This is a genomic window from Streptomyces zaehneri, from assembly GCF_032248645.1.
GTDB classification, from domain to species: Bacteria; Actinomycetota; Actinomycetes; order Streptomycetales; family Streptomycetaceae; genus Streptomyces; species Streptomyces coriariae.
In genome coordinates, this window is the sequence record NZ_JASTTJ010000021.1 from 57,672 (window position 1) to 114,478 (window position 56,807).

The following is a 56,807-nucleotide window of genomic DNA, read 5'->3' on the forward strand; positions in this document are numbered from 1 at the left end:
ACGACGTCCACATCGGATCCGGCGAGCGCGCAGCCCATGCGCCGCGACCCCGCGAGACGGACGGCGCCCTCGCCGAGCGCGTCCGTCAGGCGCCCCACGACCTGCTCGGCCGCCGTGTCGTCCGTGGCGGGCAGGACGGCCACGTCGGCGGCGGGCTCGGCCCAGTCCTCCCACCCGCGGTCGGGCCTGCCGAGGGCGGGCTCGGGAAGCCACCGCACCTCGCCGGTGCCGAGGACGACCGTGGCCCGCGGCCGCATCGGTTCCTCGCCCCGCCGGGACAGCAGGACCAGTTCGCCGATTCGCGCGGTCATCGGGGAGAGCCGGGCCGCGCAGTCGACGGCGACGGCCCGCGGGTCGGCGGTCCGGCCGAGGCTCAGGTGCGGGGTGAAGCCGTCGTGGCGTCCACGGCAGCGCGGGAAGCGCCGCACGAGTGCCTGCCACAGCTCCGCCCACGGCGTGTCGTCCTCGGCCGCGGGGTCCAGCCACACCGTGGCGCCGTCCCGGTGACCGAAGGTGTGCAGTCCCTCCAGCCGCGCCGTGAACGGCGCGACCTGCGCGGCCGCCGTGGCCAGCAGCGGGGCCGCCCGCTCGAAGTCCGACTCGGGGACGAACCCGAACAGCACGTTGACATGCGGCGGCCAGCGCCGGATCTGCACGTCGTGGTCGCGGCGCACGTCCTGGAGCGCCGGCCACAGTTCACGCGGAGGGACCCACGCCAGTGCCGTACGAGGCGTCGGCGCGACGTCGAGCACGTCGACGGGCGCGGCGGCACCGCGGTGCAGGTCGGCGGCGACCCCGTAGTGGTCGGAGACGAACAGCCCCGCCGAGTCGGGCGTGTCGCCCAGCAGCGCCGCCCCGGTGACGCGCGGACCATCGCCGGGGCGGACGAAGACGCGGTCGAGACGGGAGGCCCGGCCCGACAGCGACGAGACCGCGGCCAGCGGATTGACACCGGGATCGAAGGTCGGCGTGTGATCGTGCGGCCCGTGCGCCTCGGTCCAGGCGTCACGCATGCCGAGCGTGCGGGCCGGGCCGGGGCCGCCGTCGTTGAAGTCGCCGACCAGGACCAGGTCACCCGCCACGCCGGCCAGCCCCTCGGCGAGCCGGGTCAGTTCGGCGCCGCGCCGCGTCGGCCCGTCCTCGGAGTGGTCGCTCGTCAGATGGGTGGCGGCCACGGTCAGCGGTCCGGACACCGTGTCCACGACGACGGCGGTGACGGCCTTGTGGTGGCCCAGGACATGCAGGGCCGCCTCCCTCACCGGCAGCCGGCTGAGCAGGAGGAGACCGCAGTCGTCGACGTCCTTCCCGCAGGGGTCGGCGCCGACGGTGTAGTGGGCCCGCACCCACGCGGCGTCCAGCAGCATGGCCAGCAGCCCCGCCTCGACCTCCTGGAGGGCGATGACGTCCGCGTCGGCGCGTTCGAGCGCCTCCAGCAGCAGCGGGCGGCGCAGGGCGGTGTCGATGCGGTCGCTGTCGTAGCGGTCCCACAGGGTGTTCCAGGTCAGCACCCGTACCCGGTCCTGCCCCGTCTCACCCTGGGCGGACGCCGCGGGCACCCAACGCCCGGCGGACGCGTCCCACGCGTGCGGCGGGCGTGCCGTGAAGAAGGGCGCCCGCAGCCGCCGCGCCTCGCGCACCCGGCCGGCGCCGGACGCGTCGACGCGGTCCACCCCCGTGGCGCGGTCCCACACGACCTCGCCGTCCGCCTCCACGAACAGCACCCGGTGCCACGGGATCTCGCCGCCCGGCACGAACGTCGGCAGCGGCACCCGCTTCGGTGCCGCGCCGCGCTGGTTGATGCCGAGCACGAACCGCGCGGGGTCGAACCGGGGGTCCCAGCGCACGCGGTGATAGATCTCCTCGCTGGTACGCATCAGACGTCCTCCCCGTCCAGTGTGCCGTCGCGGTCCTCCACGGTCCCGTCCGCGCCCACGTACCAGGTGCGGTGCGCCTGACCGGGATACGGCGGCACGAACCGGCGCAGTTGGCCCGCGAGCACGTCTGCCGGCACCGGATGGGCCCGCGTGGCGTTGCGGCGCAGCAGTTCGTCCTCGTCGGCGAGCACCACGGCGTGCGTGACCAGCGCGTCCCGGCGACGGGCCACGGCGTGCACCAGGGACCGCTGGTGCGGGTTGAGCGACGTGGCGTCCCACACCACCGTGGCGCCGGCGCCGAGCGCTCCGTCCAGCCGCTCCAGCCCCTCCCGCAGTACCTCCCCGTTGGCCTTCTGGTCCGCCCGTGAGCCGCGCGCCGCACGCAGTCCGTCCAGTTCGACGCGCGCCGAAACGTCCTCGAGGCGCGCCGCGAAGGCGCTCTTGCCGCTGCCCGACGGCCCCACGAGGTGCACCAGCCGCGGGAAAGCCCCGCTCCGCCACCGCCATGTCGCCGCGACGGCCTCCTCCACGGTGGAGACCCGCCCCTGCGCGTACAGCTCCCGTGCCTCCGCCCAGCACCGGTCCCCGGCCGCACCGCCGACCGCCTCCTCCGCCAGCGCCCGGCGCAGCCCGGACCGCAGCGGCCCGAGCGGCCTCTCGCCGAGCAGCCCGGCCTCCTCGGCGTGCAGAGCCGACCACTGTGCCTGCTCCCGCGCCCGCTCGTCCCGCGCGACCGCCGCCGCCACGGCGTGCAGCACTCCCAGGTCGGCCGCGAACGACATCCGCACGAGTCCGGCCCGGCGCTCCGCGTCCGGGTACGGCCGGTGCACGGCGGCGTGCAGTCCCACCAGGTCGGCGACCCGCCTCGCGAGCGGCACGCCGAGAGACCCGGCGGCGCGGCTCATCAGCCACGGCCGTCGCGTGCGGTGCAGCAGCGCGGCGAACACCCCCGCGAGCCGCGCCTCGCCGCTCCGCCCCAGCGCGTCCAGCCGCGCACCCACCTCGGCGGCGGCGCCCGCGTCACCGTCCGCCACACCCACGACCGCGCCCAGCGCCCGCGCGTCCGGCGCGGCCCCGGACCGCACGGCCCACAGCGCGGCCGCAGGTCCGAGCCCGTTGGCGACGACCGCCGCGTGCATCCAGTGCGTCCCCGTCGTGACGTGCCCGGCCCGCACCCACTTGGCGACCCGCCCGGCGAAGTCCTCCCGCGCGAAGCCCTCGGCGGTGCGTACGACGTAGCCCTCCTGCCGACCGGTCTCCACCCGCAGCCGCCGCAGCGCCCGCTCGTCGAACGTCCCCCGCCACAGCACCGGCGGCGCCGGCACGCCCAGCCCCCGCAGGAACCGCACGGTCTCGTCCCAGCCCAGGCACCGGTCGCGCTCGTCCCACACGGAGAACCCGTAGAAGTAGCTGTCCAGGTCGTCGTACGGGATCGAGTGCCGCGCGTACAGGTTCTCTCCGCACACCCGCCACCCCGCCGGTATCCGCGCCCCCGCCCGCCCCTGGAGGGCCTTGACCCATGCTCGCGACGGATGGTGCGCGGAATCGAGCGAGCGGGCGTGCAGCCCGTCCGCGTAGAGCGTGGTGTTCTCCCCGTCGAGCTTCTCGGTGACGACGATCTCCCGCCCGGCGAACCCGCCCAGACCACCGGCCCGCACATCGTCCGCGGAGAAGCCCGGTGACCAGGGCACATGGGGGGTTCGGGGGTAGGGGGCGCGCATGGCCGCCACTATAGGAGCGCGCAAACGACCTGCTCCAACGGAATATCTACCGGCGGCGACCGCCCGCCGGCTGAACCGGCCGCCGCGCGCCGGCCCGGGGGAGTGCGACACCGGAGCGGCGGACCCACGCGAACGTGCGCGGGCGGTTCCTCAGTTCTCCTCTCCGCCGAACACCTTCAGGATGCGTTCCGCGGCCAGTGTGGCCGTCAACTCGCCTTCTCTGACCTGTTGTTCGAGGGCGGGTGCCAGGGCTCGTACCGCCGGGGCGGCGTGCAGGCGGCCGAGGAGTTCGTCGCGGACCATGGACCAGGTCCAGTCGACCTGCTGCTCACGGCGCTTGGCGGCGAGTCGGCCGGTGGAGTCGAGCAGGGTGCGGTGCTGTTCGAGGCGCTCCCAGACGGTGTCCAGGCCGGCCGCCTCGCGAGCGCTGCAACTGAGGACCGGCGGGGTCCACGCGGCGTCCCTGCCGTGCATGAGCCGCAGGGCGCCCGCCAGTTCACGGGCCGCGGCGCGGGCGTCGCGTTCGTGCGGGCCGTCCGCCTTGTTGACGGCGATGACGTCGGCCAGTTCCAGCACGCCCTTCTTGATGCCCTGGAGCTGGTCGCCGGTGCGGGCGAGGGTGAGCAGCAGGAAGGAGTCGACCATGTTGGCGACCGCGGTCTCCGACTGGCCGACGCCGACGGTCTCCACCAGGACGACGTCGTAGCCCGCGGCCTCCATCACCACGATCGACTCGCGCGTCGCCTTGGCCACCCCGCCCAGCGTGCCCGAGGTCGGGGAGGGACGGACGAAGGCCGCCGGGTCGACGGCCAGGCGTTCCATCCGCGTCTTGTCGCCGAGGATCGAGCCGCCGGTCCGGCTGGAGGACGGGTCCACCGCGAGCACCGCGACCCGGTGGCCCAGCCCGGTCAGCATGGTGCCGAACGCGTCGATGAACGTCGACTTGCCCACGCCCGGCACCCCGCTGACGCCGATCCGCCGCGCCTTGCCGCTGTGCGGAAGCAGTTCGGTCAGCAACCCCTGGGCCAGCGCGCGGTGATCGGGCCGGGTGGACTCGACCAGCGTGATCGCGCGGGCCACCAGGGCCCGCTTGCCGTCGAGCACACCCTTCACATACGTGTCGAGGTCGATGGCCATGGGGCTTACAGTTCGTGCCCGAGGCCGGCCGACAGCCGTTCGACCAGGTCGTACGCCGCGTCCGGGATCACCGTGCCGGGCGGGAAGACGGCGGCCGCGCCCATCTCCAGGAGCGTCGGCACGTCCTGCGGCGGGATCACTCCGCCGACCACGATCATGATGTCCTCGCGTCCCTCCTCGGCGAGTTGCTCGCGCAGCGCCGGTACGAGGGTGAGGTGTCCCGCGGCCAGGGACGAGACGCCGACGATGTGCACGTCCGCCTCGACGGCCTGACGGGCGACTTCGCCCGGGGTCTGGAAGAGCGGGCCGACGTCGACGTCGAAGCCGAGGTCGGCGAAGGCGGTGGCGATCACCTTCTGGCCGCGGTCGTGGCCGTCCTGGCCCATCTTGGCGACCAGGATGCGCGGGCGGCGGCCCTCGGCCTCCTCGAAGGCGTCCACCAGGGTGCGGGTGCGTTCCACGGACGGTGACTCCCCGGCTTCGTTGCGGTACACGCCGGAGATGGTACGGATCTGGCTCGCGTGGCGCCCGTACACCTTCTCCAGAGCGTCGGAGATCTCCCCGACGGTGGCCATCGCGCGGGCGGCGTTCACCGCCAGTTCCAGCAGGTTGCCCTCGCCGGCGGCGGCGCGGGTGAGTGCGTCCAGCGAGTCCTGGCAGGCGCTCTCGTCGCGTTCGGCGCGCAGGCGCCGCAGCTTGGCGATCTGCTGGGTGCGCACCGAGGAGTTGTCGACCTTCAGCACGTCGATCTGTTCGTCGGTCTCGACGCGGTACTTGTTGACGCCGATCACCGGCTGGCGCCCGGAGTCGATGCGGGCCTGGGTGCGGGCCGCGGCCTCCTCGATGCGCAGCTTGGGAATGCCGGCGTCGATGGCCCGCGCCATGCCGCCCGCCGCCTCCACCTCCTGGATGTGCTGCCAGGCCCGGCGGGCCAGGTCGTACGTCAGCTTCTCGACGTACGCGCTGCCGCCCCACGGGTCGATCACCCGGGTCGTGCCGGACTCCTGCTGGATCAGCAGCTGGGTGTTGCGGGCGATGCGCGCCGAGAAGTCGGTGGGCAGCGCGAGCGCCTCGTCCAGGGCGTTGGTGTGCAGCGACTGCGTGTGGCCCTGCGTCGCCGCCATGGCCTCCACGGCCGTACGCGTCACGTTGTTGAACACGTCCTGCGCGGTCAGCGACCAGCCGGAGGTCTGCGAATGGGTGCGCAGGGAAAGCGACTTGGGGTTCTGCGGGTCGAACTGCCCGACCAGCTTCGCCCACAGCAGGCGGGCCGCGCGCAGCTTGGCGATCTCCATGAAGAAGTTCATGCCGATCGCCCAGAAGAAGGACAGCCGCGGCGCGAACGCGTCCACGTCCAGGCCCACTTCACGGCCCGCCCGGATGTACTCCACGCCGTCCGCGAGCGTGTACGCCAGCTCCAGGTCGGCTGTCGCGCCCGCCTCCTGGATGTGATAGCCGGAGATCGAGATGGAGTTGTAGCGGGGCATCCGCTGCGAGGTGTAGGCGAAGATGTCGGAGATGATCCGCATCGACGGCTTCGGCGGGTAGATGTAGGTGTTGCGGACCATGAACTCTTTGAGGATGTCGTTCTGGATGGTCCCGGCCAGCTTCTCCGCCGGTACACCCTGCTCCTCGGCGGCCACGATGTAGAGGGCGAGGACCGGCAGCACGGCGCCGTTCATCGTCATCGACACGGTCATCCTGTCCAGCGGGATGCCGTCGAAGAGCCGGCGCATGTCGAGGATGGAGTCGATGGCGACGCCCGCCATGCCGACATCGCCGGTCACACGCGGGTGGTCGCTGTCGTAGCCGCGGTGGGTGGGCAGGTCGAAGGCGACCGACAGGCCCTTCTGGCCGGCCGCCAGGTTGCGCCGGTAGAAGGCGTTGGACTCCTCGGCGGTGGAGAAACCCGCGTACTGGCGGATCGTCCAGGGCTGGTTGACGTACATCGTCGGGTAGGGGCCGCGCAGATACGGGGCGATGCCCGGGTAGGTGCCCAGGAAGTCCAGGCCCTCCAGGTCGCGGCCCGTGTACAGCGGCTTGACCGCGATGCCCTCCGGCGTCTCCCACAGCGGCTCGTCACCGCCGGTGGCCTGCTTGACGGCCGTACGCCACTCGTCGGCGCCGCCGTCGGCGGCCGGGGTCCCCAGTTCGATCCCGGAGAAGTCGGGGATTCCCATCAGGACACTCCCATGCGGTCGAGGGCGGCGGAGAGCACGGCGACGGCGTCGCAGCCCGCGAAGACGTATGCGTCGACTCCCGGGTACTGCCCCGGGCGGCCCGCCAGGAACACGTGTGTGGCACCCGCGTCCTTGAGCTCCTGGGCCAGGGTCGCCGCCTGTTCCTCGTACAGCGCGTCGCTGGAGCACAGGACGGCCTCGGTGGCGCCGCTGTCCGCGAAGGCGCCTTGCGTGACGGGCTCGATGCCGCCGGCCTGGAACAGGTTCGCTGCGAAGCCGACGCGGGCGGTGTGCGCGGCGGCGGGGCCGAGGGCCGCCAGATAGACCCGCGGGCGGGATCCGGTCGCCGCCAGGTGGGCGTCGGAGCGGGCGCGCAGCCTCTCGTACGACTCGTCACGCCGTACCCGGGGCAGCCCGCCGGAACGGGGCGCGGGCGCGGGCGCCCGCTCCACCGGGCGCTCGCCGAGGTCCGGGAACTCGCTGACACCGGTGACGGGCTCGCGCCGCTTGGCCAGCTTCGCGCTGCGGGCCTCCCAGGTGTCCGCCAGGTCCTGGCCGATCCGGCCCGAGCACAGCGCGGCCGCCTGGCCGCCCGTCCGCTCGATCTCCTGGAAGAACTCCCAGCCCGCATGGGCGAGTTCGTCGGTGAGCCGCTCCACGTACCAGGAGCCGCCGGCCGGGTCGACGACCCGGGACAGGTACGACTCCTCGATGAGGATCGTGGACGTGTTGCGGGCGATGCGCCGCGCGAAGGCGTCCGGCAGGCCGAGCGCGTGGTCGAAGGGCAGCACGGTCACCGCGTCGGCGCCGCCCACCCCGGCCGCCAGCGTGGCGACGGTCGTGCGCAGCATGTTCACCCAGGGGTCGCGACGGGCCATCATCACCGGCGAGGTCACGGCGTGCTGCACCTGTCCGACCGCGGTCCCGCAGACCTCGGTGACCCGCGCCCACAGCCGGCGCGCGGCCCGCAGCTTGGCCACGGTCAGGAACTGGTCGGCGGTGGCCGCGTACCGGAACTCCAGCTGGGCGCAGGCGTGTTCCACCGGCAGGCCCGCCTCGGTCAGGTCCCGCAGGTACGCCACCGCGGTCGCCATCGAACAGCCCAGTTCCTGCGCGGCCGAACCGCCGGCCTCGTGATACGGCAGCGCGTCCACGGTCAACGCGCGCAGCCCCGGATACGCCTCGGCGCACCGGCGGGCGAGACCGGCCACGGGCGCGAAGTCGAAACCGCTGCCGGTACGGGCCTCGTGGCCGAGCGGGTCGGCGCCGAGGTTGCCTCGCGCCGCCTGCCTGGCGACGCCGCGCTCCTCGTACAGCCGCAGCAGCGCCTGCGCGGCTGACTCGACGTCACTTCCGGCGTCCAGGACGACGGGTGCCAGGTCGAGATACACGCCGTCGAGGACCTGACCGAGCGAGGCGACCGGAATGCCGCCGTCGCCGAGGACCAGCCACAGCGACGTGACGCCGTTCTCCAGGTCGGCGAGGACCGCGCCGTCGGCCGTGTGCTGCTGTCGCACGTCCCAGCCGCCGACGGAGTTCCCCTCCGCCCGGCCGCCGCGGACGAACGGCGCGAAACCGGGCAGGCCGGGGTCGGGCGCGGCGTCGTGCGCGCTGTACAGGGGCTGGAGGTGGAGCCCGTCCTCCAGCGCGGTGGACAGGGCCTCCTCGGCTGCCGCGTCCGAGACGTCCCTGCCCGACTTGCGCAGCACACCCGCCACGAGGCGTTGCCACTGCTCATGGGTCGCGTCAGGGAACTCGGCGGCCAGCGAAAGCCCGTCGTCGGGCAGGACCGTCATGCTCGGATGCTAGGCCAGACGGGCCGGGCGACAGCAGAGGGCGTGGCTGTGACCTTGGCCGCTTCCCCCCTGTGACCTCGGCCTCCCCCGGTCGCACGGACCCTTTCGGCAGGTGGGGGGCGCGTCGGCGCGCGGCGCACGCACGAGCGCTGACGGCACCCTGCCGGCGGGCCCGCCGCCGCGCTGCCGGTCCGGGTCCGGCGGCCGGCCCGCCCGCGGATCGCAGCCCGCACGCCGCGGCGCAGAGCGCTGACCGCGTCCGCGCGTCCGACGCGCGCCGCGACTCACCGGACGCGCGCCGCGATGCGCCAGGGCGGACACGGGCGCTTCCCTAGGCTTCCGGCCTCCGTTCCCACGTCGGACCGGGCGAACACCGTGATCAGTGCGGGCGCGACCACACGACGGCGCCGGCGATCAGCGTCGCGGCCACCAGGTCCGCGGCCGGCCGCTCCAGCGCCGCCGCTCGGGGTGCGCGCAGCAGGACGAGGTCGGCCGGTGCTCCCCGGACGACCCGCCGGGGCGGGCCGCCGGGAGCGTCGGGCGCGCCGAGGAAGGCGTCCAGGGCCTGCAGCGCGGTGAGGCCTTCCCCCGGGCCGACGACCTGTCCGGTCCGGGTACGCCGTCGTACCGCCGCGTCGATCACCAGCCACGGATCGACCGGCCCGTACGGCGCGTCGCTGGCCAGCGCGACCGGCACGCCGCCCTCGATCAGCGACCGCACCCGGTAGAGGTCCTGCTGGTCCCCGGCAGGGACGTCGCGCAGATAGTCGTCACCGCGGTCCGCGATGAACCCCGGCTGGGTCACCACGGCCGGACCGAGGTCCCGCAGCCGGGGGATGGACTCGGCGGGCACCAGCGAGGCGTGCTCGATCCGGTCGCCCGGGTGTCTGCCGACCGCGTCGAGAGCGGCGGTCAGGAGGAAGAACGCCTCGCGGGTCACACAGTGCACGGCCACCGCCCGGCCCGCACGACGTGCCGCGCGGACGCGTTCCACCAGGGCGTCGAAGCCCGGGAGGCCGGAGTCCGCGAGGACGATCTTGTAGGGTCCGGCGGTCGGTGACCGCGGGCCGCCGGGCGCGGTCCAGTGCAGGGGCGCCCCCAGCAACCGGACCCGCTGGGGCAGCGCCCCGGTGCGCACGGCCTCGCCGATCGCGTCGATCGCCGAGTCGCCGAGATCCGGGGTCGCGTCCGTGACATGCGTGATGCCCAGGCCCGCGAGCCGGGCGCCGACCGGCCGCAGATCGGGTGGCCGGGCCCCGGAGACCCGGGTGCGGAGCCAGTCGTCGGCGCGCCAGAGCCGGCCGGTGGGGCGGCCCCGCCCGTCGCGCTCGACGCCCGCGTGATCCGCGCGCGCGAGGTCCAGGGCCTGTGCCCCCACGCTGTTGACCGTCCACAGCGCGCCGCTGCGGTGCTGGACGCGCACCGGACGGGCGGCGTGCAGGCGGTCCAGCGCGACGCGGTCCAGCGGACCGGCGACACCCTCGGCGTACCCGATGCCGCGAACCCAGCCGCGTTCGTCGGCGGGCGCGCGAGCGAGGGCCTCGGCCAGTCCCTCCGGGGTGGTCACCGCAGGCGGGCCGCAGTCGACGGAGCGGGCGGCCGCGGCCATGGCGTGCAGGTGCACGTGATGGTCGCAGAGGCCGGGCAGCAGGGCCCCGCCCCGGGCGTCGAGCACGTCCTCGCCTCGGCGGGCCGTCAGCCGTACGCCGATCTCGACGACACTCCCGCCGCTGACGCGTACGTCCGTCACCGTGCGTCCGTCCAGCTCGGCGTCGCGGAGCAGCACTCCCGGCGTCATGGCGAGGGGATCCGCAGCTCGCGCAGGACCTCGGTGGTGTGCTCGCCCGGCTCGGGGGCGTGGCCGTCGATGGTCCGACGGCGGGGCGCGGCGACCGGCACGGCTCCGTCGCAGGTGTCGACTGCCCAGCCGGGGCCGTCCCGGCGAGCGGTCCCGGTGGGGGAGCCCGGGGCGGGGGCCAGGGTCGCGGAGACCACCTGGGACATCGCGACGTCGAACAGCCGTCCCCGGCCGTTCTCCGGTGCCGACAGGGCGAGTTCGGCGGCGAACAGGCCGGTCAGCGGGTCCGCGAGCGCGTCGCCGCAGAAGACCGGCTCCCCCCGGGCGTCCTGGGCCACCAGCCCCGCGCCCGCGGCCACGTCGTCGCCGAAACCGACCCGCGGGGAGCCGCGGCCGTCCGCCGTGACGGACACCCAGATCGTGCCCTGCCGGGCCGATGCCTCCGCGTCGAGACCGAACCCGGCCAGGGCGCGCGGGCGGGACGCCTCGATGACGATGTCCGCCGCGTCGACGAGCGCGGCCAGCGCTCGCCGCCCCCCTGCCGTCGTGGGGTCGAGGAGAACGGCGCGGTGGCCCGCGTGCAGCAGCCGGAAGAAGCCGGGGCTGCCCCGGCGCGCTCCGTCGAGGCGCTGCGGCGTCTCCACCTTGACCACGCGGGCGCCGGCGAGGCCGAGCAGCTGGGCGCACAGCGGGCCTGCCCACAGCGCGCTGAAGTCGACGACGAGAAGGCCCGCAGGAGACCTGGGGCGACCGGGCGCGGGGAGCGGGCGGGCCGGGAAGGGGGCCACGGGCGTGGCGGCGAGACCGAGCAGCGCGGCCCGCTCGGCCAGCTCCGCCCCGGTGTGCGTCCGCAGCCACGCGGCGACCGTGGGCCACGGGTCGTCGGGCAGGGCGGCGCCGACCAGCGCCCCCAACAGCAGCGGATCGTCGGGGCGGGCGCAGGAGACGGCCGCCCAGCCGTCCGCGGTGGGCAGCAACCGGCCCGCGCCGCCCGCCGAGACCCGCCCCTGCCGGCGGTGCCCGGTGAACGCGGCCCGCTCCGCGAGGAGCGACGCGCCGTCCACCCGCACCGGATGAGCGCCGTCCGCCGTGGCGGCGGCGAGCCGTGCGGAGATCCGGCCGGCGAAGACGGCCGCGCTCCCGGGTGGTACCAGCGGTGGTCCGTCGAGGTGCCCGGTCAGCGCCATGACACCGCTGCGCGCCCAGTCCGCCGCACCGGCCCCGGCCCGCTCAGTCGACACGGCGCCAAGACTACGCCGATCACCGGTGGCAATGTCATGACCTGAACACGGCCGTGCGTCCCGGCGCACCCGGGGGTGGGGAAGGACCCGGACCGCTGTGACTTCTCCCACCTGCTCTTGTCGGGGCGAGGAAGGTTTACCTACGTTCGGTCACATGTCCCCCCATGATCCCGCCCTTCCTGACGAGCCGGACGAATCCGGCGCGGCGGGCCGGCCCGCCGCGGACCGGCCCGGCGCCCACCCCTCGGCCGACCTGACCATCGACCTGACCGCCCACGAAATGCTCCGGCGCGCCCATGTCCTGGACGCGCTCGGCTCCGACTGGGACCCCGTCACCGCGCTGCGCGACGAGGAGGCGGCGTACGGGCTGCTGTACTCCGGCCTCGACGCGGAGCAGCAGCGCATGTACGACGAGCTGGTCGCGGCCGGCGTGCTGCCGCGCCGAGGGGGTGGCCATGCTGCCGCTTGACCCCCAGGCCGACATCGGGCGCCGGGCCTGGGTGGCCTGCCCCAACTGCGACGACCGACGCGGCTGCGCCACCTGCGAGCAGGGGCGCACCTGCTCCGAGCACTGGTGCTACCTGCTCTCCAACGTCGGCAGCCTGCTGCACCTCCAGTGCCGGTCGTGCACCCACATCTGGGCGCACGAGACCCATTTCGGCGCCACCCGCTCCCCGTGGGAACGCGTCACCGGCGGCCTGCGGCGACGGTGATCCCCTTCGGCGGCCGACGTGGGACGCCGGTTTCCGGCGCCGCCGTGGGTGAGGTGCGCGCCCGCCGGTGAGGTGAGGGGGCCGGTGGGTGAAACCGGACGACGGACGTGTGCCGCTTTCGGATGATTTGGGATGATCCGACCGCCTGTCGTCGGGGACGGCGGGCCGTCCGGGCCGAGGATCGCGGCGGCGGCCGATTCTGCCTGCCGTTCGTCCCGCCCGGAGGCAGCCGTGCACATCCTGCTCCTAGCCAGCGCGTTCAACAGCCTCACCCAGCGTGTCCATGCAGAACTGCGCGACCGCGGCCACCGGGTGGCGGTGGAACTCGCCCTGCCCGGCAGCTCGCTGCCGGACGCCGTGCGACGGCACGCGCCGCAGCTGATCGTGGCGCCGATGCTGAAGTCGGCGATCCCCGAGGAGGTCTGGTCGGCCCACACGTGCCTCGTCGTCCACCCGGGGCCCGTGGGCGACCGCGGACCGTCCTCCCTGGACTGGGCGATCCACGAGGGCATCGACGAGTGGGGAGTCACCGTCCTCCAGGCCGACGGGGAGATGGACGCCGGTGACGTGTGGGCCTGCGTGCCCTGCCGGCTGCCCCGGGTGTCCAAGAGCGAGCTGTACCGGGGCGAGATCGCCGACGCCGCGCTCGAGGCCGTCCTGCTGGCGGTGGACCGCTTCGCCGGGGGCACCCACGTGCCGTGCGAGCAGGACCAGGTCCGCGCGGCCGACGCCCGCCTGCGTCCGCGTCCGTACCTGGACCAGAGTGTCCGGCGCATCGACTGGGCCGAGGACGCGACCGGGACCGTCCTGCGCAAGCTGAGGGCGGCGGACTCGCAGCCCGGTGTGCTGGACGCGCTGCTCGGCGGCGAGTGGTACCTGCACGGCGGTCACCCCGAGAGCGTGCTGCGCGGCAGCCCGGGCGAGCTGCTGGCGACCCGGGCCGGAGCGGTGTGCCGGGCCACCGGGGACGGCGCCGTGTGGATCCCGGAGCTGCGGGCCCGGCGGCTTCCCGGACAGCCGCCGACGTACAAGCTGCCCGCGGCCTTGGCCCTCGGCGACCGGCTGCCGCCCCTGCCCGAGGTGGCGGAGGCCACCTGGACGGACATCCGCTACCGGGAGAGCGGCGACGTCGGCTTCCTGTCGTTCTCCTTCCCCGGCGGCGCCATGAGCACGCGGCAGTGCCGCCGGCTGCTGGACGCCTACCGGGAGGCGTGCGCGCGGCCCACGTCGGTGCTGGTGCTGGGCGGCGAGCGGGACTTCTTCTCCAACGGGATCCACCTCAACGTCATCGAGGCCGCCGACGACCCCGCCGCCGAGTCCTGGGCGAACATCGACGCCATCGACGACCTGGTCGAGGCCGTCCTGACGACGACCGACCGGCTGGTGGTCGCGGCGCTCGCGGGCAACGCCGCGGCGGGCGGGGTGATGCTCGCCCTGGCGGCGGACGAGGTGTGGTGCCGCTCGGGTGCCGTGCTGAACCCGCACTACCGGCTGATGGGCCTGTACGGCTCGGAGTACTGGACGTACACCCTGCCCCGCAGGGTGGGCCCGGCGGTGGCCGAACGCCTCGTGCGAGAGGCGCTGCCGGTGAGCGCGGCGAGCGCGCTGGGCCTCGGGCTCGTCGACCGGGTGGTGGACGGTGGTCCGGGAGCCTTCGCGGCCAAGGTCGGCCGCCTGGCCGCGCACCTGGCCGCCCTGCCGGCGACGGGCAGCCGGATCGCGGCGAAGAAGACGGAGCTGGAGCGGCGGGAGAGCGAGACCCCACTGGCCGCGTACCGGGAGCGGGAGCTCGCCCGGATGCGGCGGACCTTCGACGACCCGGACGCCCCGTACCACGCGCTGCGCCGGGCGTTCGTGCACAAGGAACGCCCCGCGGGCACCCCGGCGCACCTCGCCGCCTCTCAAACCGATCCGGGCCCGTCTGCCGCCGAATTCACCGGAACGGCCCCCCATGACATCCCGTCGCGGCCCATCGGCTGATACCAAGAATCCGATGAACGCGGAAAGTCCTGAAACGGGGCTTTCATTCCTCACCTCCCCAGGAGGCGGTCCCATGACTGAGGCGACGACGAAGACGGTCGGCGCTGCGCCCGCCGACGAGACACCCACGATCCACATTCTCTGGATCAACGCGGGGCTGAGCTGCGACGGCGACTCGGTCGCGTTGACGGCGGCCATGCAGCCCAGCATCGAGGAGATCGTGCTCGGCGCGCTGCCGGGGCTGCCGAAGATCGCCGTCCACTGGCCGCTGATCGACTTCGAGTGCGGTCCGGTCGGCGGCGCGGACACGTTCATCGAGTGGTTCTTCAAGGGCGAGCGGGGCGAGATCGACCCGTTCGTGCTGGTCGTCGAAGGCTCCATCCCCAACGAGGCGATCAAGCCCGAGGGTTACTGGTGCGGCTTCGGCGACGATCCGGAGACCGGCCAGCCGATCACCACCAGCGAGTGGATCGACCGGCTCGCCCCGAAGGCACTGGCGGTCGTGGCCATCGGCACCTGCGCCACCTACGGCGGCATCCACGCCATGGCGGGCAACCCGACCGGCGCCATGGGCCTGCCGGACTATCTCGGCTGGGACTGGAAGTCCCAGGCCGGCATCCCCATCGTGTGCGTCCCCGGCTGTCCGATCCAGCCCGACAACTTCTCCGAGACGCTCACGTACCTGCTCTACCAGGCGACCGGCGCCGCCCCGATGATCCCGCTGGACGACAAGCTGCGTCCCACCTGGCTGTTCGGGGCCACCGTCCACGAGGGCTGCGACCGCGCGGGCTACTACGAGCAGGGTGAGTTCGCCCTGTCGTACGACTCGCCGAAGTGCCTGGTCAAGCTCGGCTGCTGGGGTCCGGTCGTCAAGTGCAACGTGCCCAAGCGCGGGTGGATGAACGGCATCGGCGGCTGTCCGAACGTCGGAGGCATCTGCATCGCCTGCACCATGCCCGGCTTCCCCGACAAGTTCATGCCGTTCATGGACGAGCCGCCCGGAGCCAAGCTCTCCAGCACGGCCAGCGGCGCCTACGGAGCCGTGGTCCGCAAGCTGCGCTCGATCACGGCGAAGACGGTGGACCAGGAGCCCAAGTGGCGCCGCACCGGAGAGAAGATCACCACCGGCTACCGGCCCCCCTGGTGACGCCCCACCGCGAGTGACCCGCTTCTGCTTCGCGCACCCCCCACACCCGAACCCCGCGCAACGAAGGGCACGGCAAAGACGATGGCAAGGACGAAGGCGGCCGGCGACGGCAGCGGCCTGGTGGAGATGGCCTGGGACCCGATCACCCGGATCGTGGGTTCCCTCGGCATCCACACGAAGATCGACTTCAAGCAGAAGCGGGTCGCGGAGTGCTACAGCACCTCGTCGGTCTTCCGCGGCTACAGCGTCTTCATGCGCGGCAAGGACCCCCGCGACGCCCACTTCATCACCAGCCGCATCTGCGGAATCTGCGGCGACAACCACGCCACCTGTTCGGTGTACGCGCAGAACATGGCGTACGGCGTGAAGCCCCCGCACCTCGGTGAGTGGATCATCAACCTCGGCGAGTCCGCGGAGTACATGTTCGACCACAACATCTTCCAGGAGAACCTGGTGGGGGTCGACTACTGCGAGAAGATGGTCAGGGAGACCAACCCCGGCGTCCTCGAACTCGCCGAACGCACCGAGGCCCCGCACGCGGCCGAGCACGGCTACCGCACCATCGCCGACATCATGCGCTCGCTGAACCCCCTCGAAGGCGAGTTCTACCGCGAGGCCCTCCAGGTCAGCCGCTACACGCGCGAGATGTTCTGCCTGATGGAGGGCCGCCATGTGCACCCCTCCACCCTCTACCCGGGCGGCGTCGGCACCATCGCCTCGGTGCAGCTCTTCACGGACTACCTCAGCCGCCTGATGCGCTACGTCGAGTTCATGAAGCGCGTCGTGCCGCTGCACGACGACCTGTTCGACTTCTTCTACGAGGCGCTGCCCGGCTACGAGGAAGTGGGCCGCCGCCGGGTACTGCTCGGCTGCTGGGGCGCGCTCAACGACCCCGAGTACTGCGACTTCACCTACGCCAACATGTCCGACTGGGGCCGGCGGATGTTCGTCACGCCCGGCGTCGTCGTGGACGGCAAGCTCGTCACCAACGACCTCACCGACATCAACCTCGGCATCCGCATCCTGCTGGGCAGCTCGTACTACGAGGACTGGCAGGGCCAGGAGCAGTTCGTCACCCACGACCCGCTCGGCAACCCGGTGGACCCGCGCCACCCGTGGAACCAGCACACCATCCCCGCCCCGCAGAAGCGGAACTTCGACGACAAGTACAGCTGGGTCATGTCCCCGCGCTGGTTCGACGGCAAGGACCACCTCGCCCTGGACACCGGCGGCGGCCCCCTCGCCCGTCTGTGGTCCACGGCGCTGTCCGGGCTCGTCGACATCGGGTACGTCAAGGCCACCGGCCACAGCGTGGTCATCAACCTGCCGCGCACCATGACCAAGCCGGAGACCAGCTTCGAGTGGAAGATCCCGAAGTGGTCCAACGCCCTGGAGCGCAACCGTGCGCGCACCTACTTCCAGGCGTACTCCGCCGCCGTCGCCCTGCACTTCGCGGAGAAGGGCCTGGCGGAGGTCCGCGCCGGACGCACCCAGACCTGGGAGAAGTTCGAGGTCCCGGACGAGGGGCTCGGCGTCGGCTTCACCGAGGCGGTCCGCGGCGTCCTCTCCCACCACATGGTGATCCGCGACGGCAAGATCGCCAACTACCACCCGTACCCGCCCACTCCCTGGAACGCCAGCACCAGGGACACCTACGGCACGCCCGGACCGTACGAGGACGCGGTGCAGAACACCCCCATCTTCGAGGAGAACACCCCGGAGAACTTCAAGGGCATCGACATCATGCGCGCCGTCCGCAGCTTCGACCCCTGTCTGCCCTGCGGCGTCCACATGTACGTCGGGGGCGGCAAGACGGTGAAGTCCATGCACGTGCCCACCGGCCTGAGCGGACTGGGCGGATGAGCGCGCCCACGGCGGCGCGACCCGTCGACGCGGAACAGACCGGACGCCGGGTCGAGGAGGTGCTGGACCGGCTGGCCGCGAGCGGCGACCCGGCAGCCGCCGAGGCGGCCGAGGAACTCGTCCGCTCCCTCATGGACTTCTACGGCGCCGGTCTGGCCCGCGTGCTCCATCTGCTGTCCGGCGCCCCGGACGGCGACCCGTCGGCGGCCCTGCTCGGCGACGAACTCGTCGCCGGCCTCCTCGTCCTGCACGACCTGCACCCCGAGGACCGTGACACCCGCATCGCCCGAGCCCTCGACAGCGTCCGCGAACACGCCCTGGACGTCGTGGACTTCGACGAGGAGAGCGGCACCCTGACCCTGCGGGCCCGGGAGGCCGGCGGCTGCGGATGCGGGTCCGGCGAGAGCGCCCGGGAGGCCGCGCGCGCGGCCCTCGCCTGCTTCGCACCGGAGGTCGGCGCGGTCGACGTACAGACCGCGCCCGCGGGGCCCACGCTCCTGCAGATCGGCACGGCACCGACGGGCGCCCGATGACGGCGTCCCCGGCGACGCGCACACCCGGCCTGCGCAGGTTCCTCACCGAGCGATCCCCGCGCCCCGAACGGTGCGAACTGTGCGCCGTCCCGGTCGAGGCGGACCACCGCCATCTGGTCGACACCGAGAAACGCGCCCTCGTCTGCGCCTGCGCCGCCTGCGCCCTGCTGATGCAGCAGCAGGGCGCCGCCGCGGGCCGCTTCCGCACGGTCCCGGCCCGCTACCTCACCGACCCGGCGCACGGCCTCCACGAGAGCGCGTGGGACGCGTTGCAGATCCCGGTAGGCGTCGCCTTCCTCTTCCGCAACGCGGCGCTCGACCGGCTGGTCGCCCTCTACCCGAGCCCGGCCGGCGCCACCGAGAGCGAACTCGAACCGGCCACCTGGACGGCGGTCCTCGGCGGCAGCCGCCTCGCCGGACTGCTCGAACCCGACGTGGAGGCGCTGCTGCTGCGCCGCGCCCACGGGCGCTTCGAGCTCCACCTCGTACCGATCGACATCTGCTACGAACTGGTAGGCCGTATGCGCCTGTTGTGGCAGGGCTTCGACGGCGGGGCCGAGGCCAGGGCGGCGCTGGACGCGTTCTTCGCGGACGTCGCGCGACGCGCCCGGCCGGTGGACGAGGAGCCGCGGCCATGACGGAGTTCTCCTTCGCCTGCACCGGCGTCCGCGCCGACCGCTACGCCGCCGGACCCACCCTCGTCTTCCGGCTGCGCGTCACCGCCGCCGACGGCGCGCGGGTGCACGCCCTCGCGCTGCGCTGCCAGATCCGCATCGAACCCGCCCGCCGCGGCTACGGGTCCGCCGAGGCCGACGGGCTGGCGGACCTCTTCGGCGAGCGCTCCCGCTGGGGCAGCACGCTCCAGCCGGTGCAGTTCGCACAGATCTCGCTCATGGTCCCCGGCTTCACCGGGGAGACCGAAACCGACCTCGTCGTCCCGTGCACCTACGACATGGACATCGCGGCGACCCGCTACCTGGACGCCCTCACCAGCGGAGAGGTCCCGCTGCTGATGCTGTTCTCCGGTACGGCGTTCGTCGGCGAAGGCGGTTTCCGGGTCGAGCCGGTGCCGTGGGACCGGGAGGCGGCGTTCCGGATGCCGGTCGCGACCTGGCGGGAGATGGTCGAGCAGCACTTCCCCGGATGCGGCTGGATCCGGCTGCCCCGCGACACCATGGACGCCCTCCTCGCCTACCGCTCCCGGCACGCGCTGCCCTCCTGGGACGCCACCCTCAAGGCCCTCCTCGACGACAGCGGCAGCGCCGCCGCGCCCCGGCGCGACCCGCTGCGCGCGCTCACCGGCACCACCGGAAGGACGGATCCGTGACCGTCACCGCGTTCGCCTCCGGGACGGAGGCGCGGTTCGCCCTCGCCCGGCAGGTGGCCGACGCCGTCCTCTTCGAGGGCTATGTGCTCTACCCGTACCGCGCCTCGGCGGCCAAGAACCGGCTGCGCTGGCAGTTCGGGGTACTGGTGCCGCCCGGCTGGGGCGCCGAGTGCGAGGAGCACGACTTCCAGCACACCGAATGCCTCATGGAACCGAAGGCGGGCGCGACCCTCTCCGTCGAGGTGCGCTTCCTGCACGCCCGACGGCGCACCGTGCAGCGGGCAGGCCCGGACGGCGGCTTCGAGACGGTCGCCGAACTCCGCCTCGACGACCGGGTGCTGGTGCCCTGGGACGAGGGCGGCGAGGAACGGGTCGAGGTCGTCGTACCGGTGGACGGACTCCTCGGCGACGGCGTCACCCGTCCCTTCCGGCGCCCCGCCCGGGAGGACACCGAACCAGTCCTGGACGCGGCCGGCCGCACCGTCGGCCGCCTCCTGCGGCGGTGCGAGGAGATCAACGGGACGATCCGGCTGTCGGCCCGCGAGCTCGACGGCCCCTACCGGGTCCTGCGGCTGACCGCCGTCGTCGAGAACACCAGTGACTGGACGCCCTCCGAGGCCCGCGACGCCGGCCGGGACGCCGCACTGCCGCACTCCCTGGTGGCCACCCACCTCCTCATGGGCCTCAGCGCCGGATCGTTCCTGTCGATGACCGATCCCCCCGAGTGGGCGAAGGGGGCGGTCGCCGCCTGCCGCAACCTGCACACCTGGCCGGTGCTCGCCGGCGAGACCGGCACCGCCGACCTCGTACTGTCCTCGCCGATCATCCTGGAGGACCATCCGGCCATCGCACCGGAGAGCCCCGGCGCGCTCTACGACGCCACCGAGATCGACGAGATCCTCGCGCTGCGCACCGCGGCCCTCACCGACGAGGAGAAACGCGAGGCCCGCGGCACCGACGAGCGGGCGGCCGCCGTGATCGAGCTGGCGGACTCCATGCCGGCCGAGGTCCTGGAACGGCTGCACGGGGCGGTGCGCAGTCTGCGCGAGGCGACCGGCCCGGCCCCCGTCGCCGCGGACGCCGGCTTCCCCGACGAGCACGGGGTGCAGCGCCCGGACACCCCCTGGTGGGACCCCGCGAGCGAGGCGGGCTTCGACCCGGCGCAGGACCACGTGGTGGTGGACGGGCGGCAGGTGGGCAAGGGCAGCCGCGTCGAGCTGCGCCCGGGCCTGCGGCGCACCGACGCGCAGGACATCTTCCTGCGCGGCCGCACCGCGACGGTCGAGGCGGTGCTGCACGACGTCGACGGCGGGGTGCACCTGGCGGTCACGGTCGACGGTGACCCGGGCGCCGACATCCGCCGCGAGCAGGGCCGGTTCCTGTACTTCCAGCCCGACGAGGTCACCCTGGCCGAGGACGCGGAGGACGACGCATGAGCCGTCCCGCACCGGCAGCTCCGAGGACGCTCGTGGCGGGCATCGGGAACATCTTCCTCACGGACGACGGCTTCGGTGTGGAGACCGCCCGCCGGCTCGCCGAGCGCGACCTGCCCGGACACGTCGAGGTCGTGGACATCGGAGTGCGCGGGGTGCACCTCGCCTACCAGCTCCTGGACGGCTACGACACCCTCGTCCTGGTGGACGCCACCGCGCGCGGCGAAGCCCCCGGCACGCTGTACGTGATCGAACACGACGTCGGCGGCGGCAGCCCGCCGCCCGGCACGCCCGCCCTGGACGGCCACCGGATGACCCCCGACGCCGTCCTGGCGCTGCTGGGCACCCTGTGCGCCGGGACCGGCGGCGAGCCGCCACGGCGCGTCCTGGTCGTCGGATGCGAACCCGCCACGGTGGAAGAGGGCATCGGTCTCAGTCCGCCGGTGTCCGACGCCGTACCCCAGGCCGTCCGGCTGATCGAAGAGCTGCTGTGGAACCGGGGGCCGGGAGAGTCCGCGCCGCGGGCCACGGCCGACGGGATCTCGACACGAGGAGAGACGGGATGAAGAAGATGATCATCGGCGGAGCGGCCCTCGCGGCCCTGGTCGCCATCGCCGCCGAGGTCTTTCCCGACGTGCGGCGCTACCTGCGCATCCGACGGATGTGAACCACGGCCGCCGCCGGGGTGCCGCGCGGTTGCGTCGAACGGCGTACCCGGTGGCCGGTGACGGCGTGCCGGGCCGTGCGGCCCTGGTGCGCGCGCCTCTAATGAAGGCCGACCGCAGGCAGGCCGCGACAAGGACGGAGACCCATGCACGAGATGTCCGTCGCGCTGGCCGTCGTCGACCAGGTGGCAGAGGCCGCCGAGCGGGCCGGCGATGTCACGGCGGTGCGATCGGTACGGCTCCAGGTCGGCGAACTGGCCGGCGTCGTACCCGATTCGCTCGCCTTCTGCTTCGAACTGGTCTGCGCCGGAACCCTTCTGGAAGGCGCCGAACTGGTCACCGAGGCGGTGCCGGGTCGGGCCCGTTGCACGCCCTGCGACCACGAGTGGGCCGTCGGCATGCCACCCCGGCTGACCTGCCCCGCGTGCGACGGGACGACCACCGATCTGCTCGCGGGCCGGGAGCTGCGGATCGCCGCCGTGCAGTGGGAGACCGGCGATCCCACGCCCACACGCGAACCGATCTCCGAGGAGTGCTGAACCATGTGCCGTGTCGTCGACCTGCGCCAGGCCGTGCTCGCCAAGAACGACGCGAGCGCCCACACACTGCGCACCCGCCTCGCGGCCCACGGCACCACGGTCGTCAACCTGCTGTCCAGTCCGGGCAGCGGCAAGACGGCCCTGCTGGAAAGCGAACTGCTGCGGGCGCGGGAGCGGGCCGTGCCGGTCGCGGCGCTGACCGCCGATCTCGCCACCGAGAACGACGCGATCCGGCTGGCCCGGTCGGGCGCCCCGGTCAAGCAGGTGCTCACCGACGGACTGTGCCATCTGGAGGCGGGCATGCTCGCCGGGCACCTGGACGGGTGGCTGCCCGACGGCACCCGGCTGCTGTTCGTGGAGAACGTCGGCAACCTGGTCTGCCCCGCCGGCTACGACCTGGGGGAGACCCTGAGGGTCGTCCTCGCCTCGGTGACGGAGGGCGAGGACAAGCCGCTCAAGTACCCCACCGCGTTCGGCCTCGCCCACCTGGTCGTCGTCACCAAGATCGATCTCGCGGAGGCCGTGGAGTTCGACGAGATCGCCTTCCGCGCGAACGTGCAGCAGGTCAACCCGGGCGTCGAGGTGGTCCTGACCTCGGCACGCCGCGGGAAGGGCGTGGGCGCGCTGCTCGACCGGGCGCTCGCCGCCGCGCAGGGCGAGCCCCCGCACACACCGGTGATGGCCGGCCGGCCGGACCTCCAGCACGGTCACGCGCACACCCGTCCGCACACCCATGCCGACGAGACCGGCGCCGGCGACCTGGCACCCACCCCCTCGTGAGCGCCCCGTCGCGGCCGCCGGCCGGGGTCGACGGTGCCCCGCCGCTGCGCCGCCGTGTCACCGTCCGGGGAGTGGTGCAGGGCGTGGGCTTCCGGCCCTACCTCTACGGCCTCGCCACCGAACTCGCCCTGGCCGGACACGTGACCAACACCCCGGAGGGCGTCGTCGTGGAGGTCGAGGGCACTGCCTCGGCCGTGGCCCGGTTCTGCGACCGGATCGCCGCCCAGGCGCCCCCGCTGGCCCGCGTCGAGTCCGTCCACCAGCGCGAGATGCCGCCCGTCGGCGGCGCCGCGTTCACCATCCTCACCTCCCGGACCGGCGGACCTGCCCGCACCCTGGTCTCCCCGGACTCCGCCACCTGCGCCGACTGCCTCGCCGAGCTGGCCGACCCGGCGGACCGGCGCTACCGCCACCCGTTCGTCAACTGCACGCACTGCGGTCCGCGTTTCACGATCGTCACCGGCGTGCCGTACGACCGGGCCCACACGACCATGGCCGGCTTCGCCATGTGCCCCGACTGCGCCCGGGAGTACGCGGATCCGGCCGACCGCCGTTTCCACGCGCAGCCGGTCGCCTGCCCGGCCTGCGGACCGCGGCTGCGGCTGCTGGGTTCGCCGCCCGACGGCCTCCCTCAAACGGACCCGGTCACCGCGGCGCGCGCACTGCTGTCGGGCGGCGCGGTCCTCGCCGTCAAGGGACTGGGCGGCTATCACCTGGCCTGTGACGCCACGGACGAAGAAGCGGTCGCCCGTCTGCGCCGCCGCAAGGCGCGGGGGGACAAGCCGTTCGCCGTCATGGCCCGGCGCACGGCCGATGTCGAGCACCTCGTCCGGCTGTCCGCCGAGGAACGGGAGCTGATCGAGGGCGGTGTCCGGCCCGTCGTGCTGCTTCGCCGGCGCCCGGACCCGGTGTACGCGGCGGGAGCCCCGCACCCTGCCGAGTCCGTCGCGCCCGGCAGCCCCGACCTCGGCGTGATGCTGCCGTACACACCCCTGCACCATCTCCTGCTCGGCCTGCCCGGCGACCCGGACGGCCCCCGGCTGCTCGTCATGACCAGCGGCAACGTGTCCGGTGAGCCGATCGTCACCGACGACACCGAGGCGCTGGAGCGGCTCGCCCCGCTGGCCGACGCCTGGCTCACGCACGACCGGCCGATCCACGTCCCCTGCGACGACTCGGTGGTCCGCGTCTGCGACGGCGAGCCGCTGGTGATCCGGCGCTCCCGCGGCTACGCCCCGCTGCCGGTCGCCCTCCCGCTGCCGGTCCGCCCCGCCCTCGCCGTCGGCGGCGACCTGAAGAACGCCTTCTGCCTGGGGGCGGGCCGGCGCGCCTGGCTGTCCGCGCACATCGGCGACATGGACGACCTCGCCACCCAGCGCGCCTTCGAGGGCGCGGTGGCGCAACTGGAGTCCCTCACCGGCGTACGGCCCGCCACCCTGGCGGCCGACCGGCATCCCGGCTACCGCTCCGCCCGGTGGGCCGACCGCCATGCGGCGGAGCGGCCCGTCGTACGCGTCCAGCACCATCACGCGCACGTCGCCGCCGCGATGGCCGAGCACGGGCTGGACGGCACCCGGCCGGTGATCGGCGTCGCCTTCGACGGCACGGGCCACGGCGACGACGGAGCCGTCTGGGGCGGCGAGTTCCTGCTCGCGGACTACGACGGCTTCAGCCGGTTCGGGCACCTCGCGTACGTCCCGCTGCCCGGTGGCGACGCCGCGGTACGCAGGCCGTACCGCATGGCGCTGGCCCATCTGCGGGCGGCCGGCATCGACCGGGCCGGCGACCTTGCCTGCACGGCCGCCTGTCCGCCCGACGAACTACGTCTGTTGGAGCGGCAGTTGGAGCTCGGCCTGCATTGTGTCCCCACCTCCAGCATGGGGCGTCTCTTCGACGCCGTGTCCTCCCTGGCCGGGGTGTGCCACCGCGCCGGATACGAGGCACAGGCCGCCGTGGAGCTGGAGGGAGCGGCGCTCGGCGCGCCCACCGGCGACCGGGTCGCGTACGCCTTCGACCTCCGCGCGCCCGGGCATGTGCGTGAAGAGGGCGACGCGGTACGGGCCGACCCCGCGCCCGTCCTCGCCGCGATCGTCGCCGACCTGCGGGCCGGCGTCGGACCGGCGCTGGTCGCGGCCCGCTTCCACCGGGCGGTGACCGGCCTGGTGCACCGGATCTGCGTACGGGCCCGGGAGCGGCACGGCCTGGACACGGTCGCCCTGACGGGAGGCGTGTTCGCCAACACGCTGCTCTCCTCGGCCTGTTCCGCCGCCCTGCGCGAGGACGGCTTCACGGTCCTGCGGCACCGGCTGGTGCCGCCGGGCGACGGCGGTCTGGCCCTGGGCCAGCTGATGGTGGCCGCCCGGACGACTCCCACCGACTGACCAACGCGCGATCCACAGCGAGGAGAGGCTCATGTGCCTGGCGGTACCCGGCAGAGTGCTGGACATCGAGGACCGGGACGGCACCCGGATGGCCACCGTCGACTTCGGCGGTGTGGTCAAGGAGGTGTGCCTGGAGTATCTGCCCGACCTCCAGGTCGGCGAGTACGCCATCGTCCACGTCGGCTTCGCGCTTCAGCGGCTGGACGAGGAGTCGGCGCGCCAGACGCTCGAACTGTTCGCCGAACTCGGCATGCTGCAGGAGGAGTTCGGCGACGCCTGGGAGATGGCGGCGGCGGAGGCGGGCACGGACCCGGTGGAAGGGGTGCACAACCGGTGAGGTACATCGACGAGTTCCAGGATCCGGAGCTGGCCCGTCGGCTGCTCGACGACATCCATGCCACGGTGACGAGGCCGTGGGCGCTGATGGAGGTCTGCGGCGGCCAGACGCACAGCATCATCCGGCACGGCATCGACCAACTCCTTCCGGAAAAGCTGGAGTTGATTCACGGTCCGGGCTGTCCGGTGTGTGTGACCCCGCTGGAGGTCATCGACAAGGCGCTGGAGATCGCCTCCCGGCCGGAGGTGATCTTCTGCTCCTTCGGGGACATGCTGCGGGTGCCGGGCACCGGACGGGACCTGTTCCAGGTCCGCGGGGAGGGCGGCGACGTGCGTGTCGTCTACTCACCGCTCGACGCGCTGCGGATCGCCCGGCACAACCCCGACCGCGAGGTGGTGTTCTTCGGCATCGGCTTCGAGACGACGGCTCCGCCCAACGCCATGACGGTCCGCCAGGCCCGGAAGCTGGGCATTGCGAACTTCAGCATGCTGGTGTCCCATGTCCGGGTGCCGCCGGCCATCGAGGCGATCATGTCGTCGCCGAGCTGCCGGGTGCAGGGCTTCCTCGCGGCCGGGCACGTGTGCAGCGTGATGGGGGTGGAGGAGTATCCGGAACTGGCGGAGCGCTTCCGCGTCCCGATCGTCGTGACGGGCTTCGAGCCGCTGGACATCCTCGAAGGCGTGCGCCGGGCCGTCCGTCAGCTGGAACGCGGCGAGTACACCGTCGACAACGCCTACGCCCGTGCCGTCCGCCCGGAGGGCAACCCGGCCGCCCGGGCCATGCTGGAGGACGTCTTCGAGGTCACCGACCGGGCCTGGCGCGGAATCGGCGTGATCCCCGGCAGCGGCTGGCGGCTGTCGTCGAAGTACCGCGACCACGACGCCGAGCACCGCTTCGCGGTCGAGGGGATCCGGACGGAGGAGCCGGCCGAGTGCCGCAGCGGCGAGGTCCTGCAGGGACTGCTCAAGCCGCACGAGTGCGAGGCCTTCGGCACCCTGTGCACCCCCCGCACCCCCCTGGGCGCCACCATGGTCTCCAGCGAGGGTGCCTGCGCCGCGTACTACCTCTACCGGCGGCTGGACATGCCGGCCGCCAAGACCCGGGAGGCGACCCCCGTTGTCTGACATCACCGATCTGCCCGCTCCCGGCACCGCCCGCGCCCTCGACGTCGAGGGCTGGACCTGTCCGGCGCCGCTGCGGGAGAGGCCCCGGGTCGTCATGGGCCACGGTGGCGGGGGAGTGCTCTCCGCCGAACTGGTCCAGCAGATCTTCGCGCCCGCCTTCGGGGGCGAGGTGCTCAGGCAGCTGGGCGACTCCGCCGTGCTGACCGTGGGCGGGGCCCGGCTGGCGTTCTCCACCGACTCCTACGTGGTGCGGCCGCTGTTCTTCCCCGGCGGCAGCATCGGCGACCTGGCGGTCAACGGCACCGTCAACGACCTCGCCATGAGCGGCGCCCGTGCCGCCTACCTCTCCTGCGGATTCATCCTGGAGGAGGGCGTCGAACTGGACGTGGTCCGGCGGGTGTCCGAGGCGCTGGGCGCGGCCGCCCGTGCCGCCGGGGTGGAGGTGGCCACCGGGGACACCAAGGTGGTGGAAGCCGGACACGGTGACGGGATCTACCTCAACACCGCGGGCATCGGTCTCGTCCCCGCGGGCGTGGACCTGCGGCCCCAGCGGGTCGTCCCCGGTGACGTGGTGATCGTCAGTGGCGCCATCGGCGTCCACGGGGTGGCGGTCATGAGCGTGCGCGAGGGCCTGGAGTTCGGGGTCGAGGTCAAGAGCGACTGTGCGGCGCTCGGCGGCCTGGTCGACACCATGCTCGCCGTCACCCCGGATCTGCACGTGCTGCGCGATCCCACCCGAGGCGGCCTGGCGGCCGCGCTCAACGAGATCGCGGCGGCCTCCGGCGCGGGGGTGGTCATCCGGGAACGCGACGTCCCGGTCCCGTCGGCCGTCGCCAACGCATGCGCCATCCTGGGCCTGGACCCCATGTACATCGCCAACGAGGGCAAGCTGGTGGCCTTCGTCCCGCGCGAGCACGCCGACGCCGTCCTCGAGGCTATGCGGGCCCATCCGCTGGGCGCGGACTCCGTGGTCATCGGTGAGGCCGTCGAGCAGCATCCCGGGATGGTCGTGGCCAGGACCGGACTGGGCGGAACACGGGTGGTCGATCTGCCGATCGGGGAGCAGTTGCCGCGGATCTGCTGACGCGGATCCGCGCGTCGTACGACGCGCGTCGTGAGGGGGCGACGCCCCCTCCGTGGCCGGGGGTGTGGAGGAGCCGGCCACGGAGGGGGCCGTCCGCGCGCGAGCGGGCCGTCAGCGGCCCGATCGGCGTCCGGACGGCGGGTCCTGTGGGTCCACGCCGGTCGTGGCGGACGCGTCCCTGGTGCCGCTGGGGCGCTGGGATCGGCCCTTGGGGCCGGTGTCGCGTCGGCCCTTCTCGTCCGTGTCGGCGTACTTCTCGCCGCGGTTGCCGCGACTCTCGGCCGTGTCACCCGGAACGGACTTCGTCTCCTCGGCTGCCTTGGTCCGGCCTCGGCCCTTCTGGTCGGCGTGCTCGGCTGTGTGGAAGGAGCGGTGAGAGCTCGGGTTGTCCCGCTGACGTGTCTCGTCCACATCGGGTGACCAGCCGTGCTGCCCGACGCCCTCGTGCCGGCTCGGCCCCTCGCCGTGGGTCGGCTCGGACGAACGTGGTTTCTTCGACATGGTCCGACCTGCCTTTTCCTGGTCGATGGAGGACGCCGGTCGAGCGCCACCGTGCTCACCGAATTATCCCCTCCTGTGATATTCCGAGCACTCCGTGACCCCGTGCGTCCCGTCGGCCCGGCCGGAACGGCGCTGCCGAATAATTGTTGTCGAAATTGTTGACGATCTCTTCGGTGTGGGCCACGCTGACCGCTCGGTGGCGCCGTCGCCCGTGGCGCGCCCGTACCGAGAGGGGAACCCATGCGTTGGTCCTTCGTCCGCGGCCGAAGGAGACCGGCCGCCTTCGCCGCCCGGGTGGCGGTGGTGGCCATGCTCGCCGCTGTCCTGGTGCCGGTCACGAGCGCGAGCGGCGCGCAGGCGCCGCACCGCGCCGTCACGGCCGACGGCCTGGCGGATCTGCCCGCGGTGCGGCCCGTGACGGACTGCGCCCGCGTGACCGGCCTCGACCTGGACGGGGTCGCCGACGCGCCGGTCACGATCTCCTCGGCGACCGTCGTGACGACCGGCGCGGCCCCCTACTGCGAGGTGCGGGGGACCATCGCCCCCGCGAACACCATTGTCATGCGCCTGCCGGTCAACGGCTGGACGCAGCGCTACGTCCAGACCGGCTGCGGTGGCCTGTGCGGGAGCGCCGTCATCAACTACGGCCAGGCGTCGACCTGTCCGGTCGTCCGGGACGGCACGGTCGCGAGCGCCACCACCGACATGGGCCACCAGGGCCTGAACGACGGCTCCTGGGCGCTGGACAACCCCCAGGCGCAGATCGACTTCGCCTACCGGGGCGTGCATGTCACGTCCCAGGTGGCCAAGGCGGTCATCGCGAGGTTCTACGGCAAGCGCCCCGCCTACTCGTACTTCACCGGCTGCTCCGACGGCGGCCGTGAGGCGCTCATGGAGGCCCAGCGCTACCCGGACGACTTCGACGGCATCGCCGCCGGCGCGCCCGCGAACAACATGGTCGTCCAGAACACCTTCCACCACGCCTGGAACGTGCTGACGAACAAGGACGAGACCGGCGACTACATCCTCCTCGCCGACCGACTGCCCCTGATCCACCGGGCCGTGCTGGCGGCCTGCGACGCGCTGGACGGCCTGACGGACGGGCTGCTCGACGACCCGCGGCGCTGCGACTTCGACCCGAGGACGTTGGTGTGCGTCTCCGGTCAGGACCCGTCGACCTGCCTGACCGCGGCGCAGGCCGCCGTGGTCCAGCGCCTGCACGACGGCGCCACCGACGCCGAGGGCCGCAGGCTGGAGGTCGCGATCGCCCACGAGTGGGGCTCCGAACTGGAGTGGACCCTGTTCGTGCCGAAGACGCAGGGCGAGACGGTCGCGAGCGAGAACTTCGTGACGTCCTTCGCCCGCTATCTGGCGTACACGAACGCCCCCGACCCGGACTTCAGGCTCTCGGACCTCGACTTCACCGTCGAGTCCTTCTGGAAGACCGTCCAGTCCTCCAGCTATCTGGCGGCCATGGACCCCGACCTCGGCGCCTTCGAGAAGAGCGGCGGCAAGCTGCTTCTCTGGCACGGCTGGAACGACCAGCACATCTCACCGCAGGGGACGCTGGCCTACTACGACGCCCTGCGCGACACGATGGGGACAAGGGTCGCCGACCGGTTCGCCAAGCTGTACATGTTCCCGGGGGTCGCCCACTGCGGGGGCGGTGACGGGCCGAACACCTTCGACGTCCTCACCCCGGTGATGGCCTGGGCGGAGAGCGCCGCCACGCCCGGCCGGATCGTCGCGTCCAACAGCACGAACGGCACGGTGACGCGCACCCGTCCCGTGTACCCGTACCCCGAGGTCGCCCGCTACGACGGCACGGGCAGCGTCGACGACGCCGCGAACTTCGTGGCCATGACCCCGTCGGCCCGCCCGGACGGCGACGCCTACGACTGGCTGGGCAAGCGCCTGTACTCCGGCGGCTACCAGACATGGTGCAGGGCCGTGGACGGCGGACTGGTGTGCCGCCCGACCCGAACCTGGCTGACGGAACGGGAGCGGGCCGCGTAGCCGCCGAGCCGGCGTCCCGGGAGGGGCGCCGGCGTTTCCCGGGTCGGCGTTTCCCGCGCCGCTGGAGACCGGTCCGAGGACCAGCCCGTCGGCCAGGAAGCCCCGAACCGCCGGGAACGACCTGGGACTTCACCGTCGCGACCGCCACCGAAGCGGTCGTGGACAGCTTCCGCAGCACCGAGGACCCCTGGCCGCGGGAGGCGCGGTAAGTAAGGCAAGCCAATCCTAACTTCGGATAATGTTCCCTGTGTAACTGTCTGCCGGGCGCACGCACATGGGGAGTCGGCCTTGCCGCACACGATCGATACCGCCGGGGCCGGACCGGAGGCCGCGGCCGAGAGGGGCTGGGTGGCGCTGGAGTCGCGGGCCGAACTGCGCGCACTGCTGGGCGAGCCCTGGCCCGTGGTGATCGAGAAGGTCCACGACCGGCTGACCGGCCAGGACCTGGACATCGTCGCCCGCTCGCCGTTCTGCCTGCTGGCCACCTCCGACGCGCACGGCAACTGTGACGTCTCCCCGCGCGGGGACGCCCCGGGCTTCACCCATGTCGTCGACCCCGGCACGATCGCCCTGCCCGACCGGCCGGGGAACCGGCGGGGGGACAGTTTCCACAACATCCTCGACAACCCGCACGCCGGCCTGCTGTACCTGATCCCCGGCGGCAAGGAGGTCCTGCGCGTCAACGGCCGGGCCCGCATCCTCACCGACGCCCCGTTCTTCGACGCCATGACGCTCGACGACCGGCGGCCCGAGCTCGCCCTGGTCCTGGAGATCGACGAGGTCTATCTGCACTGCCCGGCGTCGCTGCGCCGCTCGGGCGTATGGAATCCGGCGTCGTGGCAGACCGGCTGAGCCGGGTGCGGGGCACCCCTGATCGACTTTGAATTAGGTTAGGCTAACCTTAGTCGTGTGAGATCTGGTGAAGAAGCGGCCGCCACCCCGCGGCTACGCGGTCATGAACTGTCGGCCACGGACGTGACCGTGGCGTACGACGGCGTCGACGTCGTGCACGGCGCCTCGGTCGCACTCCGGCCCGGCGAGGTCACCGCGCTGGTCGGCCCCAACGGCAGCGGCAAGTCGACGCTCCTGAGGACCATCGCCCGACTGCAGTCGGCCCGCCACGCCACGCTCAGGATCGATGCCGACACCGACGGCCTCACCCTGACCGCCCGTGAGTTCGCGCGGCACGTCGCCCTGTTGACCCAGGGTCGCCCCACACCCAGCGGGCTGACGGTGCGGGACCTCGTCGAGTTCGGCCGCTACCCCTACCGGGGCCGCTTCGGCCGGCCCGATCCCGACGCGTCGGCCGCGGTCGACCGGGCACTCGCGCTGACCGGCGTCACGGACCTCGCCGAGCGGGGCGCCGACCACCTGTCCGGCGGTCAGCTGCAGCGGGTCTGGCTGGCCGGCTGCCTCGCGCAGGAGACCGGCGTGCTGCTGCTGGACGAGCCGACCACCTATCTCGACCTGCGCTACCAGATCGAACTCCTCGACCTCATCCGCGACCTGGCGGACGAGCACGGGATCGCCGTCGGCGTCGTGCTGCACGACCTCGACCAGGCCGCGGCCGTCGCGGACCGGATCACGCTGCTCGAAGCGGGCCGGATCGTCGCCGACGGCCTGCCCGAGGACGTCCTCACCCCGCAACGCCTGACCGCTGTCTACGGCATCCGGATCGACGTCGACACCGACCCCCTGACCGGCCGACTGCGCACCCGCCCGATCGGCCGCCACCACACTCGACACACGCGAACCGAAAGGCTCGGCACCACCTCATGAGACGCCTCCTGCTCACCGCGGCCACCACCACCGCCGCGGCGCTCACCCTCGCCGCGTGCGGCACCACCGAGCCTGCCGCCGACAGCTCCGAGAAGCCCTCCCAGGCCATCAGCCTCACCGACGCCACCGGCGCGAAGATCAAGCTCGACGGCCCGGCCACCAAGGTCGTCGCCACCGAGTGGAACGTCGTCGAGAGCCTCGTCACGCTCGGCGTGGACCCGGTCGGCGTCGCCGACGTCAAGGGCTACAAGACCTGGGACACCGCCGTCCCGCTGACGAACGAGCCGAAGGACATCGGCACGCGCGGCGAGCCGAGCATGGACACCATCGCCTCGCTCGCGCCCGACCTCATCGTGGCCACCACCGATCTGACCCCCGCCGCGGTGAAGCAACTGCGCAAGGTCGCCCCGGTGCTGGAGGTGACGTCCGCCGACTCCACCGACCAGATCGGGCAGATGCTGGAGAACCTCGACCTCATCGCCAGGGCCACCGGCACCACCGCCAAGGCCGATGCGGCCCGTACGGCCTTCGAGGCCAAGGTCGCCGAGGGCGAGAAGGCCCTCGCCGCCGCCGGTCTCGCCGGCGCGCGGTACGCCTTCTCCGACGGCTACGTCGCCTCCAACCAGGTCTCCCTGCGCCCGTACACCAGCGGTTCGCTCATCGGGGCCGTCAACGAGGCGGTCGGCCTGAAGAACGCCTGGACGGTCAAGGGAGACGCGGCCTACGGCCTCGGCACCACCGACGTCGAGGGTCTCACCGCCCTGCCGAAGGACACCCGGTTCGCCTACATAGCCAACGACGACGACGCGAGCAGCACGCCCTTCACCGGTGCGCTGGCGAAGAACGCCGTGTGGACGTCCCTGCCGTTCGTGAAGGCCGGCGAGGTGCACCGACTGCCCGACGGCATCTGGATGTTCGGCGGTCCCGAGTCGATGGAGGCGTACATCGACGCCGTCGTCGACGCGCTGACGAAGTAGCGCCGGCCATGGCCGTCACCGCAACGCCCCCCGCGCTCCGTCCACCGGCCGCCGCGTCCCGGACGGGCGCGGCCGCGGTGACGGCCGCGCTCGTCCTCCTCGTCGCGGCCCTCGCCGTCGTCGACATCACCCAGGGCACCGCCGCCGTCGGACCGGCCGAGGTGTTCAAGGCCCTGACCGGGCAGGCCGATCCGGCCGACGCCTCCGTCGTGATCGCCTCCCGGCTGCCGCGGATGACCGCCGGCATCGTGGTCGGCGTCGTCCTCGGCGCGGCCGGCGCCGTGCTCCAGGCCGTCAGCCGCAACGTGCTCGCCGCTCCCGACACCCTCGCGGTGAACGCCGGTTCGTACCTGGCGCTCGGGCTGGTCGGCGTCACCGGCGTCTCGCTGCCGATGATCGCCTCCTCCGGGGTCGCCTTCGTCGGCGGACTCCTCGCCGCGACCGTCGTGCTCGCCCTGTCCGGCCTCGGCACGGGCACCGTACGACTGGTCCTCGCCGGCACCGCGCTGGCGCTGGGGCTGACCTCCGTGACCGAAGGTCTGCTCCTGCTGTTCCCCCAGGAGACCGAGGGCCTCTACCGGTGGAACCAGGGCAGCATCAGCCAGAACGGCTTCGACGGCGTCCTGCAGATGCTGCCCGTCGTCCTGGTCGGGCTCGTCGGCCTGCTGCTGACCGCCCGTCGGGTCGACGCGCTGGCCCTGGGCGACGACGCGGCGCGCGGGCTGGGCGTCCCGGTCCGCGCCACCCGTCTGACGGTGGTCGTCCTGGCGACGCTGCTGTCCGCGGCGGCCGTCACCCTCGCCGGGCCCATCGGCTTCGTCGGCCTGTGCGCCCCGGCCCTCGTGCGACCGCTCGCCCGCCGGTACCGGGGCTTCGTCAGGACCCGGACGATCCTGCCCGTGGCCGGCCTCGTCGGCGCGGGCCTGGTCCTCGGGGCGGACGTGCTGCTGCGGGCCCTCGTGCCCGCGGACACGGCGGTCACCGTGCCCACCGGTGTCGTGACCAGCCTGGTCGGTGCCGTCTTCCTGGTGGTGATGGCCCTGCGACTGCGGGACACGGCCGTGGCGGACGCGCCGGACCGGTTGCGCATCCCCAGCCGGGCGGCGTTCCTGACCACGCTGGCCGTGCTCGTCGTCGTGGTCGTCGGCGTGACGATCGCCGGTGTCCTGCTCGGCGACAGCAAGCTGCTGCTCGGCGATGTCGCGAACTGGGCGCAGGGGCGGGCCGGCCGGGCGGTGTCCTTCGTCCTCGACACCCGGGTGCCCCGCGTCCTCGCGGCGCTGTGCGCGGGCGCGGCGCTCGCCCTGGCCGGCACGCTGGTGCAGGCCGTGACCCGCAACCCGCTCGCGGAGCCGGGCGTCCTGGGTGTGTCCGGCGGGGCCGCGCTGGGTGCCGTGCTCCTGGTCACCACCGTGCCCGTCGCCGGGACCTGGGGCGTGGCGGGCGCCGCGTTCGCGGGCGCGGCGGTGACCTCCGTCGTCGTCTTCGGGCTCGCCGCCCGGGGCGGCTACCAGCAGAACCGGCTGGTCCTCGTCGGCATCGGCACGGCCGCCGGCACGACGGCACTGATCAGCCTGCTCATCGTGCTCACCGACCCGTTCAACGCGACGAAGGCGCTGACCTGGCTGTCCGGTTCGACGTACGGCCGGACCATGCCGGACGTCCTGCCCGTCGCGCTCGTGCTGACGGTGGGCCTCGTCGTCGCGGTCGCCCGGCGCACCGAGCTTGACCTCGTCGCGCTGGACGCGGACACGCCGCGGCTGCTCGGCCTGCGACTGTCCCGGGCCAGGCTCGGGTTCCTCGTGGTGAGCGTCCTGCTCAGCGCGACGGCCGTCGCCTCGGCCGGCACCATCGGCTTCGTGGGCCTGGTGGCGCCGCACGCGGCGCGTGCCCTCGTGGGCCGACGGCACGTCCGGGTGGTGCCGGTGGCGGTCCTCCTCGGCGCCGCGCTCGTCTGCACGGCCGACCTGCTGGGCCGCACGGTCATCGCCCCCGCCCAACTGGGCGCCGGCCTGATGACGGCGGTGATCGGCACGCCCTACTTCCTCTGGCTGCTGGTGCGCGGCAGGCGGGGGCGCTAGGTGTTCCGTCCCGGGAGGTTGTGGGCGGGTGAGCCAGGTCTCGGCTGAGAGATCTTGAGCAGGCCGTGGCGGTTCGGGCGCCGTCGTGGCTCCAGGTCCCGGCGTTCACGCGTTCCAGGAGCCCCGGCGTCAGCCCTTCGAGGGCTACCCCTTCGGCGGCCGGCCGCCCTCCACGGCTCCATCGGTACTACGCGTCACCCGGCCTCGCCGCGCACGACCCCGGTGATCGCGCCCCGGTGGTCGGCCCGTCCGTGCGGTCCGCCGAGGACCGGCTCGGCCATCGGACGCGAACGCGCCTGTGCCGGGGCGTAGTTCCGGGTGGCGCTCGACGAGGGCCGGCGAGCGGGCGGCCTTGCAGCGGCGTACGACCACGGGAGATCATGGGCGTGCCCCGCGCAACGCGCGCACGCACCGCGTATCAGGGCACCGTCCGGTACGCAGACGTCGGAACCGAGGGAGTCACGGTGGGGACAGCGTTCCTGCGGCCGGTCCGCACCCCGGCCCTGGCTCCCGCCTGGACGAAGCGTCGGCACGTCGACCTGTGCCGTACCCACACCGCGCTCTGTCGCTGACCGGACCTTCCGGCCCTTTCTCCTGGCGGGCCTGCGCCTGTCCGCCCTGCCCGGCCACCAGCGGTCGCGCGGGCGCGGGTCCTCACCCGCCGGCCGGAACAGCATGTCAGGGCCACACCCCCCACACTCACAGCCGGTGTCCGCCCTTCCCGCAGAGCCATGCCTGGGCGCGAGCCCGTACCCGTGGACCTCCGTCCCCCCGAGATGACACTGACGTCGGTGAGAAATGGACGAGTCGTGAGCGTGCAGCAGCCCAGGACGCTGAAAACCGTGACCGGAGCCGGCGGTACGTCGGAGACGTACGACCTGGCGGTCGATCCGGCCCGGTCCACGCTGGACACGGCCGTGCGGGTGGCGAAGCTCGCCGAGGCGGCGCGGATCGACGCGCTGTTCACCGCAGACCTGCTGCGCTTCGACGCTCAGGGACCGATCGGATCGCAGGAGCCCCTGGTCTTCGTCTCGGCGCTGAGCCAGGTGACGTCGCGCATCGGCCTGATCGCGACGGTCTCGACGACGTTCAACCATCCTTTCAACCTGGCCCGGTTGTTCGGAACGCTCGACCATGTGAGCAAGGGGAGGGCGGCCTGGAACCTGGTGACCTCCTCGGTCGGTGAGGAGAACTTCGGGCCGGTGAACTCCCCAGCCCCGAGGAGCGCTACGCACGCGCCGCGGAGACGCTGGAGGTGGTCAACGCGCTGTGGGACAGCTGGCAGCCCGACGCCCTCACCGTCGGCGCGGAGGGGAAGGCGGTGCTGCATCGCGACCGGGTGCACCCGATCCACCACTGCGGCCGGTTCTTCGACGTGGCCGGCCCGCTCAACATCCCGCCGCTGCCGCAGCGCAGGCCGGTGCAGATCCAGGCCGGCCAGTCCGCGGCGGGCACGACACTGGGCGCTCGTTTCGCCGAGATCGTCTTCACCTCGCTGCCGACCCTCGACCACGCGCTGGACTTCACGCGGAAGATCCGGGGCCAGGCCGAGCAGTTCGGCCGCGCCGACGGGCTGCCACTGATCTTCAGTTCGTTCCACGCCACGCTCGGCGCGACCGAGGAAGAGGCGCGGCGACTCGTCCGCGAGCGGCGCGAGGCGATCGACTTCGAGCGCGGCCGCGCCCAGGTCGCCGACATGCTCGGCGGCGGCGTCGATCTGTCCGACCTGCCCCTCGACGCACCGCTGCCGCAGCGCGTGCTGCCGGAGCTCGCCTCGGTGAACCGGCGCCGCGGCCGGGTCGACATCTTCGCCGGGTACGTCCGACAGGGCTACACGCTGCGCGAGCTCATCGTCGCGGCGCAGGACACGGGACACTGGGCCGCCGCCGGAACTCCCGGACAACTCGCCGACGCGGTGGAGGAACGCTTCCGGGCGGGAGTGCTGGACGTGATCTCCCTGAGCGGCCTCGCCGACCCACGGCAGCACGACTTCGTCGTCAACGGCCTGCTGCACGAACTGCGCAAGCGGAAGGTCGTCGCCGACGACTACGCCGGTACGACACTGCGGGAGAACCTGGGACTCGAGCTGCCCGAAGGGCGCCGGCCCGCCTGAGCTGACCGGCGCGTGGCGCCGCGTCCCGAGCCGCTAACCGTCCGAAGGGCGAAGGCCCTGAACTCCGTCCGTCCCGGCACTACGTCCCCCCAGGGCCGAATGCGTGGTGTTCACGGCCCGGTCGGGGGCATCCGCTGAGCAACGACCTGGAAAGAGCAACGACACCGCACCAGCGAAACCACCGATCCGGCCGAAACCACCGGTCCGGCAGACACCCCGAAGGGACCGACCCCTTGCTCGCCATCATCTCGGCAGTGCTGTTCTTCATCGCCTTTCTGATCAACGCGGCGGAGATCTCCACCAACGACACCTTCACCTCGACCAACCTCATGCTCCTGGGCCTGACCGTGCTCGCCCTGCACGTCGCGGGCATAGGCAGCGGCTGGTCGGTGCGGGGCCGCCGGCGCTGAGCGCTCCGGGCGCAAACCGACCCGTACTCGCGGACAGCCGCCCCCACAAGGGAAGATGGAAGGCGTAAGCCTTGATCGACCGATGTGGAGGAGCGGGCACATGCAGCACGAGCGAGCGGGCACGAAGGCCGGCCCCGAGGATCTCGTCGACGTCGCCCGGCTGGTCACGGCGTACTACGCGCTGCACCCCGACCCGGCCGATCCGGGGCAGCGCGTGGCGTTCGGTACCTCGGGGCACCGGGGATCGTCGCTGAACACGGCGTTCAACGAGGATCACATCGCCGCGACCAGCCAGGCCATCTGCGAGTACCGGACCGCCCAGGGCACCGACGGCCCCCTGTTCCTCGGCGCCGACAGCCACGCCCTGTCCGAGCCCGCCCGGGTCACCGCCCTGGAGGTGTTCGCGGCCAACGGAGTGACGGTGCTCGTCGACAGCGCCGACGGCTACACGCCGACGCCCGCCGTCTCCCACGCGATCCTCACCCACAACCGCGGCCGCACCACCGCCCTCGCCGACGGAGTGGTCGTCACCCCGTCGCACAACCCGCCCGCCGACGGCGGCTTCAAGTACAACCCGCCGAGCGGTGGCCCCGCCGGCTCCGAGGCCACCTCCTGGATCCAGGACCGGGCCAACGAGATCATCACGTCAGGCCTGAAGGACGTTCGGCGCGTCCCCTACGCCCGGGCCCTCGCCGCGTCCACGACCGGCCGCTACGACTTCCTCGGCACCTATGTCGCCGACCTCCCGAGCGTCCTCGACCTGGACGCGATCCGCGCCGCCGGTGTCCGCATCGGCGCCGATCCACTGGGCGGGGCGTCCGTCGCGTACTGGGGCCGGATCGCCGAACAGCACCGGCTCGACCTGACCGTCGTCAACCCGCTCACCGACCCGACCTGGCGTTTCATGACGCTGGACTGGGACGGCAAGATCCGCATGGACTGCTCGTCGCCCTACGCGATGGCCTCGCTGATCGAGCAGCGCGACCGCTTCCAGATCGCGACCGGCAACGACGCCGACGCCGACCGGCACGGCATCGTCACGCCGGACGCCGGCCTGATGAACCCCAACCACTACCTGGCCGCGGCCATCGCCTACCTCTACGCGCACCGTGAGCGGTGGCCGGCCGACGCGGGGATCGGCAAGACACTCGTGTCGTCCTCGATGATCGACCGGGTCGCCGCCGACCTCGGGCGCCGCCTCGTCGAGGTGCCCGTCGGCTTCAAGTGGTTCGTGGACGGGCTGGTCGACGGCTCGCTCGGCTTCGGCGGGGAGGAGTCGGCAGGCGCCTCCTTCCTGCGCCGCGACGGCTCCGTCTGGACCACGGACAAGGACGGCGTCATCCTGGCGCTGCTGGCCTCCGAGATCACGGCGGTCACCGGGAAGACCCCGTCCGAGCACTACACCGGCCTGACGGACCGTTTCGGCTCACCCGCCTACGCGCGCATCGACGCCCCGGCCACCCGGGAGGAGAAGGCGCTGCTCGGCAAGCTCTCGCCCGCGCAGGTCACCGCCGACACCCTGGCCGGGGAGCCGGTCACCGGCGTGCTCACCGAGGCCCCGGGCAACGGCGCGTCCATCGGGGGCATCAAGGTGACCACGGCCAACGCCTGGTTCGCGGCCCGTCCCTCGGGAACCGAGGACGTCTACAAGATCTATGCCGAGTCCTTCCTCGGCCCCGACCACCTCCGCCGGGTCCAGGAGGAGGCCAAGGACGTGGTCGACGCCGCGCTGGCCGGCTGAGCCGCCCGGGACGGACGGCCGTCCATGTGACGCGCGCCACCCTCGTGCTCCGAAACCCGGTCGGCCCCGCCGGGCCCCTCGCGTCGCCCTGGCCGGGTCGGGGAAGGGGAGGGGGCGGGACGAGTACGGGATGCTCTGTCCGCGCGGGAGGATCTCACCCGGCACGGGGGTTTCGTGGCGGTCGTCGAAGGGGTGTGCGACGCCGATCCTGTCGGGCCGCGCCTCGATGCCGGTATCATCCTCTAAAGGTAAAATCTGAGTTTTGCCCGATAAGGCTGCCCTCCCGACGAGCTGGCGTCCCGCCGGAGTGATCAATGTCCCGCAAGCGCCTCACGGACGACGGCGACGAGCTGCTGGCCAGACTCGGTTCGCTGACCGCCCAGGCGCGCGAGCGCGCGGAGCTGCAACGCTCCCGCGTCGAGCTGGCCCTCGCCCTCCAGCGCGGCATGCTGCCCAGGGACCTGCCCGTGGCGCCCGGCTTCCGGTTGGCCGTGCAGTACGCGCCCGCCTGCTACGGCCTCAACGTGGGCGGCGACTGGTACGACGCCTTCGCCATGCCGGACGGGCGCATCGGCCTGTCCATCGGCGACGTCCAGGGCCACAACATAGAGGCGACCGCGTTCATGGGTCAGGTGCGGGTCGGTCTGCGTGCCCTCGCCTCCGTGACCGGCGAGCCCGGCGAGCTTCTCGCCCGGACCAACGACCTGCTCCTCTCCCTCGGCAGCGACCTGTTCGCCACCTGCACCTTCATGCGGCTCGACCCCGCCACCGGGGTCCTGGAGAGCGCCAGGGCCGGGCACATCCCCTGTGTGTGGGCGACGGCGGACGGCAAGTCCGGCGTCGCCGAGGACGAGTGCGGCCCGCCCCTGGGGGTCCAGGAGGGCATGGACTACCCGGTCACCCGTTACCGCCTCACCAAGGGCGGAGTGTTCGTCCTGCTCACGGACGGCGTGGTGGAGGGGCCGGCCCTGAGCGTCGACGAGGGCCTCGACCAGGTCGTACGGCTCGCCGGCATCGCCGCCGTCGCGGGCATGGCGGCGGACTCCCTCGCCGCCGCGGTGATCAAGGGCGCCGAGCGCGTGGGACACGAGGACGACGCGGCCGTGCTCGTGGTCGGACACGACGGGCTGACGGCGCCGGACGTCCCGCTGGTTCAGCCATAGGGCCGGACACCGCGCCTCTCGCCTCGCCGACAGCGTCGCGCAGGTGTCTGATGGCTGCTGTGGTGGGTACCCCGGATCTGCGTCGAGCAGCCGTCTTCGCCGTGCAGACACTGGCCGTAGCCCTGGGCTACTACGCGGCCGGGCGGCTGGGGCTCATGCGGCAGCTCGTCGTGGAGGGCGCGGTCTTCACCCCCATCTGGCCGCCCACGGGTGTGGCGGTCGCCTGTCTGCTGCTCCTCGGGATCCGCGCCTGGCCGGGCATCGCCCTGGGCGCCCTCCTCGTCATCATGTCCCTGACCTCGTTACGGCCCGTGGTGATCGGCAACCTGATCGGCAACACCGCCGCCCCCGTCTGCGCGTACCTCATGCTCCGCAAGGTCGGCTTCCGCAACGACCTCATCCGGCTGCGCGACGGCCTCGCGCTGGTCTTCCTCGGCGCCCTCACCGCGACGCTGCTGAGCTCGACCATCGGCGTCGGGCTCCTCGTCCTCACCGACAAGCTCGCCGCGCACAGCTTCTGGCCGGTCTGGCTGGCCTGGTGGGTCGGCGACGCGATGGGCGTTCTGCTCGTCACGCCGGTCCTGCTCGTGCTGTACACGATCACCCGGCCCCTGCGGCTGTCCCGCTGGAAGGAGGCCGTAGGACTCGCGCTCATCGCCTGCGCCCTCGTCCCACTGGCCACCCACAGCCGCGTGAGCCTGCTCTTCCTCGTCTACCCCATGCTGATCTGGGCGGCCCTGCGCTTCCAGCTCGCCGGCAGCATGCTGTGCGCCCTCTTCACCTCGGTCATGGCCACCATCGCCGCGACGGACAACGTGGGGCCCTTCGAACGGCTGAGCCGCGTCGAGGTGATGATCAAGCTCCAGGCCTTCAACGGCACGATGGCCCTGACCGCCCTGCTGCTCTCCGCGGTGATCACCGAACAGCACCACACCAGACGCTCCGTGGAACGCGCCTGCCAGGAACTGGTCGAGGTCCTGGAACACCTCACCGCGGGCGAGGCCCCACCGGGCCGACCGGCGAAGGACACCAGGGACACGAAGGGCGGCAACGGACCGAAGGGCACGAACGGCTCGGAGAATCCGAACGGCTCGGAGAATCCGAACGGCTCGGAGAATCCGAACGGCTCGGAGAACATGAAGAACACGAACGGCTGAAGGCGGCGCCGGCGGGCCCGCGCCGCCTCCGGTGCCCGGTCCCCGACGCGATTGTCAGTGCCTGCGCCTACATTTCGGGGAGTGGGACTCGCCGGAACGGCCGCGGGCCCACTCTGGGGAGGGTTTTGTCATGGCTACCGGGTCCAGCACCGTGTCGACGACGTATCTGGAGCTGTCGCAGGACGGCGGCGGCGCGCACAAGTTCTACGAAGTGGCCGTCGACGGCGTGGTGGTGACGGTCCGGTACGGGCGGATCGGCGCCACCGGGCAGCTGCAGACGACGACGTTCCCCACCGCCGAGAAGGCCCGGGCCGCCGCCGCGCGCAAGGTGGGGGAGAAGGTCCGCAAGGGGTACGCCCCGGCCGTCGCGGGCCAGCGTCCCCCACGTTCGGTGACCCGCCGTCAGGTGACCTCGGCGCCGTCCACCGCGCGCGCCGTGGCCCCGGTGCTGTGGCGGTTCCGCACCGGCTCCTCGGCGTTCGGCATCCACGTGGACGACGACCGCTGCTGGGTCGGCAACCAGTCCGGTGATGTCTACACCCTGGACCACGAGGGCGCTGTCCTGGCCCGCTTCAGCCTGCCGGACGGCGTGAAGTGCCTGGTCGCCGACGACTTCTGGATCTACGCGGGCTGCGACGACGGCAAGGTCTACGACCTGTCCTCGAAGCTGCCGTTCGCGGCGTACGACATCGCGGCGGACGTCGACATCTTCTGGCTGGACATCCACGAGGGCCTGCTGAACGTCTCGGACCGCGACGGCCGGCTCACCGTCATCGACCACGAGGACGAACACCAGTGGGCCCGCCGCAGCCAGGGCGAGCATGCCTGGATGGTCCGCGCGGACGACCGGGCCGTCTACCACGGTCACCACCGGGGCGTCACCGCCTACGCGCCCGACGGCGGCGGCGAACTCTGGCACACGCCCACCCGCGGCGGTGTGCTGTTCGGCTGGCAGGAGGAGCACGCCGTGTTCGCGGGGACCGCGCACAAGGTGGTGCAGCGGCTGTCGAAGGCCACCGGCGCCGTCGAGGCCACGTACGGCTGTGACAGCGCGGTGTACTCCTGCGCCACCTCGCCCAACGGGCGCTTCGTGTTCGCCGGTGACGCGTCGTCGTCCGTCTACTGCTTCGACCGGGACGGCACGCGCCTGTGGAAGCTCGGCACGGGCGGCGGCTCGGCGCTGTCGATGCAGTACCGCGACGAACGGCTTTACCTGGTGACCACGGACGGCTCGCTGGTGTGCGTGGACGCGAGCGAGGCGGCCATCACCGCGGCCGAGCAGGGCACCGTGCCGGTGGCGCGGGACGTCAAGCTCGCCGCGGCCCTGCCGACGTACGTCCCCGCCACGGCCGCGGCGACGGTGGCCACCGTGGCCCAGGCGCCCTCCGGGTCGATCGTCGTCGAGTGCGTCAGGGAATCGGGCCGGGTCCGGGTGCACGTGGTGTCCGAAGGCTACGACACGTCCTGGAACGTCCAGTTCCCGCGCGAGATACGCGAGCCCGGGGCACGGTACGTGGTGGACGCCCTGCACACGGCGGCCGGCGGCTTCTACCGGGTCCGCGGTGACATCCGGCGGCTGCTCTGACCGTGCCGTTCCTGTCCGGGCCCGCTCATCGGCCGGTGCCGCCCCGGGCGGCGACCGGCGGCGCGGCCGGAGTGGCCGCGTCGGCGGGCCGCCAGCCCAGCTCCGGCGCGCGCCAGTCCCCGTCGTACACCAGGTCGCCGAGCAGTTCGGCGTGCGGCATGCCCGTGCTGAACCGGTGTTCTGCGCTCGGTGGTCAGGACCCGCCCCGCTCGCGGGGGATCTTCTCGCCGGCCTCGACCGGCACGGGCAGCCGGTTCTCCGCGGGCGGCAGTGGGCAGGTGGCCAGATCGGTGTAGGCGCACGGCAGGTTCGCCGCCCGGTTGAAGTCCAGAACGACCGTGCCGTCGGCGGCGGGCGCGTCCAGCGCGAGCGCCCGGTTGGCCGCGTAGGTGGTGACCCCGGAGGTCGCGTCGGTGAACAGCACGAGCAGACTTCCCGGGCCGTGCCCGGGGAACGCGGTCAGCGCCAGCGGACGCCCGTCCAGCTCGAACTCGACCCGCCCCGGCGCGTCGTACACATGCTCCAGCCCCTCGACCGCCGCGCCCACGGTCGTCGGCCTGGGCTCGTCGAACGCCGTGTAACGGCCGGTCACCACCCAGCGGGGGTGCGGGGCGTAGGCCGGCGTGCCGGTGAAGCCGGTGCGCAGCGGTGTGTCCGGATGCCGGGGGCGGATGATGTCCTGCCCGCCGCGCTTGGCCACCTCGATGACGGCGTCGCCCCACACGGCGTCGACGCCGCCGCGCTCCGGGATCACTCCGAAACGGTGCTCGCCCCGGACGGCGGTTCCCTCGACGACCAGTTCCTCGCCCTCGTCGAGGACCACGACGATCCCGTCGGCGCCGGTGGACCACGCCCCCGGCGCGTCCGGGAAGCGTTCCGGCCGGTCACTCAGCCAGTGCAGGCCGGTGATCGCCAGAAACCCGTGCGGGTCGGCGAGCCGTGCCTCCTGCCGGTGGTGCCACTCCTGCCAGTCGTGGACGAAGGCTTCGAGTTCCGCCGACGTGTCCTGAACGGTCACAGGTGCTCCTTCGGTTGGTGCGGCAGGTCCCCGGCCGACGCGTGGCGGCCGCCGGGGATCGCCGCGAGCAGTTCGCGGGTGTAGTCGTGGCGGGGGTGCGTGAACAGGTCCTCGACGGCGCCCGTCTCGACGACGCGGCCGGACCGCATGACGGCCACCCGGTGCGCGATCTGGCGTACGACGGCCAGGTCGTGCGAGATGAACAGGTACGCCACGCCCGTGTCGGCCTGGAGTTCGGCGAGCAGGTCGAGCACCTGCGCCTGGACCGACACGTCGAGCGCGGACACCGGTTCGTCGCACACCACCAGATCGGGCGAGAGGGCGAGGGCGCGGGCGATCGCGACGCGCTGCCGCTGCCCGCCGGAGAGTTCCGCCGGGCGACGGTCCAGCACGGAACCGGGAAGCGCCACCCGGTCGAGCAGCTCCCGGGCCCGGGCGAGCCGGGAGGCACGGTCACCGACCCGGAACGCGCGCAGCGGCTCGGTGATCACCTCGCCGATCGAGAACCGGGGATCCAGCGAGGCGTACGGGTTCTGGTAGACGAGCTGGGCCCGTCGGCGCAGTTGCCGGGCCCCCGCGCCGCGGGCGGTCGTGACATCGGCGCCGTCGAACAGGACGCTCCCGGAGGTCGGATCGACCAGCCGCAGCACCAGACGGGCGGTGGTGGACTTTCCCGAGCCGGATTCGCCGACCAGGGCCAGTGTCCGGCCGCGGTGCAGGGTGAGACTGACGTCGTCGACCGCGCGCAGGGTGCGGACCGCGCCCGCGGCCGCGGGCAGCCGGAACTCCTTGACCAGGTTGCGGGCCTCGACCAGTGGTGCCCCGTCGGGAGCCGGTGCGGCGACCGCGGCCGTCACGCGCGGCCGGGCGGTGGTGAGACCGGGCGCGCTGGCCAGCAACCGCCGGGTGTAAGCGTGTTGCGGGTTCTCCAGGACGTCGCGGGTGGGCCCGGCCTCGACGACCCGGCCCTCGGACATGACCACGAGCCGCTGCGCGCGGTCGGCGGCCACACCGAGATCGTGCGTCACCAGCAGCACGGCGGTGCCGGACTCCTCGGTGAGGTGCTGGAGGTGGTCGAGAATGACGCGCTGCACGGTGACGTCGAGGGCGCTGGTCGGCTCGTCGGCGATGATCAGCTGCGGTTTCGCGGCGATGGCGACCGCGATCAGGGCCCGTTGGCGCATCCCGCCGGACAGTTCGTGCGGGTACTGCCGGGCGCGGGTGGCCGCGTCGGGCAGCCCCGCCTCGTCGAGGATCGCGATGGCGGCCGACGGAGCGGAGCGGCGGGTCGCCAGGCCGTGGATGCGCAGTACCTCGGCTACCTGCTCACCGATGCGTTTGACGGGGTTGAGCGACACCGTCGGGTCCTGCGGCACCAGACCGATCCGTGCGCCGCGTACGGTACGCAGCTCCCGCTCCGACAGTGCGGTGAGGTCGTGCCGGCCGAAGCGGACGGTACCGGCGTCGATGCCGCCGTTGGCCGCCAGCAGCCGGGTGATCGCGTGCGCGGTCGTGCTCTTCCCGGAACCCGACTCGCCGACCACCGCGGTGACCTGCCCCGGCCATACGTCGAGGTCCACGCCCCGCACCGCGCGCACGGTCCCGCCACGCGTGCGATACGACACGGACAGGCCCCGCACTTCCAGCAGCGCGGGCTCGTCCGCTGACGCCGCGTCCACGGAAGCCGCGTCGGTCGCGGCCTCGGGTGCGGCGGTCCTGTCGGTGGCGGCCGCGGCGGTGGCGGACTTGCCCGTCGTGGCCTTGTCGGCGACGACCTCGCCGGTTGCGGCCTCGGCTGGCGCCGCCTTGTCGACAGTGACCTCGCCGGGTGCCGCCTCGGCCGTCGTGGCCCTGCCGCTCGCAGCCTCGGCCGTCGTCGCCTTGTCGGTTGCCGTCCTGTCCGTCGCGGCCTTCTCGTTGGCAGCCTTGTCCGTCGCGGTTCTGTCGGTTGCGGTCTCGGCTGTCGCGGCCCCGTTCGTCGCGGCCGTGCCGGTCGTGGGGCGCCCGGTCGCGCTGTGGCCGGACACGCCCTGGCCGGTCACGGACTCGTGGGTCACGGACTCGTGGGTCGCGGACTCGTGGGTCGCGGTTTCTTCCGTCCCGGCTTCTTCCGTCACGGGTACGTCCGTCTCGGGTTCGTTCGTCGTGGGGCCGGTCATCGCTGTCGGGACCATTCGCCGTCCAGCGCCCGCGCGATGCGGTTGGTGGCCAGGCCCGTCGCCGCGATCGCCAGTCCGGGCAGCGCCGTGAGCCACCAGGCGTTGGCCAGGTAGTTGCGCCCGTCGGAGATCAAGGTGCCCCATTCCGGCGCCGGTGGGGGCGCCCCGTAGCCGAGGAAGCTCAGTGACGACACGGCGAGGACGGCGGCGCCGAACTCGAGGGTGGCGAGCACGATCACCGGGCCCGCCGCGTTGGGCAGGACGTGCCGGCCCAGCACCGAGTACCAGCGGGCCCCGCAGGAGCGCGACGCCTCGACGAAGACCGCCTGCCGTACCCGCAGCACCTCCGCGCGGGTCACCCGGGCGAAGCCGGCCACGCTGGCGATGCCGACCGCGACGGCCACCTTCACCGTTCCGTAGCCCAGCGCGGTGACCAGCGCCAGGGACAGGAACAGCGACGGAATCGACAGCAGTACGTCGACGAAGCGCATCAGCACGTCCTCGACCCAGCGGCCGACGAACCCGGCGACGAGGCCGATGAGGCCGCCGACCACGAACGCGAACCCCACCGCGATCAGGGTCGCCTTCAGCGACAGCTGGGCACCGTGCACCACCCGCGAGAACACGTCACGTCCCAGCTCGTCGGTGCCGAACCAGTGCCCGCCGCCGGGGCTCCGGAAGTTCTCCGCCGGCACCCCGTGCAGCGGGTCCTGTGAGGTGAACAGCCCCGGCCAGAACGCGGCCAGCACGACCAGCACCAGCACCAGCACCGAGGCCAGCAGCCCGGGCCGGCGCAGCAGGAACAGCGGGAACCGTCGCGGTCCGACACCGCGGCCGGTACTCGCGGGGCCCGGATGGGCCCCGGGATCCACCGGCCGGGCCAGGCCGGCCGCGGCTTCGACCGCTCCGACCGCCCCGGCGGTTTCTGCCGTTCCAGCGGTTCCTGCCGTTCCAGCGGTGACGCCGTCGGCAAGTGTCCGGCTCATGCGGGACGCACCTTCCTGCTCGCCGCCACCACGATCCGCGGGTCGAGCAGCGGGTAGACGAGATCGACGATCAGATTGGCCGCCACGAAGATCAGCGCCCCGAACACCACGACCCCCTGGACCAGCGGGATGTCCTGGACCGTGACCGCGGCGGCGGTCACCCGGCCCAGACCGTCGCGGGAGAACACCGTCTCGACGACGACCGAACCGGCGATCAGCTGGCCGGCCAGCAGTCCGACGACCGTCAGCGCCGGCAGCGAGGCGTTGCGCAGCGCGTGCCGCAGATGAATGCGCAGCCGGCCGGCGCCCTTGGCCCGGGCGGTCTCCACATAGGCCTGGTCCAGCGCCGTGAGCAGGCTCTTGGCCAGTACCTGCGCCACCAGGGCGCCGGTCGGGACCGCCAGCGTGACCGCGGGCAGTACCAGGCCCCGCAGCCCGTCGTTGCCGAACGCCGGGAACAGCCGCGTCCGGAAGGAGAACAGCTCGACGAGGACCAGCCCGACCCAGAACGTGGGCACCGACACCCCCAGCGGCGGCAGCGACAGCAGCAGCTGGCGCAGCCAGCGCCGGGTGGTGCAGGTCGCCAGCACCGCGAGCCCGCCGCCGAGGAACACCGCGAGGAGCAGTGCCGCCCCGGTCAGCTGGAGGGTCTGCGGCAGCGCGTCCGCCAGCGTCGAGGTCACCGGCCGCCCGGTGGACACCGAGTCGCCGAAGTCGCCGCGCACCGCCCTGCCCAGATAGTCGGCGTACTGCGCGAGAATCGGCTTGTCGAAGCCGTACTCGTGCCGCAGCGCGGCGAGTTGGGCCGGATCGACCTGGCCCGTGTCCGCTCCCGCGCCGGCCATCGCCGAGACGGGATCACCGGGCAGGTAGTCCAGCACGAGGAAGGACACCGTGTAGGCCGCCCAGAGCACTCCGAGGGCCTGCGCGAGTCGCTTGACCACATAGGGACGCATGCCGGCCGCTATCCGATCCAGGTGTCGTGCAGCTGGATCCGGCTGGAGGCCTCGAAGCCGAGGTTGTGCACCTTCTTCGCCACTCCCAGCTGGGTCTGAAGCTCCACCACGGGGACGACGTAGGCGTTCTGCACGATCAACTGCTGTGCCTGGGTGACGAGTTGCTTGCGCTTCGCCGCGTCGGTCGTCGCGGCCTGCCGGGTCAGCGCGGTGTCCAGCGGGCCGGCCGGCAGGTGGTAGAAGTTGGCCAGCAGGGTGGAGTAAGAGCTGCGCAGGATGTCCGGGTCGGCGCGGGTCACGTTGCCCCACACCGCGTCGAAGTCACCGGACTGAAGGGTCGGGGAGAACTGGGCGATCTGCAGCTGCTTGAGCACCACCTCGACACCGACGGCCTTGAGCTGTTGCTGGATCAGTTCCAGCGCGGGCTGGTTGGTGGCCGCGTTGGCGAACCACTTGACGGTCAGGCTCAGCTTCTTGCCGTCCCTGACCCGGACGCCGTCGCTGCCCGCCTTCCAACCGGCCGATCCCAGCAGGGACTTCGCCTTGGCGGCGTCGAAGGTCAGGTCGGAGCCGAGGTCGGTGTAGTCCGGTGTGGTGTGCGCCAGGATGCTGGTCGCCGGCACGGTGCCGGTCGGGAACACGGCGTCGACGATCTGCTGCCGGTCGATGGCGAACAGGATCGCCTGGCGTATCTTCGCGTCCTTGAAGAGCGGCCGGGAGTTGTTGAGCCCCAGGTTGAACACCACGCCCGGGTTGGCCCGTGCCTGGAGGTTCACCGCACCGCCCTCGAGCGCCGCCTCGTTGGCCCTGCCGACGCTGCCGATCGCGTCCACCTGGCCGGACTGCAGGCTGCCGGTGCGCACGCCCGCCTCGGGCACCACCTTGAACACCAGCTTGTCCAGGTACGCCTCGCCCTGCTTGGTCCACAGCGAGGAACCCCAGGCGTACTCGGCGCGCTTGGCCAGGGTGATCGACTGGTTCTGCACATAGCCGTTCAGCACGAACGGCCCGGAGCCGACCACGCCCTTGCTGCACTTCTCCTGCGGGCTCCTGAGCACGCTCGCCGACGACTCGATCCCCAGCGAGTGCGTGGCCGTGGCCTGGAGGAACTGCGCGTTGGGCTGCTTGAACCTCACCCGCACCGTGAGGGGGTCCACGGCGGTGGTGCTCTGCACGCCGCTCAGGTACCCCTGGGCGAGTGTGCCGAGGGCGCCGAGCTTCGGTACCGCGTCGAAGTTGTCCTTGACCACCTGCGCGGTGAGCGGTGTCCCGTCGCTGAAGGTCACCCCGGATCTCAGGTGGAACGTGAACGTCGTGGTGTCCGAGCTGATGTCCCAGCTCTTCGCGAGCCATGGCACGATCTTGCCGGTCTTGGGGTCCTGGTCGGTCAGGGAGTCCACGACCTGACGCAGTGAGTAGATGGTGTCGTTGCTGCCCACCTGCTGGGGATCCACGCAGCCGGCGTCGGAGCCCACCGCGAAGGTCAGGGTGCCACCCGACTTCGGGCTGCCGCCCTCGCCGCCCGAGCTGCCGCTGCCGCTGGACGAGCAGGCGCTGAGCAGAAGGCTGCCGGTCACGAGTGCGGCGAGCGCCGCCCACCGGGGGGTACGGGAATCCGGATGCGCTGTCACGGGATGGTTCTCCTACTCCAGGGTCACCGCGCGCATGCCGGTGCCGAACGCGGCCATGACGATGCGCGGAGGGTGCCGGCCACGCACGGGCCGGCGCTGCTCAGAACTGTTCAGGGGGAGGGGACGTCGACGACCGGGTCGACGGCGGCGTGACCGTGCCGTGGGCGAGGGTCAGCCTGCGGGGTGGGGCGTGATCAGCCCTGACACAGACAGCTGGCGGAGCGCTGGAGGTCGATGTGGCGCCTGCGCGAGAATCCGGAGAACAGTTCCGCGGTCGCGATCGAGGCACTCAGGTTGCCGCTGTGCCGCACTCTGGTCCTCCACATCTCAGGCCCCTGGACCGGGGCCACGCGCTTGCGGGGTCGGTGACCCTGCCGGGCTTTCACCTGGAGCACCCCACCGCGCAGGAGGGTTGCCGGTCAGCTAGCCAGGGCTTGATGCTGACACTCAATGCCGGGGCCGATCTTACGGAGCACTGACATTATCCGTCAATATCGGTAGGAGAGTTGAACAGCTCCGCCGCACCGGCCCTGACGGCGGGTGCGGCGGAGTGGCGTCGGCGCGCGCCGGCCGCCCCTGCGGTGCGGAGGGCGGCGGCGTGGATGCTACGGCTTGCGGGCGAGGCCGCCGTGTTCCGCGATGACGGCGGGGGCCGGGGAGGTGGCCTCCGGGCGCCACAGGGGGACCGGGACGACTCCGGGTTCCAGGAGTTCCAGGCCGTCGAAGTACGCCGTGATCTCGTCGACGGAGCGCAGGTTGTACGGGACGGCGCCGCTTTCGTTGTAGGCGTCCTGGGCCTCTTCGAAGACCGGGTCGATGCCCCGCGAACCGTCGTTGACGGAGAGGTAGCTGCCGGACGGCAGTGCCGCCATCAGGGTGGTGACGATGGAGCGGGCCTGGGCGTGGTCGGCGACGTGACCCAGGATGTTGCTGAGGATGAGCGCGGTGGGGCGGCTGAAGTCCAGCGTTTCCGCGGCGCGCGCCAGGATGCGCTCCGGATCCAGCACGTTGGCGTCGACATAGGAGGTCGCGCCCTCCGCGGTGGAGTAGAGCAGGGCGCGGGCGTGGGCCAGGACCAGCGGGTCGTTGTCGACGTAGACGATCCGGGTCTCGGGGGCGAGGCGCTGGGCGACCTCGTGGGTGTTGTCGGCGGTCGGCAGACCGGTTCCGACGTCCAGGAACTGCCGTACGCCCGCCTCGGAGACCAGGTACGTGATGTTGCGGCGCAGGAACGCGCGGCTGCTGCGCGCGATGGTGACGATGCCGGGGAACACGGCGGTGTAGGCGTCACCGGCCTGCTCGTCGACGGGGTAGTGGTCCTTCCCGCCCAGCCAGTAGTTCCAGATGCGGGCCGAGTGCGGCACCGAGGTGTCGATCTTCTGAGGTGCCGCTGCACCGGGCGTGGTCACATGGTCGGTCATGAGGGGCGTCCGTCTTTCGGCCGAGGCGTGGGCAGTTCGAGGCACAACCTACGTCCCAACGACCCTGGTACGTACACCCGTTCATATTTTCGGTCGGTTCGAACAGTGCTCTCGCGGAGACAACGGGGTCCACGTCCGGGTGCCGGCCGGTCCGGCCGCACCGTCGGGCCCGCCGCCGGCACCTTGCCAGGGGCCCTCGACTCGCCCTGCGTGTAGGTACATTGAAACGCCGAATCCCTGGGCCGGCCCCCGCCACCGCACGGATCCGGTTGCGACGCTGCGCGCGTCGGTGTCGCCCGGGCCGGTAGCGTGAGTGCCGTGATGGTGGGCACCCCAGAAACCCGGTTGGTCGTCCTGCGCGGCAACAGCGCCTCGGGCAAGTCGGCGGTGGCGGCAGGTCTGCGCGAGAGGTTCGGCCGGGGCCTGGCCCTGGTCGGGCAGGACAACCTCCGCCGGGTCGTGCTGCGCGAGCACGACCGCCCCGGCGCGGCGAACATCGGACTGATCGAGGCCGTCGCCCGCTATGCCCTGGACGCCGGCTACCACGTCGTCCTCGAAGGCATCCTCTACGCCGATCGGTACGGGCCCATGCTCGAACGACTGCGCGGGGAGCATCGCGGCCCGACCCACGGCTACTACCTCCATGTGCCGCTCGCCGAAACCCTGGTGCGTCACGCCACCAAGCCGATCGCCCACGAGGTCGGCGAGGCGGACCTGCGCTCCTGGTACCGGGAGCTCGATCTGCTGCCGGGGGACGTCGAGACGGTCATCGGCGCCGACAGCACGCTCCCGCAGACCGTCGACCGCATCCTGCTCGACACGGGCCTGGACCGGCTTCCCGCCCTGGTGCCGCGTCACCGGTCCCCCGGAAGCCCGTGCCCGCGCTCGTCCCCGCCGAAAGCCGGTTGAGATACCGGGCGGACTTGGGAAGGGTCTGCCGGTATGGAGTTCTTCTGCTACCACCGTGACCGGCCCGCCTCCGCCGCCCTGCGTGACGAACTGCTCGAGAAGCACTGGTCCTACATGGACGGGTACGCGGCGCAGATGATCGCCCGGGGCCCGACCTTCGACGCCGACGGCGACACCGCCACCGGCAGCGTGCACATCGTCGACCTCCCGGATGCCGTCGCCGCCCGCGCGTTCGCCTTCGACGAGCCCAACTACCAGGCAGGTGTCTACCGGGACGTGCTGCTGCGCCGGTGGCGCAACACGCTGGGGCGCACCATGTGGGACTTCCCCGGTGGCCGCAGCGGTGGCAGCCGGTACCTGGTGCTCGGGCTCGGCCCGGACACGGACGACGGCTTCGTCGTGCCGCCCGACCGGGACGAGCTGATCGCGTACGGGCCGCTGCTGTCCGACGACGGAGCCACCCGGGTGGGTACCGCGGTGCTGCTCAGAGCCCCGGACGCGGACTCGGCGCGCGCCGTTCTGGCCCCGGACCGGTATGCCGACGTCGAAGTCCACGACTGGCAGTTCGGCGGACGGCCGTCATGAGCCCGGTGTCGCCTTCTGTCCGACGCGGGTTTGCGTGACAGCGCAGGCATGAACGGCGAGCCGGTCGTCCGGGCGCCCTGATGCCCCGGGGCCTGTGAGCGTCTACTCCGGCCGGCAGCCGCGCAGGGCGGACGCGATCACGTCGTCCAGGCCGGGCCCGGTGACCTCCGGTGGCAGCAGGCCGCTGACCGTGAGCCCGGCATAGCCGTGCAGCGCCGCGAAGATCGGCAGGGCGACGCGCTCCAGCTCGCCCTGCCGCACCTCGCCCCGGCGCTGCCCGTCGCGGATCAGTTCGAGCAGCTGCTCGGACCACAGGTGGGCCGTCGCGCCCAGTGCCGCCGACGCCTGCGGGCTGTGCTTGGCCGAGAACATCAGGTCGAGCAGCGCCGCGTTGGTCACGGCGAAACCGACATAGGCGCGGGCCGCGGCGTCCAGGCGTTCGGCGAACGTCTCGCCGACGCCTTCCTGGGCGGCCGAGATGGCGGCGGCCAGCCGCTCGAAGCCGGTCAGCGCCAGGGCGTCCAGCAATGCCTGCTTGGTCTTGAAGTGGCGGCTCGGCGCGGCGGGGCTCACCCCGATGTCACGGGCCAGTTCCCGTAGTGACAGCGCTCCCGATCCCCTCTCGCGCAAGGTCTGCTCGGCACGTGCGAGCAGCTCCGCGGGGAGGTCTCCGTGGTGGTAGGGGCGGCTTTTCATGCCCTCAGCCTAGCCCGGCGTGAGCAGCGCCCACATTGTTATCGTTGCAAACATTGTGAGCACCGCATACATTGGACGCATGGCAAAGGACATGAAGACCACCCAGCCCTGGAACACCACCGACATCCCCGACCAGACCGGCCGCACCGCCGTGGTGACCGGCGCCAACAGCGGGCTCGGCCTCGCCACCGTCGAGGCCCTGGCCCGCGCGGGCGCCCACGTGGTCCTGGCGGTGCGGGACCCCCGACGCGGCGAGGCGGCGGCCGCGGCCGTGCCTGGCAGCGTGGAGGTGCGCCGGCTCGACCTGGCCGACCTCTCCTCCGTGCGCGAGTTCGCCGCCGGCTGGCGCGGCGACCTGGACCTGCTCATCAACAACGCCGGCGTGATGAACGTCCCCGAGGCCCGCACCAAGGACGGCTTCGAGACGCAGTTCGGCACCAACCACCTGGGCCACTTCGCCCTGACCAACCTGCTGCTGCCGCACGTCACCGACCGCGTGGTCGTCCTGTCGTCCGGCGCGCACAGGATGCCGGGCAGTCCCCGCATCCACTTCGGCAACCTCGACCTGACCGGCGAGTACACCCCGATGGCGGCCTACAGCCAGTCCAAGCTCGCCAACCTGCTCTTCACCCTGGAACTCCAGCGCCGGCTCGGCGAGGCGGGTTCGCCCGTACGTGCCCTGGCCGCACATCCCGGCTGGGCCGCCACCAACCTCCAGGGGCACGACGCCAGCTTCCTGCGGCGCCTCTTCATGCGGCTGGGCAACCGGCTCGTCGCCCAGGACAGCCGGGCCGGCGCGCTGCCCACCCTGTACGCCGCCGTCCGGGACCTGCCCGGCGCGAGCTACGTCGGCCCCGACGGCCTCTTCGAGATGCGCGGCGCCCCGACCCTGGTCGGCCGCTCCCCGGCGGCCAGCGACCCGGCCGCCGCCCTGCGGCTGTGGACCGTGTCCGAGGAGCTGACCGGCGTCACCTTCCCCGAGCCCGCTCTGACGCCGAGCGGCCTGACGTCCTGAGGGGCCCGGAGGCCCGCGACGCAGCGGTACGGCCCCGACGCCGGCCGGGACGGCCGGCCACCGCCGGTGACGACCGGCGGCCGGCCGCGGCGGGCGGCGGGTGGACGGCGCGGCGGCCACCCGCCGGCGGGAGCGGCTACTCGCCCTTCGGTGCCGCCTGTTGCACCACCTCGAAGGACCACAGGGTGGAGCCCGAGGCCGCGGGCTTGGGCCGTTCCCCCTCCGTGTCGCCCCGGTGGGCGGCCTTCATCGGGCCCTCGAGCCAGGCCTGGAACGACGCCTCGTCACGCCAGCGCGTGTAGACGAGGTAGGTGTCGGTGCCCTCGACCGGGCGGAGCAGCTCGAACCACTCGAAGCCGTCCGAGTTCTCGACGGCGTGGGCTCGCGCGGCGAACCGCTTCTCGAGGGTCTCCCGCTGTTCCGCCGGGACGGCCAGTACGTTGATCTTGACTACGCTCATGGTCCCATCCTGCCCTCCCGCGACCGCCGGGCGGCGGACCACCCCCCCCATGGCATCCGGCTCCGGCTCCACAGGCCCCTCTCCCGAATCCGGGCCTACGGGACCGGGCCTCCCATATCCGGGCCTCCCGAATCCGGGCCTCCGGAACCGGGCCTCCCGAATCCGGGCCTCGCGAATCCGGTCCAGACCAAACTCTTGACAGGGTCATTACTCACTTCTTAAATCACGTAGTGAACTAAGCCCGTGTCAGGGCCGGTTCGCACCCCCCACCCATTCGGCGCGGTCAGCGGTGAGCCGCCCGGCCGCGCCCACGGATGTCATGACCATGTCGTGACTGTCCGTCATGTGCCAGGAAGGGAGAGCCATGGCCTCTCCGCGCCTGCCCCGGCGCCTGCTGTTGTCGCTGGCCTCGCTCCTCGCCTTCGCGTCGCTGTCCACCGGACCGGCGCTGGGCGTGTCTCCATCCGCGGAGGAGTCCTCCGCACGCGCTGTCGCGGCACCCCGGGCGGCCGCCGTCACGTTCTCCGAGGAGTTCGACGGGCCCGCCGGTTCTGCCGTGGACGGCGCCCGATGGCAGACCGAGACCGGTGACAACGTCAACAACCACGAGCGGCAGTACTACACCGCGGGCAACCGCAACGCCGCTCTGGACGGCCAGGGCCATCTGGTGATCACCGCCCGCCGGGAGAACCCGGACAACTACCAGTGCTGGTACGGCCGGTGTGAGTACACCTCCGCCCGGCTGAACACGGCCGGCCGGTTCACCACGACGTACGGCCGGGTCGAGGCCCGGATGAAGGTCCCGCGCGGGCAGGGCATGTGGCCCGCGTTCTGGATGCTGGGCAACGACATCGGCCAGGTCGGCTGGCCCGCCTCGGGCGAGATCGACGTCATGGAGAACGTGGGCTTCGAGCCGGCCACCGTCCACGGCACCCTGCACGGCCCGGGATACTCCGGCTCCGGCGGCATCGGCGCCGGGTACACCCTGCCCGGCGGACAGGCGTTCGCCGACGCCTATCACACCTTCGCGGTCGACTGGAGCCCGAACGCGATCACCTGGTCCGTCGACGGCACCGTCTACCAGCGGCGCACCCCGGCCGACCTCGGCGGCCGGCAGTGGGTCTTCGACAAGCCCTTCTTCCTGATCCTCAATCTCGCGGTCGGCGGCTACTGGCCCGGAGACCCCGACGGCGGCACGGTCTTCCCCCAGCAGCTCCTGGTCGACTACGTCCGGGTGAGCACCGACACCGCCCAGCCCGGCGGCAGCGGCCCCATCACGGGCCTCGCCGGCAAGTGCGTGGACGTGGCCGGGGCCAACAGCGCCAACGGCACGGCCGTGCAGCTGTACGACTGCAACGGCACCGCCGCGCAGCAGTGGTCCGTGGGCGCCGACGGCACGATCCGCGCGCTCGGCAAGTGCCTGGACGTGGCCTCGGGCGGCACCGCGGACGGCACCCCCGTCCAGCTGTGGGACTGCAACGGCTCCGCGGCCCAGCAGTGGGCCGTCCCCGCCGCCCGGGACATCGTCAACCCGCAGGCGAACAAGTGTCTGGACGCCACGGGCGGCAGCTCCGCCAACGGCACCCGGCTCCAGATCTGGACCTGTACCGGTGCCTCTCAGCAGAAGTGGACGGTGACCCGATGACCCGGAGGCTCCCGCACCGCCGCGCGGCAGGCGGCGCGCTGGGCGCGGCGGCCGTGGCCGCCCTGCTCACCGGCCTGAACGGCACGCCGGCGAGCGGTGCCGCGGTGGCCGCCGGACAGATCGCCGGGATCGGCGGCAAGTGCGTCGACA

At 72.8% G+C, this 56,807-nt stretch carries 52 protein-coding genes, 1 pseudogene and 1 riboswitch (2 of these 54 cut by a window edge); of the genes and pseudogenes, 35 read left to right on the forward strand and 18 right to left on the reverse strand.

Annotated elements, in window-relative coordinates; genetic code table 11:
• From QQM72_RS29585 to QQM72_RS29615, 7 genes are all read right to left on the reverse strand, one after another.
• Positions 1–1,874 carry the 5' portion of a poly(A) polymerase gene (locus QQM72_RS29585; protein ID WP_314223892.1) on the reverse strand. 1,027 nt of this gene lie to the left of the window's left edge, so only the first 1,874 of its 2,901 coding nucleotides appear in the window; its start codon is at positions 1,872–1,874; the stop codon falls past the left edge of the window.
• Positions 1,874–3,595 (reverse strand): RNA ligase family protein, encoded by a 1,722-nt coding sequence (locus tag QQM72_RS29590; protein WP_314223893.1) that lies wholly within the window; start codon positions 3,593–3,595, stop codon positions 1,874–1,876. Before QQM72_RS29590 ends, QQM72_RS29585 begins: the two co-directional genes overlap by 1 nt.
• A gap of 150 nt (positions 3,596–3,745) precedes the next feature.
• Positions 3,746–4,732, reverse strand: a complete 987-nt coding sequence (gene meaB / locus QQM72_RS29595; protein WP_314223894.1) for a methylmalonyl Co-A mutase-associated GTPase MeaB — start codon at positions 4,730–4,732, stop codon at positions 3,746–3,748.
• A gap of 5 nt (positions 4,733–4,737) precedes the next feature.
• Positions 4,738–6,912, reverse strand: a complete 2,175-nt coding sequence (gene scpA / locus QQM72_RS29600) for a methylmalonyl-CoA mutase (RefSeq protein WP_314223895.1) — start codon at positions 6,910–6,912, stop codon at positions 4,738–4,740.
• Complete coding sequence (locus QQM72_RS29605) at positions 6,912–8,708, reverse strand: methylmalonyl-CoA mutase subunit beta (RefSeq protein WP_314223896.1); 1,797 nt, start codon at positions 8,706–8,708, stop codon at positions 6,912–6,914. Before QQM72_RS29605 ends, scpA begins: the two co-directional genes overlap by 1 nt.
• Positions 8,709–9,087: 379 nt before the next feature.
• The gene (locus QQM72_RS29610; RefSeq protein ID WP_314223897.1) at positions 9,088–10,506 is read right to left on the reverse strand and encodes an amidohydrolase family protein; all 1,419 of its coding nucleotides are present in this window, start codon (positions 10,504–10,506) and stop codon (positions 9,088–9,090) included.
• Complete coding sequence (locus tag QQM72_RS29615; RefSeq protein ID WP_314223898.1) at positions 10,503–11,747, reverse strand: CoA transferase; 1,245 nt, start codon at positions 11,745–11,747, stop codon at positions 10,503–10,505. The genes QQM72_RS29610 and QQM72_RS29615 overlap by 4 nt, the downstream gene beginning before the upstream one ends.
• Before the next feature lie 154 nt (positions 11,748–11,901).
• On the opposite strand from QQM72_RS29615, the gene QQM72_RS29620 reads away from it, so the two are divergent.
• From QQM72_RS29620 to hypE, 17 genes are all read left to right on the forward strand, one after another.
• On the forward strand, positions 11,902–12,216 hold the full coding sequence (locus QQM72_RS29620; protein WP_314223899.1) for a DUF6400 family protein: 315 nt from the start codon (positions 11,902–11,904) through the stop codon (positions 12,214–12,216).
• Positions 12,203–12,460, forward strand: a complete 258-nt coding sequence (locus QQM72_RS29625; RefSeq protein WP_314223900.1) for a hypothetical protein — start codon at positions 12,203–12,205, stop codon at positions 12,458–12,460. The genes QQM72_RS29620 and QQM72_RS29625 overlap by 14 nt, the downstream gene beginning before the upstream one ends.
• Positions 12,461–12,691: 231 nt before the next feature.
• On the forward strand, positions 12,692–14,440 hold the full coding sequence (locus QQM72_RS29630) for an enoyl-CoA hydratase-related protein (protein WP_314223901.1): 1,749 nt from the start codon (positions 12,692–12,694) through the stop codon (positions 14,438–14,440).
• 73 nt (positions 14,441–14,513) lie between these two features.
• Positions 14,514–15,587, forward strand: a complete 1,074-nt coding sequence (locus QQM72_RS29635; protein WP_314223902.1) for an NADH-quinone oxidoreductase subunit B family protein — start codon at positions 14,514–14,516, stop codon at positions 15,585–15,587.
• Positions 15,588–15,668: 81 nt separating this feature from the next.
• Positions 15,669–17,450, forward strand: a complete 1,782-nt coding sequence (locus QQM72_RS29640; RefSeq protein ID WP_314223903.1) for a nickel-dependent hydrogenase large subunit — start codon at positions 15,669–15,671, stop codon at positions 17,448–17,450.
• The gene (locus QQM72_RS29645) at positions 17,447–17,983 is read left to right on the forward strand and encodes a hypothetical protein (RefSeq protein WP_314223904.1); all 537 of its coding nucleotides are present in this window, start codon (positions 17,447–17,449) and stop codon (positions 17,981–17,983) included. The genes QQM72_RS29640 and QQM72_RS29645 overlap by 4 nt, the downstream gene beginning before the upstream one ends.
• The gene (locus tag QQM72_RS29650; protein ID WP_314223905.1) at positions 17,980–18,621 is read left to right on the forward strand and encodes a DUF5947 family protein; all 642 of its coding nucleotides are present in this window, start codon (positions 17,980–17,982) and stop codon (positions 18,619–18,621) included. Before QQM72_RS29645 ends, QQM72_RS29650 begins: the two co-directional genes overlap by 4 nt.
• Positions 18,618–19,310 carry a DUF6084 family protein gene (locus QQM72_RS29655; RefSeq protein WP_314223906.1) on the forward strand — a complete coding sequence of 231 codons (693 nt, stop codon included), beginning with the start codon at positions 18,618–18,620 and terminating at the stop codon, positions 19,308–19,310. Before QQM72_RS29650 ends, QQM72_RS29655 begins: the two co-directional genes overlap by 4 nt.
• Positions 19,307–20,746, forward strand: coding sequence for a hypothetical protein (locus QQM72_RS29660; RefSeq protein WP_314223907.1), 1,440 nt, complete (start codon positions 19,307–19,309; stop codon positions 20,744–20,746). Before QQM72_RS29655 ends, QQM72_RS29660 begins: the two co-directional genes overlap by 4 nt.
• Positions 20,743–21,309 (forward strand): hydrogenase maturation protease, encoded by a 567-nt coding sequence (locus tag QQM72_RS29665; protein WP_314223908.1) that lies wholly within the window; start codon positions 20,743–20,745, stop codon positions 21,307–21,309. The genes QQM72_RS29660 and QQM72_RS29665 overlap by 4 nt, the downstream gene beginning before the upstream one ends.
• A complete protein-coding gene (locus tag QQM72_RS40970; protein WP_399079092.1) occupies positions 21,306–21,410 on the forward strand; it encodes a DUF6893 family small protein in 105 nt (34 codons plus the stop codon). Before QQM72_RS29665 ends, QQM72_RS40970 begins: the two co-directional genes overlap by 4 nt.
• A 144-nt stretch (positions 21,411–21,554) precedes the next feature.
• Positions 21,555–21,947, forward strand: coding sequence for a hydrogenase maturation nickel metallochaperone HypA (gene hypA, locus QQM72_RS29670; RefSeq protein ID WP_314223909.1), 393 nt, complete (start codon positions 21,555–21,557; stop codon positions 21,945–21,947).
• 3 nt (positions 21,948–21,950) lie between these two features.
• Entirely contained in the window at positions 21,951–22,727 is a 777-nt protein-coding gene (gene hypB / locus QQM72_RS29675) for a hydrogenase nickel incorporation protein HypB (protein ID WP_314223910.1), read from the forward strand.
• Positions 22,724–25,108 carry a carbamoyltransferase HypF gene (gene hypF / locus QQM72_RS29680; RefSeq protein WP_314223911.1) on the forward strand — a complete coding sequence of 795 codons (2,385 nt, stop codon included), beginning with the start codon at positions 22,724–22,726 and terminating at the stop codon, positions 25,106–25,108. Before hypB ends, hypF begins: the two co-directional genes overlap by 4 nt.
• Positions 25,109–25,139: 31 nt before the next feature.
• Positions 25,140–25,445: a HypC/HybG/HupF family hydrogenase formation chaperone gene (locus QQM72_RS29685; RefSeq protein WP_079074245.1), complete on the forward strand. Its 306-nt coding sequence runs from the start codon at positions 25,140–25,142 to the stop codon at positions 25,443–25,445.
• Positions 25,442–26,569, forward strand: coding sequence for a hydrogenase formation protein HypD (gene hypD, locus QQM72_RS29690; protein ID WP_314223912.1), 1,128 nt, complete (start codon positions 25,442–25,444; stop codon positions 26,567–26,569). Before QQM72_RS29685 ends, hypD begins: the two co-directional genes overlap by 4 nt.
• A complete protein-coding gene (hypE, locus tag QQM72_RS29695) occupies positions 26,562–27,653 on the forward strand; it encodes a hydrogenase expression/formation protein HypE (RefSeq protein ID WP_314223913.1) in 1,092 nt (363 codons plus the stop codon). Before hypD ends, hypE begins: the two co-directional genes overlap by 8 nt.
• A gap of 111 nt (positions 27,654–27,764) precedes the next feature.
• Here the strand turns inward: hypE and QQM72_RS29700 are convergent, their stop codons facing one another.
• The gene (locus tag QQM72_RS29700) at positions 27,765–28,154 is read right to left on the reverse strand and encodes a hypothetical protein (protein WP_314223914.1); all 390 of its coding nucleotides are present in this window, start codon (positions 28,152–28,154) and stop codon (positions 27,765–27,767) included.
• Between the two features lie 240 nt (positions 28,155–28,394).
• Here QQM72_RS29700 and QQM72_RS29705 point away from each other — a divergent pair, with 240 nt between their 5' ends.
• From QQM72_RS29705 to QQM72_RS29765, 13 genes and pseudogenes are all read left to right on the forward strand, one after another.
• Positions 28,395–30,170 carry a tannase/feruloyl esterase family alpha/beta hydrolase gene (locus QQM72_RS29705; RefSeq protein WP_314223915.1) on the forward strand — a complete coding sequence of 592 codons (1,776 nt, stop codon included), beginning with the start codon at positions 28,395–28,397 and terminating at the stop codon, positions 30,168–30,170.
• Positions 30,171–30,458: 288 nt separating this feature from the next.
• Positions 30,459–31,022: an MSMEG_1061 family FMN-dependent PPOX-type flavoprotein gene (locus QQM72_RS29710; RefSeq protein ID WP_314223916.1), complete on the forward strand. Its 564-nt coding sequence runs from the start codon at positions 30,459–30,461 to the stop codon at positions 31,020–31,022.
• Between the two features lie 57 nt (positions 31,023–31,079).
• Positions 31,080–31,949, forward strand: a complete 870-nt coding sequence (locus QQM72_RS29715) for an ABC transporter ATP-binding protein (protein WP_314223917.1) — start codon at positions 31,080–31,082, stop codon at positions 31,947–31,949.
• Positions 31,946–32,926, forward strand: coding sequence for an iron-siderophore ABC transporter substrate-binding protein (locus QQM72_RS29720; RefSeq protein ID WP_314223918.1), 981 nt, complete (start codon positions 31,946–31,948; stop codon positions 32,924–32,926). Before QQM72_RS29715 ends, QQM72_RS29720 begins: the two co-directional genes overlap by 4 nt.
• 8 nt (positions 32,927–32,934) lie before the next feature.
• On the forward strand, positions 32,935–35,007 hold the full coding sequence (locus QQM72_RS29725; RefSeq protein WP_314223919.1) for an iron ABC transporter permease: 2,073 nt from the start codon (positions 32,935–32,937) through the stop codon (positions 35,005–35,007).
• Between the two features lie 464 nt (positions 35,008–35,471).
• Positions 35,472–35,579, forward strand: coding sequence for a putative leader peptide (locus tag QQM72_RS29730; RefSeq protein WP_314223920.1), 108 nt, complete (start codon positions 35,472–35,474; stop codon positions 35,577–35,579).
• 204 nt (positions 35,580–35,783) lie between these two features.
• Positions 35,784–36,137, forward strand: a pseudogene (locus QQM72_RS29735) (LLM class flavin-dependent oxidoreductase); the annotation flags it as partial.
• A gap of 125 nt (positions 36,138–36,262) precedes the next feature.
• Positions 36,263–37,120, forward strand: coding sequence for an LLM class flavin-dependent oxidoreductase (locus QQM72_RS29740; protein WP_314223921.1), 858 nt, complete (start codon positions 36,263–36,265; stop codon positions 37,118–37,120).
• A 233-nt stretch (positions 37,121–37,353) separates the two neighbouring features.
• Positions 37,354–37,530 carry a hypothetical protein gene (locus tag QQM72_RS29745; RefSeq protein WP_020126694.1) on the forward strand — a complete coding sequence of 59 codons (177 nt, stop codon included), beginning with the start codon at positions 37,354–37,356 and terminating at the stop codon, positions 37,528–37,530.
• A 100-nt stretch (positions 37,531–37,630) separates the two neighbouring features.
• Positions 37,631–39,271: a phosphoglucomutase (alpha-D-glucose-1,6-bisphosphate-dependent) gene (pgm, locus tag QQM72_RS29750; RefSeq protein ID WP_314223922.1), complete on the forward strand. Its 1,641-nt coding sequence runs from the start codon at positions 37,631–37,633 to the stop codon at positions 39,269–39,271.
• A gap of 314 nt (positions 39,272–39,585) precedes the next feature.
• Positions 39,586–40,434 (forward strand): PP2C family protein-serine/threonine phosphatase, encoded by an 849-nt coding sequence (locus tag QQM72_RS29755; protein ID WP_314223923.1) that lies wholly within the window; start codon positions 39,586–39,588, stop codon positions 40,432–40,434.
• A gap of 59 nt (positions 40,435–40,493) precedes the next feature.
• A complete protein-coding gene (locus QQM72_RS29760; RefSeq protein WP_399079170.1) occupies positions 40,494–41,591 on the forward strand; it encodes an MASE1 domain-containing protein in 1,098 nt (365 codons plus the stop codon).
• 130 nt (positions 41,592–41,721) lie between these two features.
• Positions 41,722–43,176 carry a WGR domain-containing protein gene (locus tag QQM72_RS29765; RefSeq protein WP_314223925.1) on the forward strand — a complete coding sequence of 485 codons (1,455 nt, stop codon included), beginning with the start codon at positions 41,722–41,724 and terminating at the stop codon, positions 43,174–43,176.
• A 25-nt stretch (positions 43,177–43,201) separates the two neighbouring features.
• On the opposite strand, the gene QQM72_RS29770 is transcribed toward QQM72_RS29765, so the two are convergent.
• The 8 genes from QQM72_RS29770 to QQM72_RS29805 form a co-directional block, all read right to left on the reverse strand.
• Positions 43,202–43,336: a hypothetical protein gene (locus QQM72_RS29770; protein ID WP_314223926.1), complete on the reverse strand. Its 135-nt coding sequence runs from the start codon at positions 43,334–43,336 to the stop codon at positions 43,202–43,204.
• Positions 43,337–43,369: 33 nt separating this feature from the next.
• Positions 43,370–44,194 (reverse strand): DUF1684 domain-containing protein, encoded by an 825-nt coding sequence (locus tag QQM72_RS29775; RefSeq protein ID WP_314223927.1) that lies wholly within the window; start codon positions 44,192–44,194, stop codon positions 43,370–43,372.
• Complete coding sequence (locus QQM72_RS29780) at positions 44,191–45,873, reverse strand: ABC transporter ATP-binding protein (RefSeq protein WP_314224002.1); 1,683 nt, start codon at positions 45,871–45,873, stop codon at positions 44,191–44,193. Before QQM72_RS29780 ends, QQM72_RS29775 begins: the two co-directional genes overlap by 4 nt.
• Before the next feature lie 476 nt (positions 45,874–46,349).
• Positions 46,350–47,339 (reverse strand): ABC transporter permease, encoded by a 990-nt coding sequence (locus QQM72_RS29785; protein WP_314223928.1) that lies wholly within the window; start codon positions 47,337–47,339, stop codon positions 46,350–46,352.
• Positions 47,336–48,295, reverse strand: a complete 960-nt coding sequence (locus QQM72_RS29790) for an ABC transporter permease (protein WP_314223929.1) — start codon at positions 48,293–48,295, stop codon at positions 47,336–47,338. Before QQM72_RS29790 ends, QQM72_RS29785 begins: the two co-directional genes overlap by 4 nt.
• 8 nt (positions 48,296–48,303) lie before the next feature.
• On the reverse strand, positions 48,304–49,926 hold the full coding sequence (locus QQM72_RS29795) for an ABC transporter substrate-binding protein (RefSeq protein WP_314223930.1): 1,623 nt from the start codon (positions 49,924–49,926) through the stop codon (positions 48,304–48,306).
• Positions 49,927–50,120: 194 nt separating this feature from the next.
• Positions 50,121–50,252, reverse strand: a complete 132-nt coding sequence (locus QQM72_RS29800; protein WP_314223931.1) for a putative leader peptide — start codon at positions 50,250–50,252, stop codon at positions 50,121–50,123.
• A gap of 19 nt (positions 50,253–50,271) precedes the next feature.
• A riboswitch (SAM riboswitch) is annotated at positions 50,272–50,381 on the reverse strand.
• A gap of 150 nt (positions 50,382–50,531) precedes the next feature.
• Positions 50,532–51,347 (reverse strand): SAM-dependent methyltransferase, encoded by an 816-nt coding sequence (locus QQM72_RS29805; protein ID WP_314223932.1) that lies wholly within the window; start codon positions 51,345–51,347, stop codon positions 50,532–50,534.
• Positions 51,348–51,668: 321 nt separating this feature from the next.
• On the opposite strand from QQM72_RS29805, the gene QQM72_RS29810 reads away from it, so the two are divergent.
• Both QQM72_RS29810 and QQM72_RS29815 read left to right on the forward strand, forming a co-directional pair.
• On the forward strand, positions 51,669–52,256 hold the full coding sequence (locus QQM72_RS29810; protein WP_314224003.1) for a kinase: 588 nt from the start codon (positions 51,669–51,671) through the stop codon (positions 52,254–52,256).
• Positions 52,257–52,289: 33 nt separating this feature from the next.
• A complete protein-coding gene (locus QQM72_RS29815; protein ID WP_314223933.1) occupies positions 52,290–52,841 on the forward strand; it encodes a YciI family protein in 552 nt (183 codons plus the stop codon).
• Between the two features lie 102 nt (positions 52,842–52,943).
• On the opposite strand, the gene QQM72_RS29820 is transcribed toward QQM72_RS29815, so the two are convergent.
• A complete protein-coding gene (locus QQM72_RS29820) occupies positions 52,944–53,537 on the reverse strand; it encodes a TetR/AcrR family transcriptional regulator (protein WP_314223934.1) in 594 nt (197 codons plus the stop codon).
• A 79-nt stretch (positions 53,538–53,616) separates the two neighbouring features.
• On the opposite strand from QQM72_RS29820, the gene QQM72_RS29825 reads away from it, so the two are divergent.
• Entirely contained in the window at positions 53,617–54,552 is a 936-nt protein-coding gene (locus QQM72_RS29825) for an oxidoreductase (RefSeq protein WP_314223935.1), read from the forward strand.
• A gap of 136 nt (positions 54,553–54,688) precedes the next feature.
• On the opposite strand, the gene QQM72_RS29830 is transcribed toward QQM72_RS29825, so the two are convergent.
• On the reverse strand, positions 54,689–55,012 hold the full coding sequence (locus QQM72_RS29830; protein WP_314223936.1) for an antibiotic biosynthesis monooxygenase family protein: 324 nt from the start codon (positions 55,010–55,012) through the stop codon (positions 54,689–54,691).
• Positions 55,013–55,376: 364 nt separating this feature from the next.
• Between QQM72_RS29830 and QQM72_RS29835 the strand changes: the two genes are divergently transcribed.
• Positions 55,377–56,657, forward strand: a complete 1,281-nt coding sequence (locus QQM72_RS29835) for a ricin-type beta-trefoil lectin domain protein (RefSeq protein ID WP_314223937.1) — start codon at positions 55,377–55,379, stop codon at positions 56,655–56,657.
• On the forward strand, positions 56,654–56,807 hold the beginning of the coding sequence (locus tag QQM72_RS29840; RefSeq protein WP_399079113.1) for a ricin-type beta-trefoil lectin domain protein. The gene runs 290 nt beyond the window's last position; only the first 154 of its 444 coding nucleotides appear in the window; the start codon lies at positions 56,654–56,656; the stop codon falls past the right edge of the window. The genes QQM72_RS29835 and QQM72_RS29840 overlap by 4 nt, the downstream gene beginning before the upstream one ends.

What these genes read in the sequence shown, in the direction of transcription:
- QQM72_RS29590 (WP_314223893.1), bottom strand. Translation starts at nt 3,595, where the DNA reads ATGCGCGCCCCCTACCCCCGAACCCCCCATGTGCCCTGGTCACCGGGC.
- meaB (WP_314223894.1), bottom strand. Translation starts at nt 4,732, where the DNA reads ATGGCCATCGACCTCGACACGTATGTGAAGGGTGTGCTCGACGGCAAG.
- scpA (WP_314223895.1), bottom strand. Translation starts at nt 6,912, where the DNA reads ATGGGAATCCCCGACTTCTCCGGGATCGAACTGGGGACCCCGGCCGCC.
- QQM72_RS29605 (WP_314223896.1), bottom strand. Translation starts at nt 8,708, where the DNA reads ATGACGGTCCTGCCCGACGACGGGCTTTCGCTGGCCGCCGAGTTCCCT.
- QQM72_RS29610 (WP_314223897.1), bottom strand. Translation starts at nt 10,506, where the DNA reads ATGACGCCGGGAGTGCTGCTCCGCGACGCCGAGCTGGACGGACGCACG.
- QQM72_RS29620 (WP_314223899.1), top strand. Translation starts at nt 11,902, where the DNA reads ATGTCCCCCCATGATCCCGCCCTTCCTGACGAGCCGGACGAATCCGGC.
- QQM72_RS29625 (WP_314223900.1), top strand. Translation starts at nt 12,203, where the DNA reads ATGCTGCCGCTTGACCCCCAGGCCGACATCGGGCGCCGGGCCTGGGTG.
- QQM72_RS29635 (WP_314223902.1), top strand. Translation starts at nt 14,514, where the DNA reads ATGACTGAGGCGACGACGAAGACGGTCGGCGCTGCGCCCGCCGACGAG.
- QQM72_RS29640 (WP_314223903.1), top strand. Translation starts at nt 15,669, where the DNA reads ATGGCAAGGACGAAGGCGGCCGGCGACGGCAGCGGCCTGGTGGAGATG.
- QQM72_RS29645 (WP_314223904.1), top strand. Translation starts at nt 17,447, where the DNA reads ATGAGCGCGCCCACGGCGGCGCGACCCGTCGACGCGGAACAGACCGGA.
- QQM72_RS29650 (WP_314223905.1), top strand. Translation starts at nt 17,980, where the DNA reads ATGACGGCGTCCCCGGCGACGCGCACACCCGGCCTGCGCAGGTTCCTC.
- QQM72_RS29655 (WP_314223906.1), top strand. Translation starts at nt 18,618, where the DNA reads ATGACGGAGTTCTCCTTCGCCTGCACCGGCGTCCGCGCCGACCGCTAC.
- QQM72_RS29665 (WP_314223908.1), top strand. Translation starts at nt 20,743, where the DNA reads ATGAGCCGTCCCGCACCGGCAGCTCCGAGGACGCTCGTGGCGGGCATC.
- QQM72_RS40970 (WP_399079092.1), top strand. Translation starts at nt 21,306, where the DNA reads ATGAAGAAGATGATCATCGGCGGAGCGGCCCTCGCGGCCCTGGTCGCC.
- hypA (WP_314223909.1), top strand. Translation starts at nt 21,555, where the DNA reads ATGCACGAGATGTCCGTCGCGCTGGCCGTCGTCGACCAGGTGGCAGAG.
- hypB (WP_314223910.1), top strand. Translation starts at nt 21,951, where the DNA reads ATGTGCCGTGTCGTCGACCTGCGCCAGGCCGTGCTCGCCAAGAACGAC.
- QQM72_RS29685 (WP_079074245.1), top strand. Translation starts at nt 25,140, where the DNA reads ATGTGCCTGGCGGTACCCGGCAGAGTGCTGGACATCGAGGACCGGGAC.
- QQM72_RS29700 (WP_314223914.1), bottom strand. Translation starts at nt 28,154, where the DNA reads ATGTCGAAGAAACCACGTTCGTCCGAGCCGACCCACGGCGAGGGGCCG.
- QQM72_RS29705 (WP_314223915.1), top strand. Translation starts at nt 28,395, where the DNA reads ATGCGTTGGTCCTTCGTCCGCGGCCGAAGGAGACCGGCCGCCTTCGCC.
- QQM72_RS29720 (WP_314223918.1), top strand. Translation starts at nt 31,946, where the DNA reads ATGAGACGCCTCCTGCTCACCGCGGCCACCACCACCGCCGCGGCGCTC.
- QQM72_RS29725 (WP_314223919.1), top strand. Translation starts at nt 32,935, where the DNA reads ATGGCCGTCACCGCAACGCCCCCCGCGCTCCGTCCACCGGCCGCCGCG.
- pgm (WP_314223922.1), top strand. Translation starts at nt 37,631, where the DNA reads ATGCAGCACGAGCGAGCGGGCACGAAGGCCGGCCCCGAGGATCTCGTC.
- QQM72_RS29755 (WP_314223923.1), top strand. Translation starts at nt 39,586, where the DNA reads ATGTCCCGCAAGCGCCTCACGGACGACGGCGACGAGCTGCTGGCCAGA.
- QQM72_RS29765 (WP_314223925.1), top strand. Translation starts at nt 41,722, where the DNA reads ATGGCTACCGGGTCCAGCACCGTGTCGACGACGTATCTGGAGCTGTCG.
- QQM72_RS29770 (WP_314223926.1), bottom strand. Translation starts at nt 43,336, where the DNA reads ATGCCGCACGCCGAACTGCTCGGCGACCTGGTGTACGACGGGGACTGG.
- QQM72_RS29785 (WP_314223928.1), bottom strand. Translation starts at nt 47,339, where the DNA reads ATGAGCCGGACACTTGCCGACGGCGTCACCGCTGGAACGGCAGGAACC.
- QQM72_RS29790 (WP_314223929.1), bottom strand. Translation starts at nt 48,295, where the DNA reads ATGCGTCCCTATGTGGTCAAGCGACTCGCGCAGGCCCTCGGAGTGCTC.
- QQM72_RS29800 (WP_314223931.1), bottom strand. Translation starts at nt 50,252, where the DNA reads ATGTGGAGGACCAGAGTGCGGCACAGCGGCAACCTGAGTGCCTCGATC.
- QQM72_RS29805 (WP_314223932.1), bottom strand. Translation starts at nt 51,347, where the DNA reads ATGACCGACCATGTGACCACGCCCGGTGCAGCGGCACCTCAGAAGATC.
- QQM72_RS29810 (WP_314224003.1), top strand. Translation starts at nt 51,669, where the DNA reads ATGGTGGGCACCCCAGAAACCCGGTTGGTCGTCCTGCGCGGCAACAGC.
- QQM72_RS29815 (WP_314223933.1), top strand. Translation starts at nt 52,290, where the DNA reads ATGGAGTTCTTCTGCTACCACCGTGACCGGCCCGCCTCCGCCGCCCTG.
- QQM72_RS29820 (WP_314223934.1), bottom strand. Translation starts at nt 53,537, where the DNA reads ATGAAAAGCCGCCCCTACCACCACGGAGACCTCCCCGCGGAGCTGCTC.
- QQM72_RS29825 (WP_314223935.1), top strand. Translation starts at nt 53,617, where the DNA reads ATGGCAAAGGACATGAAGACCACCCAGCCCTGGAACACCACCGACATC.
- QQM72_RS29830 (WP_314223936.1), bottom strand. Translation starts at nt 55,012, where the DNA reads ATGAGCGTAGTCAAGATCAACGTACTGGCCGTCCCGGCGGAACAGCGG.
- QQM72_RS29835 (WP_314223937.1), top strand. Translation starts at nt 55,377, where the DNA reads ATGGCCTCTCCGCGCCTGCCCCGGCGCCTGCTGTTGTCGCTGGCCTCG.